This is a genomic window from Corynebacterium sp. HMSC22B11 (assembly GCF_001815965.1).
Lineage (GTDB): Bacteria > Actinomycetota > Actinomycetes > Mycobacteriales > Mycobacteriaceae > Corynebacterium.
Genome location: NZ_KV823469.1, coordinates 1 through 53233, shown reverse-complemented (window position 1 = coordinate 53233; position 53233 = coordinate 1). Strand labels below are relative to the sequence as shown.

Annotated in this window: 42 protein-coding genes, 3 tRNA genes and 1 pseudogene; 20 read left to right on the top strand and 26 right to left on the bottom strand. The window is 65.9% G+C overall.

Features of this window, described 5'->3' with window-relative positions; translation table 11 throughout:
- From HMPREF3088_RS10030 to HMPREF3088_RS00470, 3 genes and pseudogenes are all read left to right on the top strand, one after another.
- A pseudogene (locus HMPREF3088_RS10030) lies at nt 1-294 on the top strand (transposase); the annotation flags it as partial.
- A gap of 326 nt (nt 295-620) precedes the next feature.
- Nucleotides 621-1517 (top strand): hypothetical protein, encoded by an 897-nt coding sequence (locus HMPREF3088_RS00475; protein ID WP_070757559.1) that lies wholly within the window; start codon nt 621-623, stop codon nt 1515-1517.
- A 45-nt stretch (nt 1518-1562) separates the two neighbouring features.
- Nucleotides 1563-2807: a pyridoxal phosphate-dependent aminotransferase gene (locus HMPREF3088_RS00470; protein ID WP_070757557.1), complete on the top strand. Its 1245-nt coding sequence runs from the start codon at nt 1563-1565 to the stop codon at nt 2805-2807.
- A gap of 83 nt (nt 2808-2890) precedes the next feature.
- On the opposite strand, the gene HMPREF3088_RS00465 is transcribed toward HMPREF3088_RS00470, so the two are convergent.
- On the bottom strand, nt 2891-4345 hold the full coding sequence (locus HMPREF3088_RS00465) for a UDP-glucose dehydrogenase family protein (RefSeq protein WP_070757555.1): 1455 nt from the start codon (nt 4343-4345) through the stop codon (nt 2891-2893).
- A gap of 74 nt (nt 4346-4419) precedes the next feature.
- Nucleotides 4420-4986, bottom strand: a complete 567-nt coding sequence (dcd, locus tag HMPREF3088_RS00460; RefSeq protein WP_070757553.1) for a dCTP deaminase — start codon at nt 4984-4986, stop codon at nt 4420-4422.
- Between the two features lie 210 nt (nt 4987-5196).
- Between dcd and HMPREF3088_RS00455 the strand changes: the two genes are divergently transcribed.
- From HMPREF3088_RS00455 to ramB, 3 genes are all read left to right on the top strand, one after another.
- Nucleotides 5197-5267, top strand: a tRNA-Gly gene (locus HMPREF3088_RS00455).
- A gap of 189 nt (nt 5268-5456) precedes the next feature.
- Nucleotides 5457-6911, top strand: a complete 1455-nt coding sequence (locus tag HMPREF3088_RS00450) for an LssY C-terminal domain-containing protein (RefSeq protein ID WP_070757551.1) — start codon at nt 5457-5459, stop codon at nt 6909-6911.
- 90 nt (nt 6912-7001) lie between these two features.
- Complete coding sequence (gene ramB, locus HMPREF3088_RS00445; RefSeq protein WP_246817958.1) at nt 7002-8546, top strand: acetate metabolism transcriptional regulator RamB; 1545 nt, start codon at nt 7002-7004, stop codon at nt 8544-8546.
- Between the two features lie 80 nt (nt 8547-8626).
- Here ramB and HMPREF3088_RS00440 read toward each other — a convergent pair whose 3' ends face one another.
- Together HMPREF3088_RS00440 and lpdA are read right to left on the bottom strand one after the other, a co-directional pair.
- Nucleotides 8627-9748 (bottom strand): hypothetical protein, encoded by a 1122-nt coding sequence (locus HMPREF3088_RS00440; RefSeq protein WP_246817957.1) that lies wholly within the window; start codon nt 9746-9748, stop codon nt 8627-8629.
- Between the two features lie 236 nt (nt 9749-9984).
- Entirely contained in the window at nt 9985-11409 is a 1425-nt protein-coding gene (gene lpdA, locus HMPREF3088_RS00435) for a dihydrolipoyl dehydrogenase (protein ID WP_012361075.1), read from the bottom strand.
- A 392-nt stretch (nt 11410-11801) separates the two neighbouring features.
- Here lpdA and HMPREF3088_RS00430 point away from each other — a divergent pair, with 392 nt between their 5' ends.
- Nucleotides 11802-12926 (top strand): alpha/beta hydrolase, encoded by a 1125-nt coding sequence (locus tag HMPREF3088_RS00430; RefSeq protein ID WP_070757547.1) that lies wholly within the window; start codon nt 11802-11804, stop codon nt 12924-12926.
- A 79-nt stretch (nt 12927-13005) separates the two neighbouring features.
- A complete protein-coding gene (locus HMPREF3088_RS00425) occupies nt 13006-14334 on the top strand; it encodes a polysaccharide biosynthesis protein (RefSeq protein ID WP_070757545.1) in 1329 nt (442 codons plus the stop codon).
- Here the strand turns inward: HMPREF3088_RS00425 and HMPREF3088_RS00420 are convergent.
- Nucleotides 14331-15590, bottom strand: coding sequence for an MFS transporter (locus HMPREF3088_RS00420; RefSeq protein WP_070757544.1), 1260 nt, complete (start codon nt 15588-15590; stop codon nt 14331-14333). The genes HMPREF3088_RS00425 and HMPREF3088_RS00420 overlap by 4 nt on opposite strands.
- Before the next feature lie 107 nt (nt 15591-15697).
- Here HMPREF3088_RS00420 and HMPREF3088_RS00415 point away from each other — a divergent pair, with 107 nt between their 5' ends.
- Entirely contained in the window at nt 15698-17782 is a 2085-nt protein-coding gene (locus HMPREF3088_RS00415) for an acyl-CoA dehydrogenase family protein (RefSeq protein ID WP_070757542.1), read from the top strand.
- A 150-nt stretch (nt 17783-17932) separates the two neighbouring features.
- Nucleotides 17933-19768: an FUSC family protein gene (locus HMPREF3088_RS00410; RefSeq protein ID WP_070757539.1), complete on the top strand. Its 1836-nt coding sequence runs from the start codon at nt 17933-17935 to the stop codon at nt 19766-19768.
- On the opposite strand, the gene HMPREF3088_RS00405 is transcribed toward HMPREF3088_RS00410, so the two are convergent.
- From HMPREF3088_RS00405 to HMPREF3088_RS10025, 3 genes are all read right to left on the bottom strand, one after another.
- Nucleotides 19758-20873: an SLAC1 family transporter gene (locus HMPREF3088_RS00405; RefSeq protein WP_168167030.1), complete on the bottom strand. Its 1116-nt coding sequence runs from the start codon at nt 20871-20873 to the stop codon at nt 19758-19760. The genes HMPREF3088_RS00410 and HMPREF3088_RS00405 overlap by 11 nt on opposite strands.
- Before the next feature lie 69 nt (nt 20874-20942).
- A tRNA-Thr gene (locus HMPREF3088_RS00400) sits at nt 20943-21015 on the bottom strand.
- An 87-nt stretch (nt 21016-21102) separates the two neighbouring features.
- Nucleotides 21103-22449, bottom strand: a complete 1347-nt coding sequence (locus HMPREF3088_RS10025) for a DNA polymerase III subunit delta' (protein ID WP_141759406.1) — start codon at nt 22447-22449, stop codon at nt 21103-21105.
- On the opposite strand from HMPREF3088_RS10025, the gene HMPREF3088_RS00390 reads away from it, so the two are divergent.
- Nucleotides 22448-23974: an adenylate/guanylate cyclase domain-containing protein gene (locus HMPREF3088_RS00390; RefSeq protein ID WP_083317274.1), complete on the top strand. Its 1527-nt coding sequence runs from the start codon at nt 22448-22450 to the stop codon at nt 23972-23974. The two genes, HMPREF3088_RS10025 and HMPREF3088_RS00390, sit on opposite strands and share 2 nt — an antisense overlap.
- A 151-nt stretch (nt 23975-24125) precedes the next feature.
- Here the strand turns inward: HMPREF3088_RS00390 and HMPREF3088_RS00385 are convergent, their stop codons facing one another.
- From HMPREF3088_RS00385 to HMPREF3088_RS00375, 3 genes are all read right to left on the bottom strand, one after another.
- Nucleotides 24126-25592, bottom strand: coding sequence for an ATP-binding protein (locus HMPREF3088_RS00385; RefSeq protein WP_210401463.1), 1467 nt, complete (start codon nt 25590-25592; stop codon nt 24126-24128).
- Nucleotides 25593-25770: 178 nt separating this feature from the next.
- Entirely contained in the window at nt 25771-28704 is a 2934-nt protein-coding gene (topA, locus tag HMPREF3088_RS00380) for a type I DNA topoisomerase (protein WP_070757532.1), read from the bottom strand.
- Nucleotides 28705-29009: 305 nt separating this feature from the next.
- Nucleotides 29010-29213, bottom strand: coding sequence for a cold-shock protein (locus HMPREF3088_RS00375; RefSeq protein ID WP_012361084.1), 204 nt, complete (start codon nt 29211-29213; stop codon nt 29010-29012).
- A 329-nt stretch (nt 29214-29542) separates the two neighbouring features.
- Between HMPREF3088_RS00375 and HMPREF3088_RS00370 the strand changes: the two genes are divergently transcribed.
- Both HMPREF3088_RS00370 and HMPREF3088_RS00365 read left to right on the top strand, forming a co-directional pair.
- Entirely contained in the window at nt 29543-32038 is a 2496-nt protein-coding gene (locus tag HMPREF3088_RS00370; protein WP_210401462.1) for a DEAD/DEAH box helicase, read from the top strand.
- A gap of 498 nt (nt 32039-32536) precedes the next feature.
- The gene (locus HMPREF3088_RS00365) at nt 32537-34000 is read left to right on the top strand and encodes a lipase family protein (RefSeq protein WP_070757528.1); all 1464 of its coding nucleotides are present in this window, start codon (nt 32537-32539) and stop codon (nt 33998-34000) included.
- 250 nt (nt 34001-34250) lie between these two features.
- Here the strand turns inward: HMPREF3088_RS00365 and HMPREF3088_RS00360 are convergent, their stop codons facing one another.
- The 6 genes from HMPREF3088_RS00360 to HMPREF3088_RS00335 all read right to left on the bottom strand — a co-directional run bounded on the left by HMPREF3088_RS00360 (nt 34251) and on the right by HMPREF3088_RS00335 (nt 38707).
- Nucleotides 34251-34556 (bottom strand): Rv3654c family TadE-like protein, encoded by a 306-nt coding sequence (locus HMPREF3088_RS00360; RefSeq protein ID WP_070757526.1) that lies wholly within the window; start codon nt 34554-34556, stop codon nt 34251-34253.
- Nucleotides 34534-34854 (bottom strand): hypothetical protein, encoded by a 321-nt coding sequence (locus HMPREF3088_RS00355; RefSeq protein WP_070757523.1) that lies wholly within the window; start codon nt 34852-34854, stop codon nt 34534-34536. The genes HMPREF3088_RS00360 and HMPREF3088_RS00355 overlap by 23 nt, the downstream gene beginning before the upstream one ends.
- The gene (locus HMPREF3088_RS10810; RefSeq protein WP_256374466.1) at nt 34855-35127 is read right to left on the bottom strand and encodes a DUF4244 domain-containing protein; all 273 of its coding nucleotides are present in this window, start codon (nt 35125-35127) and stop codon (nt 34855-34857) included.
- 139 nt (nt 35128-35266) lie between these two features.
- On the bottom strand, nt 35267-36436 hold the full coding sequence (locus HMPREF3088_RS00345; RefSeq protein WP_070757521.1) for a type II secretion system F family protein: 1170 nt from the start codon (nt 36434-36436) through the stop codon (nt 35267-35269).
- The gene (locus HMPREF3088_RS00340) at nt 36433-37695 is read right to left on the bottom strand and encodes a TadA family conjugal transfer-associated ATPase (RefSeq protein ID WP_070757519.1); all 1263 of its coding nucleotides are present in this window, start codon (nt 37693-37695) and stop codon (nt 36433-36435) included. Before HMPREF3088_RS00340 ends, HMPREF3088_RS00345 begins: the two co-directional genes overlap by 4 nt.
- Complete coding sequence (locus tag HMPREF3088_RS00335; RefSeq protein WP_246817956.1) at nt 37682-38707, bottom strand: hypothetical protein; 1026 nt, start codon at nt 38705-38707, stop codon at nt 37682-37684. The genes HMPREF3088_RS00340 and HMPREF3088_RS00335 overlap by 14 nt, the downstream gene beginning before the upstream one ends.
- Before the next feature lie 348 nt (nt 38708-39055).
- On the opposite strand from HMPREF3088_RS00335, the gene HMPREF3088_RS00330 reads away from it, so the two are divergent.
- Nucleotides 39056-39952, top strand: coding sequence for an HAD family hydrolase (locus HMPREF3088_RS00330; RefSeq protein ID WP_015382017.1), 897 nt, complete (start codon nt 39056-39058; stop codon nt 39950-39952).
- 29 nt (nt 39953-39981) lie between these two features.
- Here the strand turns inward: HMPREF3088_RS00330 and HMPREF3088_RS00325 are convergent, their stop codons facing one another.
- Nucleotides 39982-40776, bottom strand: coding sequence for a Fic family protein (locus HMPREF3088_RS00325; RefSeq protein WP_173362325.1), 795 nt, complete (start codon nt 40774-40776; stop codon nt 39982-39984).
- 111 nt (nt 40777-40887) lie between these two features.
- Here HMPREF3088_RS00325 and HMPREF3088_RS00320 point away from each other — a divergent pair, with 111 nt between their 5' ends.
- Both HMPREF3088_RS00320 and HMPREF3088_RS00315 read left to right on the top strand, forming a co-directional pair.
- Entirely contained in the window at nt 40888-41406 is a 519-nt protein-coding gene (locus HMPREF3088_RS00320; protein ID WP_070757515.1) for a phage holin family protein, read from the top strand.
- An 89-nt stretch (nt 41407-41495) separates the two neighbouring features.
- Nucleotides 41496-42362 (top strand): alpha/beta fold hydrolase, encoded by an 867-nt coding sequence (locus HMPREF3088_RS00315; protein WP_083317273.1) that lies wholly within the window; start codon nt 41496-41498, stop codon nt 42360-42362.
- 23 nt (nt 42363-42385) lie between these two features.
- On the opposite strand, the gene HMPREF3088_RS00310 is transcribed toward HMPREF3088_RS00315, so the two are convergent.
- The 4 genes from HMPREF3088_RS00310 to nth are packed head-to-tail and all read right to left on the bottom strand — an operon-like array spanning nt 42386 to nt 46058.
- On the bottom strand, nt 42386-43579 hold the full coding sequence (locus HMPREF3088_RS00310; protein ID WP_070757513.1) for a MarP family serine protease: 1194 nt from the start codon (nt 43577-43579) through the stop codon (nt 42386-42388).
- 11 nt (nt 43580-43590) lie between these two features.
- Nucleotides 43591-44403 carry an NUDIX hydrolase gene (locus HMPREF3088_RS00305; protein WP_015382021.1) on the bottom strand — a complete coding sequence of 271 codons (813 nt, stop codon included), beginning with the start codon at nt 44401-44403 and terminating at the stop codon, nt 43591-43593.
- 4 nt (nt 44404-44407) lie between these two features.
- The gene (locus HMPREF3088_RS00300) at nt 44408-45256 is read right to left on the bottom strand and encodes a TlpA family protein disulfide reductase (RefSeq protein ID WP_246817955.1); all 849 of its coding nucleotides are present in this window, start codon (nt 45254-45256) and stop codon (nt 44408-44410) included.
- Between the two features lie 4 nt (nt 45257-45260).
- Entirely contained in the window at nt 45261-46058 is a 798-nt protein-coding gene (gene nth / locus HMPREF3088_RS00295) for an endonuclease III (RefSeq protein ID WP_070757511.1), read from the bottom strand.
- A 58-nt stretch (nt 46059-46116) separates the two neighbouring features.
- Here nth and glxR point away from each other — a divergent pair, with 58 nt between their 5' ends.
- The gene (gene glxR, locus HMPREF3088_RS00290; protein WP_015382023.1) at nt 46117-46800 is read left to right on the top strand and encodes a CRP-like cAMP-activated global transcriptional regulator GlxR; all 684 of its coding nucleotides are present in this window, start codon (nt 46117-46119) and stop codon (nt 46798-46800) included.
- Nucleotides 46801-46976: 176 nt separating this feature from the next.
- Here glxR and HMPREF3088_RS00285 read toward each other — a convergent pair whose 3' ends face one another.
- From HMPREF3088_RS00285 to HMPREF3088_RS00275, 4 genes are all read right to left on the bottom strand, one after another.
- Nucleotides 46977-47840, bottom strand: a complete 864-nt coding sequence (locus HMPREF3088_RS00285) for an MBL fold metallo-hydrolase (RefSeq protein ID WP_070757509.1) — start codon at nt 47838-47840, stop codon at nt 46977-46979.
- Between the two features lie 34 nt (nt 47841-47874).
- Nucleotides 47875-48363, bottom strand: a complete 489-nt coding sequence (locus tag HMPREF3088_RS00280; RefSeq protein WP_012361103.1) for a RidA family protein — start codon at nt 48361-48363, stop codon at nt 47875-47877.
- Nucleotides 48364-48365: 2 nt separating this feature from the next.
- Nucleotides 48366-48521: a Sp36 family protein gene (locus HMPREF3088_RS10295; RefSeq protein WP_095075344.1), complete on the bottom strand. Its 156-nt coding sequence runs from the start codon at nt 48519-48521 to the stop codon at nt 48366-48368.
- A gap of 183 nt (nt 48522-48704) precedes the next feature.
- The gene (locus HMPREF3088_RS00275; RefSeq protein WP_070757507.1) at nt 48705-49088 is read right to left on the bottom strand and encodes a WhiB family transcriptional regulator; all 384 of its coding nucleotides are present in this window, start codon (nt 49086-49088) and stop codon (nt 48705-48707) included.
- A 559-nt stretch (nt 49089-49647) separates the two neighbouring features.
- Here HMPREF3088_RS00275 and HMPREF3088_RS00270 point away from each other — a divergent pair.
- The 3 genes from HMPREF3088_RS00270 (at nt 49648) to HMPREF3088_RS00260 (ending at nt 53178) form a co-directional block, all read left to right on the top strand.
- Entirely contained in the window at nt 49648-51792 is a 2145-nt protein-coding gene (locus tag HMPREF3088_RS00270; protein WP_371441273.1) for a transglycosylase domain-containing protein, read from the top strand.
- A 208-nt stretch (nt 51793-52000) separates the two neighbouring features.
- Nucleotides 52001-52969 carry a metallophosphoesterase gene (locus HMPREF3088_RS00265; protein WP_041628631.1) on the top strand — a complete coding sequence of 323 codons (969 nt, stop codon included), beginning with the start codon at nt 52001-52003 and terminating at the stop codon, nt 52967-52969.
- Nucleotides 52970-53104: 135 nt separating this feature from the next.
- Nucleotides 53105-53178: transfer RNA gene (locus HMPREF3088_RS00260), tRNA-Pro, on the top strand.
- Nucleotides 53179-53233: the final 55 nt, after the last annotated feature.

Below are 53233 nucleotides of genomic sequence, written 5' to 3'. Positions count from 1 at the left end.
GGTCTTCCTGTCGCCCGAACTTTGCAACAGCACCTTCAATCGAGTCGCTCAACGCTTAAACTGCGTAAAGCTACCCGTAACCGCGGGCAATTCCCGAACGACACCGCGGCGCTGAAAACGCTGTGGTTGATGATCTGCAACATCGAGGACAAGCGCGCTGCCCAGCGAGCGAAGAAAGCAAAGCGCGACATCGAATGCAACGGCTATGTTGAAGGGGCGAAAGCCACCGGGTGGAAACAAGCCATCAACCAACTAGCTGTGGCATACCCCGACCGATTCGCGGACTACTTGTAAACCAAGCCCCCGCACACAAAGAATCGGACACTCTCTCAGCCTTTGGTGTGGTGGGCAGTTCCCCCAGGCCCAAGCCTAGCACCAGTAGCCCGCTAAAAGCGACGACGGCGGCGCGCTTGAACCCACGGCGAGCTCTAAGGTTTTTCAGCATTCTCGTACCTTACATCAAGCAGGAAAGAAGTCACACGGGTAACACCAGTAACATTTGGAGTTTTTCGCTACCTCGCCGATAAGCGACCTACCTGCACGATTGTCAGCACTGAATCGGAGAACATAAACTTCATTCCTAACCCCCGCCGCCCCCCCCTACGTAAGAAGGCGAGCTAATGACGACCCCCGGCAACTCTGAGCGAGACGTCGCACGGTCAAGCACGCCCGCAACTGACGCGGAGATGTCTGAGGCCACGACCGACGGCGCCACCCCAGCACCGCATGAGCCAACGGAAAACACCCCGCAGGACAGCACGCAGGGCGATGCCGACACCGACCCGAACAACGGCACCACTGTCGAGCGCGAGGACGCGAACGCCGATACCGCAGCCTCCCCCGACGCAGGCGACTCCCCCGAGGCAACAGACGCGGACGCCACGGACACCGACCAGAACCCCGAGGAACTGGACGAGGACGACCGCCCCTGGCGCGAAAACCTCGCCTCGGACATGAAGTCCCCCATGGGCAAGCTCCCCACCTGGGGCTGGATGGCGATCATCCTTACGGTGGCGGTCGTCGCCGCCATCGCCTTCGGGATCCTCTTCATGGGCAAGGCCAAGACCACCGCGGAGGCCAACGAGTCCCCCACCGGCACGATCACCCCGTCCCGCCCGGCGGCAACCACCACCAGCAAGTACGAGCGCGATCCGAACGCCGGCGCACCCAACGCCGGCTACGTGGACCCGGGGTACGTCGACCCCGGCTACTACGAGCCCGCCCCGGAGCCGGAGGAGACCAGCACGGAGCTTTCCGAGGAGACCTCGAGCAAGGCCCCAAGCTCGAAGCGCAAGCCCTCCTCGAACACCCCGAAGCCACCAACCCAGGGCGATAACGGCACCCCCGAGCCGAAACCGAACCCCGGCGGCGGCAATAACGGCGGAAACGAGGGCGTCGTACCTGACCCCGGCGACGTCATCGACCAACTCACGGACGGCGACGGCGGCACCGGCGGCGGCAACCGCGGTGGCGGGAACAACGGCGGCACGGAAACCGGAAACGGCGGACGGAACTAGCCGAAATGCTGGCGAAACGCTTGCCACCCTGGCAAGGTTTAAAGAATGAGTAAGCCCCTACGCCCCAGCGAATTGCGCCACCTGAACCAGTCCTCGAAGCTGGCTAACGTTCTCTACGAGATCCGCGGCCCAGTCAACGCGGAGGCCGAGCGCATGGCCGCCGACGGCCACCGGATCCTCAAGCTGAACACCGGAAACCCCGCCGAGTTCGGCTTCGAGGCCCCGGATGTGATCATGCGCGACATGATCTCCGCTCTGCCACACGCTCAGGGTTACTCCACCTCCAAGGGCATCATCTCCGCCCGCCGCGCGATCGTCGCCCGCTACGAGGTCATCCCCGGCTTCCCGGAGTTCGACGTCGAGGACGTCTTCCTCGGTAACGGTGTGTCCGAGCTGATCACGATGACGATGCAGGCCCTGCTCGACGACGGCGACGAGGTCCTCATCCCGTCCCCGGACTACCCGCTGTGGACGGCGTCGACGTCCCTGTCCGGCGGTAAGCCGGTGCACTACCTGTGCGACGAGGAGGACAACTGGAACCCCTCCATCGAGGACATCCGCTCCAAGGTCACCGAGCGCACCAAGGCCATCGTGGTGATCAACCCGAATAACCCGACCGGCGCGGTGTATTCCAAGGAGATCCTGCAGCAGATCGTGGACGTGGCCCGCGAGCACTCCCTGCTCATCCTGGCCGACGAGATCTACGACAAGATCCTCTACGACGACGCCAAGCACATCAACATCGCGAGCCTCTGCCCGGATCTGCTGTGCCTGACCTTCAACGGCCTCTCCAAGGCCTACCGGGTCGCTGGTTACCGCTCCGGCTGGTTGGTCATCACGGGCCCGAAGGGGCATGCGGAGGGCTTCCTGGAGGGTCTGACGATGCTCGCCGGGACGCGGTTGTGCCCGAATGTTCCGGCCCAGCACGCCATCCAGGTGGCGATCTCCGGCCGCCAGTCCATCGACGACCTCGTGCTGCCGGGTGGCCGCCTGCTGGAGCAGCGCAACATGGCGTGGGAGAAGCTCAACGAGATCCCCGGCGTGAGCTGCGTGAAGCCGATGGGTGCGCTGTACGCCTTCCCGAAGCTGGACCCGAACGTCCACGAGATCCACGACGACGAGAAGCTGATGTTCGACCTGCTCCGCGCAGAGAAGATTCACCTGGTACAGGGAACGGGCTTCAACTGGCCGACCCCCGATCACTTCCGCATGGTCACGCTGCCGTGGGCTCGCGATATCAAGGACGCCATCGAGCGGCTGGGTAACTTCCTAGCCAGCTACCGCCAGTAGCAACTGGGGCCGCCCGCGGCCCGCGCTGCCTGACGGGGCCAACGCCGGGCGACCGGAGCGCAGCCCCGCCCCGTGCTGCGGCTCTAGTCGAGCGTGCGACTACGGCCGAGCGCCAGCACACGCCAGCCGGCGTCCTCCCAGGCTTGCTGGTCCAGGCAATTGCGCCCATCGATGACGGTGGGCGCCTTCTTTTTCTTCTTCTCTCCCGGCGCGACTCCCGCCCCGGGGGCAGGACCGGCCTGCACGGCCTCCAGCGCCTCGGCTGGCTTCAACCGGCGGAACTTCGGCCACTCGGTGGCCACGATCACCAGCTCCGCACCCTGCAGAGCCTCGGGAAGCGTGGGAGCGTGCTGCAGCTCGGGGGCTGCGAGGCGGGCGGTCTTCTTCGCCTTCGGGTCGTAGATGCGCACATGCGCCCCGGCCTGGTAGAGCCGCATAGCGATGTCCACGCCCGGCGCCTCGCGCACATCGTCGCTGCGGGGCTTGAAGGCGGCACCCAGCACGGTGATGCTCCGGCCGGTGACGTCCCCGCCGAAGACCTCGTGGGCCATGTGCTCCACCTTGTCGCGGCGGGAGTTGTTGATCGCGTCCACCTGGCTCAGCAGGCCGCTGGCCCCGGTCGCGCCGAGCTCTTCGGCGGTGGTCATGAACGCACGGACGTCCTTCGGCAGGCAGCCACCGCCGAACCCGAGGCCGGCGTGGAGGAAGGACTTGCCGATGCGACGGTCCGCGCCCAAGGCGGCAGCCAACGCGGTGACGTCCCCGCCGGAGGCGTCGCAGAGGTCGGCGACCGCGTTGATGAAGCTGATCTTGGTGGCGAGGAAGGAGTTCGCGCTCGTCTTCACCAGCTCCGCGGTGGCGGGGTCCATCATCATCAGCGGCGAGCCCTCGGCCAGCGGTTCGGCGTAGATCTCCCGGACGAGCTTTTCGATCTCCTCGCGGTCCTCGTCCCGCGCCCCGACGACGATACGGTCAGGGTGCAGGGTGTCGTCCACGGCCGTGGATTCGCGGAGGAACTCGGGGTTCCACGCGACGGTGCAGCGCGCGGCCGGGGCGGCATTCTTCTTGCCCTTCGAGCCCTTCTTGCTGTCCGCCTTCTTGGTCGCTGCCTGCGCCGTCGCGCCCTGGATGAGCCGGTCCATCCGTTCCTGCAGCACCGGGGTGGTCCCGACGGGGACGGTGGACTTACCCAGCAGGACATGGTCGCCGCGCAGTAGCGGGGCCAGGGCGTCGACGACGGCGTAGATCTGGCTCAGGTCGGCACCCGCTCCCCCGGCCTGTTGCGGGGTGCCGACGCAGAGAAAGTGAGTCTTGGCGAACTCGGCGGCTTCCGCCGGGTCGGTGGTGAAGCGCAGTTTTCCTGCGCTGACCCCCCGCTTCAAAAGTTTCTTTAACCCCGGTTCGTAGAACGGGGATTTGCCAGCGTTGAGCCTTTCGACTTTCGCTGGATCGGTATCCACCCCCAGCACGTCATGGCCGAGCTCGGCCATGCACGCTGCGTGTGTTGCTCCCAAGTAGCCGGTGCCGACAACAGTCATCCGCATGCCCCACACAATACGCACGGATTGTTTTTCGTGACGGGCAGCGCGTCAGCGGCGCCGGGTCGGGGCAGCTAGTTGCGGAAGTTCAGATAAGCCTTCGACGGGGTCGGCCCGCGCTGGCCCTGGTACTTCGAGCCCACCGCACCCGAACCATACGGATTCTCGGCCGGGCTGGAGAGCTTGAAAATAGCCAACTGGCCGACCTTCATCCCCGGGTACAGGGCGATCGGCAGGTTCGAGGTATTGGACAGCTCCAGGGTGATGTGACCGGAGAAACCCGGGTCGATGAAGCCCGCGGTGGAGTGGGTCAGCAGCCCCAGGCGCCCCAGCGAGGACTTGCCCTCCAGGCGGCCTGCCAGGTGATTGGGGATCGTGAACTTCTCGAGGGTCGCGCCGAGCACAAACTCGCCTGGGTGCAGGATGAAGGGCTCCTCGCCTTCCACCTCCACGAGAGTGGTGAGCTCCTCCTGTGGCAGCTTCGGGTCGATGTGGGTGTAGCGGGAGTTATTGAACACCCGGAACAAGCTATCCAGCCGCACGTCCACGGAAGAGGGCTGCACCATCGAGGCATCAAAGGGCTCGATGCCGAGCTGGCCGGCGGCGATTTCTGAACGGAGGTCACGATCTGAAAGAAGCACGTCTCCCAGTCTAACCGAGCAACCCGCGCCGAACCCCCACACCACTGAGCGGGGCTCTGATTGGGCCACCGCGTGACAGTCGACATTGGCCACCGAGTGACACTCGACATTGACCACCGTGCAGCGACGGACGCGACGCTAACGGCCTGGCCTTTTGGCTGCTCCCCGGCGCGTGCCCTATACTTAATCGCTAGTGTCCAGGACACATTTGCCGATGTAATTCAATGGTAGAATGTCAGCTTCCCAAGCTGAATACGCGGGTTCGATTCCCGTCATCGGCTCATTTCCCCCGGTGCGCGCGACAGCGCACCGGGGGTTTCGCTATCCCGAGCCTGAAAATCCAGCCCTCCCCGCTACACTCATATCCACCATCACCCTGCCGAATCCCTACCGGCAGGCCGGGCGCCGGGACGAGGTTGACGTCCTAAAACTAAAGAGCGCCCCTGGGGCGGAGAAGGAAGGACCACAAGATGGCGCAGCAGCAGGCCAGCCAGCAGGAAAAAGAACAGGCAGGCGGGCAGAAGCTGACGCGAATCAGCGACGCAGACAACCCCTACCCGGTGCCGGAAGAGTACCCGGAGTATCAGCCGAAAAACGATACGACGAAGGGGCAGCGCAAGCTCTCCGTCTACACCGCTATCGACGCCTTCTTCATCATCGTCACCCTCGCCCTGACCGCCTGGTACCTGGCGCTGATGATCCTCAACGGCTTCAACATGGAAACCAAGAGCCTGATCTGGGTGATCTGGTGGTTCCTCGTGCTCGCGTACCTCTCGCTGCCGCGCATGCACCAGCTATTCACCTTCGTCTACGTGCCGGATTATTTCGTGTCCCGCGCGCGCACCTCCGATGGGCTGCTGGGCGATCCAGTGAATATTGCGCTGCACGGCTCGGAGGAGGACATCCACGCGGTGCTGCTGGCCGCGGGTTGGACGAAGGCAGACAAGATCACGCTGCGTTCCAGCTGGAAGATTGCCGTATCCAGCGTGTTCCGGAAGTCCTACCCGGCGGCACCGGTCAGCCCGCTGGTGATTTTCAAGCGCTCGCAGGCCTTCGCCTATCAGCAGGAGGATTCCGGCAGTGCATCCAAGCGCCACCACGTGCGGCTGTGGCGCACCCCGGATGATTGGGCGCTGCCCGGCGGGGAGAAGGTCGCCTGGATGGCCGGCGCAACCTACGACCGGGGCGTGGGGCTGTCCAGCTTCACCGGCCAGATCACCCACAAGATCGACGAGGACACGGACGCCGAACGCGACTACCTCATCGGCACCCTGCAGTACGTCGACCCAAAGATCACCGTCAAGGTGCTGCCGGACTTCTCCTCGCCGTATATCTGCCACAACGGCGGCGGGGACAAGATCGTCACGGATGGTGACCTTCCGATTGTCGACGTCACCGGCGCGGCCGAAAGGCTCGCTGACGTTCCCGAAGTGCGCGAAGGTGTGCAGGCGCGCAAGGAGGAGTCAGAGGCCAGCCGTAAGCGGGACAAGGAGCTGCCACCGGCTGAGATGAATATCGTCGGTGCGCTGACCGCCATCGTGGCGATTTACACCGCCTGGCTCTCCGGCACCCAGCTGGCGAATATCGGCTGGGTCACTGGCTCGCTGAAGCAGACCTGGGTGCTTTACGGGCACTTCATCGGGGCGCTGGCAGCGCTCGTGTTCCTGGTGCTGACCTTCATGCGCATCCGGTGGGCACGGGTGCTGTTGATGGTGACGATCACGTTGATCTCCATCGGCGACTTGCTCGCCGCCGGCACCTCCGAACGCCACGTGGCCAGCAACCTCTTCATGGTGGCGGTCGCGCTGGTGCTGGTGATGAGTATTTCCTCCGAGAGTTCCAGGCGTTGGGTCAGCGGCGACCGGGAGGACAAGGTGGTCAGCTACAACCTGCGCCACCCCAACCGTGGACTATCCGTGGAGTAGGCAGCACCAGCCGCGGGCGAGATATTCAGCAGGAACGTGCCCGGGGAACGCCCCGCCACACAACGCCTCCGCAACGAAGAAAGGTTCAGCATGGCAGACGCACCGTCCCCCGGCTCCCGGGGCGTCCGGAGCACCCAGGGTGCCCGAGCTTCCCAGAGCCCCCGCACGCCGGACGAGACGAACCGGAACTTCGTGGGTTCCCGGCTGCGGCAACTGCGCAAGGAGCGGGATATCTCGCAGGCCCAGCTCGCCACGACCCTGGGGCTGTCCGCGAGCTACGTCAACCAGATCGAGCACGATCAGCGCCCCCTGACCCTGGCTGTGCTGCAGAAGATCACCAGGGCCTTCGGCGTGGACGCCACCTTCTTCGCCAACGAGGACTCCCTCCGTCTGCTCGCCGAGGTTCAGGACGTCATGGCCGATCGCGATATCTGGCCCACTCCGGTGGACGTCACCGAATTGGCCGAGCTGGTGCGCCACCACCCCGCGATCGCCCGCGCCATGGTGGACATGCACAGCCGCTACCGAAACGTCTCTGACAAGCTCACGCTGGCCACCGAGGAGCGACTGCAGGGCTCTGCGGTGCTGTCCATCACCCCTCGTGGCGAGCTCTTCGGACGCGCCTCCGGGCCGGAGGCCTTCTCCATGCCGCACGAGGAGGTCCGGGACTACTTCTACGCCCGACAGAACTACGTGGACGTCCTGGACGTGCAGGCTGAGAAGCTCGCCAAAAAGCTGAACCTCGGGGCCACGCAGATCCGCCACGCAGAGGCGATCCTCGTCGACCGACTCACGGATAAGCACAACGTGACGGTCACCTACTCCCGAGACATGGGGGACACGCAGCACAGCTTCGACCCGGAGACGAAGCGGCTGTACGTCTCCGCGATGATGCGCCCCGGCCAGATCGCCTTCCGCCTGGCCACCGAGCTGGCCTACCTGGAGGCGGGCCCGACCATCCGCTCCCTCGTGGAGCTGGGCAACTTCACCTCCGATGCCTCCCGTCGGCTGGCCTCCCGCGGCTTGGCCACCTACTGGGCGGCGGCCCTGCTGATGCCCTATGGGCAGTTCCACGCCTCCGCCGAGGAATCCCGCTATGACCTGGAGTTCCTCATGCGCGAGTACGGGGTGGGCTATGAGACGGTCTGCCACCGCCTGTCCACCCTGCAGCGCCCCAGCCTGCGTGGGGTGCCCTTCACCTTCGTGCGGGTGGACCGGGCGGGGAATATGTCCAAGCGGCAGAGCGCCTCTGGCCTGCACCTCTCCGGCTCGGGTGGCACCTGCCCGCTGTGGAATGTCTACGAGACCTTCAGCTACCCGGGCAAGATCATGCGGCAGATCGCCCAGATGCCGGACGGTCGCACCTACCTGTGGGTCGCACGAACGGTGAATCACCACCGCTCGGCGTGGGGGAACCCGGGGAAGATGTTCGCCATCGGCCTGGGCTGCGAGCTCCGCCACGCGCAGCGCACCGTGTACGCCGATGGCCTCGACCTGGAGGACACCTCCGCGGCAACCCCGATCGGCTCCGGCTGCCGCCTGTGCCCGAGGATGACCTGCCCGCAGCGCGCGTTCCCGCCGATCGACCGGCAGGTGGACATCGACGCCCACCGCTCCTCGGTCTCGCCGTACTAGCGGCTTTCGGGCGCGGGGCGTGGGCGCAGACGTGGGCTGTGCCGAGACGTTGCCGTCATGCGGCTAGCTCCGCCGCATGGCTAGTGGCGGGGCGGTGTCATGTCGAGCGAGGTATCGGTGTTGTAGTAGCCGAAGCCCGGCTCCTCGCGGTCGAACAGCCCGATCTGGGCGCGGCGTTCCAGCTCGCGGCGGTTATAGGTGGCCTGCTGGATCGCCTCCTCCGAGTCGAAGCCGGAGCCAAGTGCACCGGCGATCATGCCGAGCGAGGCGGCGAACCACGCCAAGAGCAGATAGTTCCAGGGCTGCACCGGGTGGCCAATCTGCAGGCTGAAATACTTCACCGGCACAATCGCCACCGCCAACATCAGCAGCACCCCGATGAGGAGCAGGTACATCAGCAGCGAGGAGATCGCCACGGTGACCAGGGTGGCGTAGTTATCCCACCGGGCGCGCCACCACCCCACCGAGTCGTAGTGCAACTTCGAGGAGCGGGGGTTCCACAAGCTGTTGTTGTAGATCAGCCAGAAGGTCATCCCACAGATCGCGAGCATGCTGATGAGGATCAGCCGCCAGATCGGCATCAGAGAGCTCATCAGCCAGATCGAACCGAAGAACACGCCGAAGGCGCCACTGGCCACGCCCAGGGCGATGGACCCGGAGAGCGCCCGCAGCAGGGCCACCGGCCGGTTGCAGCGGATCATGCCGAGCAGCAGGCGGAGGGTGCGGCCGCGGCCCTCCAGCACGCGGGTGGTATCCGCTCGGACGTCGCCGCCCGCGATGTCCTCGTATCCGTCGATGTTCTCTTCGGGCACGCCCGCACCGGCCATCTTGCCCTGCACCAGTCGGGTCATCTCTTGTTTCAGGCCGAGCTTCGCGCGCAGCAGTCCGAAGGCGGGGAGGCAGAGCATGGTGGCTTTGCCGTTCTGGACGCACTGGCTGATCACCGGCCGGCGGGTGCTGAGCGGCAGGTCGGTGAGGTAGATCAGCCGGTCCCACTGGTACTTCTCGAGCACGTCGTTGGTGTTGTCGTGCAGCTCCACGGTTCCACGGGAGCTCATCGGGAAGGAGCCGATGCGCAAGTAGAGTTCGGCGGGCTCCCCGGTGCGGTGGTCCTTGGCTGCTGCTTGGAGATCGGCGAAGAGCGCTTTAGCGCGCCGTTCGGGCAGACCGGGGTCTGCCACGATGCCGATGCGGGTGGTCATGGGTGATTCGTTTTTCCTTGTCTCAGGGGGGGATTGTGGACTGCCCGCAGCGCATCCGTGCTGCGCCAGATCACCGGTATTTGCGCTGGGTGGGGTGGATTTTACGGGGACTGGTCTAAGCACGGCAAAGCGCGCCCCCGAACCGGCGACAATGTCGAGTTCGGGGGCGCGCTGTAGAACTTGCCGGCGGGCGCTGTGCCCGACCGGTTGGGGCGCGTTTGCACCCCGGGGACCTGTTAGAGGTTGATCATGTGGCCGCCGATACCGTGGGCGGCTTCCTTCATGGCCTCAGACAGGGTCGGGTGCGTGTGCACGTTGCGGGAGATCTCGTCCGCGGTGAGGTCGAAACGCTGCGCCAGGGTGAGCTCCGGCAGGAGCTCGGAGACGTCCGGGCCGACCATGTGACCGCCGAGCAGCTCGCCAAACTCTGCGTCCGCGATGAGCTTGACGAAGCCCACTGCGTTGCCGAGGCCCTGAGCCTTGCCGTTGGCGGTGTACGGGAAGGTCGCGACCTTGATCTCGCGGCCGTCCTCCTCTGCCTTCTTGCGGGCTGCTTCCTCGGTGTAACCGAAGGATGCGACCTGCGGGTTGCAGAAGGTAGCGCGCGGCATCATCTGGTAATCGCCCAGCTCCTGGGTCTCCGCGCCAGCGATGGTCTCTGCCGCGACAACGCCCTGCGCCTCAGCGACGTGGGCCAGCTGCAGCTTCGCAGTGACGTCGCCGATTGCGTAGATGTTCTTCGCGGAGGTGCGCATGCGCTCGTCGATGACGATCTCGCCGCGCTCGCCCAGCTCGACGCCGGCCTTGTCCAGGCCGAGGCCCTCGGTACGCGGGGCGAAGCCGATGGAGACCATGACGCGGTCCGCCTTGAGGGTTTCGGACTTCTTGCCGTCGGCGGACTCGATGTCCACCTCGACGCCCTTGCCCTCGCCCAGGTCACGAACCTCGGTGGTCTTGTGACCGGTCTTGAGGTTCACGCCGAGGCGCTTGTACTGCTTCGCGATCTCGCGGGAGACGTCCTTGTCCTCGTTCGGCAGGACGCGGTCCATGAACTCGACGACGGTGATGTCCACGCCGAAGTTGGAGAGCACGTAGGCGAACTCCATGCCGATGGCGCCGGCACCGATGATGACCATGGACTTCGGGGCGTTCTCGTCGAGGATCTGCTCCTCGTAGGAGACGATGTTGCCGCCGATCTCAACGCCCGGCAGGGACTTAACGACCGAGCCGGTGGCGATGATGGCGTTATCGAAGGTGATCTTCTTGCCCTTATCGTCGCCGTCGACGATGGAGATCTCCTTGTCGGAGACGAACTCGCCGCGACCGTTGATCTCCTGGATCTTGTTCTTCTTCATCAGGTAGTGAACACCCTTGACGATGGAAGAAGAGACCTTGCGGGAACGCTTGTGCGCTGCACCGAAGTCCATGGAGATGTTATCGCCGGTAATTCCGAACGTCTTCGCTTCCTTGGTGATGGTGTGCGCCAGCTCCGCGTTACGGATCAGAGCCTTCGAGGGGATACAACCCACGTTGAGGCACACGCCACCCCAGTACTGCTTCTCGACAACTGCGGTCTTGAGGCCCAGCTGCGCCGCGCGAATTGCGGCGACGTACCCGCCAGGGCCTGCACCGATTACTACTACGTCATAATGTTCAGCCACGGCCCCAACCTTATAGCTAAATAGAGCCCAGAGCCAGCTTCAGGTTCGAGAAAGCGTCCGCGCTGCCGTGGCCGAATCCACCCAGGAAGTCGGTGATGACGAGGATGATCTGGTCGATGAACTGCATGTCTGGTGGTCCTTAAAATATCCGAGGGAAAAATCTGAAGTTTCTTGGCTTTCACGTGCTGCGATGCCAGAGGAATGGGAACGGCCTGTCCACTTCCTGCATTAGTTCTAGCAGCTTTATGGGCAAAAATACTAAGAAAAGCTGGCATTTACTTTCCCTTGTCTCATAATCATGGCTACTATCTAGCTGGTAGATTCCCAGCCGCTGGTCGGACCGGGGACAGAAAACCGCCGATCACCACAGCTGATACACGAAGGACAATTCGATGAAGAAGTACCTCGCCCGTGGCCTCGCCGCATCCCTCGCGGCCCTCATGCCACTGTCCATGGCCACCCACACCGCATCCTCTGCCTCGGCCGCTCCGGTGAGCGCCCAGGCCGTCGCCGGCAATGCGAAGGCTGCGGAGCTGTACTGGGACAAGCTGCCGGGGACCGTGAACCCGAGCACCAACGGTCGCTGGGTCAACCAGGTTAAGGAGCTGAAGCGCGCGGGACACAACGTCACCTATGCCACCGCGACCTCCCCGGCCATGGGTGGCCTGGAGATCCCGCTGGTCGTCATCGGCCCGAAGGGTAAGAAGCTGGGCGAGACCGCCGGCCTACCAACCCTGTACATGCTCAATGGCGCCGACGGCGGCGAGGGCCGGGCGAACTGGATCAACCAGTCGGACATCATCGATTACTACGGCAAGAACCTCAACGCCAACATCGTCATCCCGATGTCTGGCGCGTTCAGCTACTACACCGACTGGGTGCACAAGTACAGCAAGGTTGGCTACAAGCCGATGTGGGAGACCTTCCTGACCAAGGAGCTGCCGCAGACCATCGAGAAGGAACTGCAGGCCAACGGCAAGCGCGCCATCGCGGGCATGTCCATGTCCGCCACCTCCTCGCTGAACCTGGCCGCACATAACCAGGATTTCTATGACTCCGTCGGCTCCTTCTCCGGCTGCGCGTCGACCACCAAGGGTCTGGCCCCGGCCTTCGTCAACATCACCCTGGCCCGCGGCGGGACCAACGTCAACGAGATGTGGGGCGGTTCCCACACCCCGGCAGCCCTCCGCGACGATGCCCTGGTCAACGCGAAGAACCTGGTCAAGCAGCCGAACCTGTACGTCTCCAACGCCTCTGGGTTGGTTGGCAAGCACGACGTGCTGAGCTCCGAGCGCGTGAGGGGCGACCTGTCCGCGGCCACGACCGTGGCTGTGGAGGGTGGCGTCATCGAAGCCGCCACCAACGGCTGCACCCACGACCTGGACGTGAAGCTGCGCTCCCTGGGTAAGAAGGACGCCACCTTCAACTTCCGCAACACCGGCACCCACCAGTGGGGCTACTGGCAGGACGACCTGCGCGACTACCTGCCGGTCCTGAAGAAGGCTTTCGGGAACTAACGCTTTCGGGAACTAAAAACCCACACCGCCCGGCCCTGTTGAGGGCCGGGCTTAACGCGCGGCGGGAGGTGCGGCCATCATGCGCGCACTGAGCATCGCCACTGTCTTCGTCGCCGCCGCAGGCTACCTGGTTATCTGGATCGCCTCCAAGGCCCTGCCGCCCGCAGGCTACGTGGACTTCATGGTCTTCTGGGGGCTGTTCTTCGCCCTCACCGGGCTCATCGACGGCCTCATGCAGGAGACCGCCCGCGGCGTGACCGCTGCCCGGCACAACCGCGAGGGCACCGAACCGCAGGAGACGGTCGCCGATCGCGGATCGGCCCGCCCCTTTGCGTTGGCGGGCGGTTTTGCCCTCGCCTTCGGGCTACTCACCCTCATCACCGCCCCACTGTGGGCAGCCAGCGTGAGCCCCGCCCACCCCCTGTGGGCCGCCATCCTCACCGCCACGGGGCTCGCGAGTTTCGCCTTCCAGGCCATCCTCTGCGGGCTGATCTCCGCGGCCTCCCGCTGGCGGGAATTCGCCTGGCTCATCGCCATCGACTCCGGGATCCGCCTGCTACTCGCAGCGCTCGCTTGGTGGCTGGGCTGGGGCGTGGTCTCCTTCTTCATCATCACTGTCATCGGCGCGGCCACCTGGGCCGGCTTCGCGCTGCTCCCCGGGGTTCGCCCGCTGCTTGGCCATCGCGCGGACATCCCCGCCCGGGCCTTCTTGCAGCGCGGCCTGAAAGCGATGCTGGCCTCCGGGGCGAACGCCGTGCTCATCACCGGCTTCCCCGTCCTGCTGCGCGCCACCACCGACCTGGACTTCGCTGGCGCCAGCGGCACCGGCGAGGAGCTCAGCTCCGCCGGCGGAGCCGCCGGGGCGGGCGCAGTGCTCGCCGGAACGATCACAGCTGTCACCCTCACCCGCGCCCCGCTGCTCGTCCCCCTGCAGCGCTTCCAGCCGGCACTGATCGTGCACTTCACCAAACACCGCGAGCAGGTTCTGCGCGCCGCGGCCACACCCGCGCTGGCGATCATCGCCATCGGCGCCGTGGGCGGGGTGGCTGCCTACCTCGTGGGGCGCCCGATTATGGCTTTGCTCTTCGACGAGGCCTACCTGGTCTCCCCCGCAGCCCTCGGCCTGCTGACCTTCGCCTCCACCGGCACCGCACTACTCATGGTCACGGGTTCCGCGGCCCTCGCTGCGGGCCGCCACGACCTGTACTGGTTCGGCTGGGCCATCGCCACCGTCGCAGCGGTGGGCCTGTTGCTGGTGGATACCACCCCTGAGCTCCGCTCGGTGCTCGCCCTGGGTATCGGCCCGCTGGTCGGCGTGGCCCTCCAGCTTTGGCGGCTCCAGCGCCTACCGACCCGGCCCAGCCGGGCCGAGGCCGGCGCGGGTGACGTCATGAAAGAAAAGGCCTAGCTCTCCGCCGGGATGAACTTCCGGGAGAACACCGTGATCAGGGCCAGGTTCAGGACCGCGACCACCACGCCTGCGAACAGCATGACCGGGTAGCTGAACCACTCGGACAGGCGGGTCAGGATCATCGGGAAGAAGAAGCCCACGTAGGTGAACACGTAGTAGATCGCGGTCAGACCACCCAGCTCGTCCGGGCTGGCCAGGCGCTGCACCTCCGTCAGACCGGTCAGCAGCGTGATGCCGTAGCCCAGCCCCAGGACGACGGCGACGATCAGCGCGCCCACCAGGGAGACGGTCTTCGCGGTCCAGGCAGCGACCAGCATGCCGATGATCACGATGACCAGGCCGACCTGCTGGCCAAACGCGGAATGGTTGCGCCAGTACAGGTCCGGGAACTGCTGAATCCCGAAGCCGAAGGCCAGCGCCAGGGCCGTGATGCCCGCGGTGATGGCGATCGGATTGCCATAGGAGTTCTGGATCAGGGCCGGCATGATCGCATAGGCCACGCCGGTGCAGCCGAAGACCCACGGCGCCAGCGGAAGCACGACCAGCAGGAAGCGCGGGTGCTTCGCGGAGGGGGACGCCAGGTCGCTCAGGAACGAACCCTTGACCTTCAGGTGTGCGCTCTGGCGGGTCTCCGGCACCGTCATCAGACCAACGATCGTCACGATCGAGAGGACAACGTGAATCATGTAGGGCAGCTGGCCAGGGATCGGGCCCCACTGGGCGAGCAGGCCCGCGATCAGCGCGCCCACCGCGAAGCCGCCGGTCATGGCCATCGCGGAACGCTTCGCCCCGGAGTTCGGCTTCGCCGTCGGGTCGAAGGCCGGGCTGGAAAGCTCCTTGATCCAGGAACCACCCGCGGTCATCGCCATGCCCAGCGCCAGGCCGGAGAGCATGCGACCAGTAAAGATGATCGGCTCGCTGGTCTCGCCCATCGCGATGAGGATGGACCCAATCAGCGCGACAATCGGGGCGGGCAGCATGACGACGCGGCGTCCATAACGGTCAGAGAGCGGCCCCGCGACCAGCAGACCGATGGCGATACCCACCGCGTAGAACGCCAGAAGGGCGTCCACGAACACCGGGGAGAAGACGTCCTCCCCGCGGTAGAAGACCATCATCGGAGTGAACTCGTTGCCACCCCAAGCCACGATAAATACCGCCAACGCAACCATGAGCCACGCTCGCGAGCCCTTGTACTTCGAGCCTCGCGAGTTGATGTTGAGATTGGTTGGGGTATCAGAGCTTTGCGACATGGCTCCCCATGGTAATCCTCCGGATAACGGGGTCCTACAGGAATGGGGGGTTTAGGAAGTTGTCGCGAAATAGCTGTGACGCCCGCCACTTTGCGTAACCTTGGGTCATGGCACAGAACTCACCAAAGACCAAGCAGCTTGGATCCGACATCGCCCGTCGCTCCAAGGCCCCCAACACCCTGCCGACCACCCCGAACCCGGCGATCCTCCCGGAACTCACGCGGGCTCTCGACGGTCAGTTCGGCGAGGCGCGCGACTCCATCCGCGAGATGCTCAAGGACGATCAGTTCCGGCCCGCGGTGGGGCTGAGCCTGGAAGAGGCCCGCGCCCGAACCACCGCCCAGCTGCAGTCCGTGCTGGACTCCGGCCTGCCGCATGGCGCATTCCGCGAGGAGCAGGGCGGCACCGGGGCGACTGGCACGACCCTGGCCAGCATCGAAATGCTCGGCATGGCTGACCTCTCCCTGATGGTGAAGTCCGGCGTGCAGTGGGGGCTGTTCGGCGGCGCGGTCGGCAACCTCGGCACCGAACGCCACCACGACCTGGTCAAGGACCTGATCGAACTACGGGCGCTGGGCTGCTTCGCAATGACGGAGCGCGGCCACGGCTCCGACGTCCAGAACCTCGAAACCACCGCGACCTACGACCCGGAGACCCAGGAGTTCATCATCAACTCCCCCACCGCGTCCTCGGAGAAGTGGTACATCGGCAACGCTGCCCGCGACGGCCGCTTCGCCGCGGTCTTCGCGCAGCTCTACACCCCGGGCGTGGAGGAGTCTCACGGCGTGCACTGCCTCGTCGCCCGCATCCGCGAGGACGACGGCTCCCCGGTCGAGGGCGTGCGCCTCGGCGATCACGGCTACAAGGGCGGGCTGCCGGGCGTGGACAACGGCACCCTGGTCTTCGAGAACTACCGCGTTCCGCGCGAGAACCTGCTCAACCGCTTCGCCGACGTGGATGAGGAGGGCAACTACAGCTCCCCGATCGAGAACCCGAACCGCCGTTTCTTCACCATGCTCGGCGCGCTGGTTCGCGGGCGCGTGACGGTGGGTGCCGCCGCCGGTGCTGCGGCGCGTACCGCCCTCGACATCGGCGTGCGCTACGCCAACCTGCGCAAACAGTTCGCACCCAGCGATGAGCTGCCGGAAAACACCCTCATCCAGCACCGCAAGCACCGGCTGCGCCTCATCCCCCGGGTGGCGCGCGCCTACGCGCTGCAGCTGGCGACGAACGAGCTCATCTCCGGGCTGCACGACCTCGAGGCACGCGGCGTCGACCCCGTGAATGCCACGAAGGAGGAGCAGGCCGACCAGCGCGAGCTCGAGGCTCACGCTGCTGCCCTAAAGGCTGCGAATACCGCCCACGCCACCGACACCATCCAGGAGATGCGCGAGGCCTGCGGCGGCTATGGCTACATGGCCGAGAACCTGCTGACCAGCCTGAAGGCAGACTCGGATATCTTCACCACCTTCGAGGGCGACAACGTGGTGATGATGCAGCTGGCCGGTAAGGAGCTGATGACCGGCTTCTCCAAAGAGATCGGCAGCTTCAACCCGTTGGAGATGGTCCGCTTCGGGCTGGATAACTTCTCCACCCTGCTGCGCCGCCGCACCGCCGCGGATGCCCTGGTCCAGAACCTGAAGGACACCTTCTCCGATAGCGAGGAGGCCACCCTCTTCGACCCGGGTAGCCAGCTGCGCCTGGTTTCGGAGCGGGAGCGCCGCCTCATGGTCTCCCTGGGCCGCCGCCTGCGCGTGGCCAAGGACATGCCGGTGGAGAAGGCCGCGAAAGTCGTCGACCGGGCGCAGGACCACCTGCTGGAAGTCGCGTGGGCCCACGTGGACCGCATCCTCCTCGAGGCCCTGCTGGAGGCGGAGGCCACGCTGACCAGCGACACGGCCCGCGATGTGATGGAGCAGGTCCGCGACGTTTACTTCCTGGACCTCATCGTCCGCAACGGCAGCTGGTACCTGGAGCAGAACCTGCTCACGGGCACCCGCACCAAGGCGGCACGTGCCGCGCTCAACGACCTGGTGGACTCCCTGGGCCCCTGGTCGGAGCTGCTGGTGGACGCCTTCGGGGTGCCGTCGGAGATCACCTCCGTAAACCTCATGCAGCGCTATGAGGACATGGTGACCAAGGCCGAGTCCGACCCGGCGGTCGGCCAGCCGGGGCGCTGGCGGGAGGACTAACCCCAGCAGTGCGGGGTGGCCGCGGAGGGACGGCCACCCGGCGCGGGGCCCGCGCGGCAGAACGTGGCCACGGCGGGAGGAAAACCACTGGCTACCCGCCGCATCAACCCTGCAATTTTCGCGCACAACCCGCGCGCTAGACTCGACTGAGTGACAGTTTCGGGAGATCAGAATAGGCAGGGCCCACCAGCAGCGGGCAAAAGTTCAGTCGACCGTATCTTCGGCACGGATGCCGACTCCTTCGGCGTCCGCGCCCTCCCCGATGCTCCTTCCCCGCCCTCGATGCGGGCGATGCTGCTGACCTTCAACTCCTTCCGCCACCAGGTTCCCCGCGCCATCCGCGCCGCCCTGGCGATCTTGATCCCGGGCATCATCGGTTACCTTCTGGGATTCGGCGCCGAGCTGCTGCTCGTCTCCGCGGGCGCTGTGCTCCTCATCAACGGTGAGAACAAGCCCTACCGCGAGCGTTGGAAATCACTCCTGCGCTATGGGCTGCTCTTCACCAGCCTGACCTTAGGTTTCCGTCTGCTCGGCATCTGGAGCCATTCCCACGGCCAGATGGACTTCTCCGAAGGGATCGGCGGGGTCATCGCCAACCCGCGTGGCGCGCTCATCGCCTACCTGCCACTGATGCTTTTCCTCGCCGTGTGCGTGGTCTGCGTCTACGTGACGATGTGTCTGCGCCTGACCCCACCGGGGCCGTATTTGATGTTGTTCGTCACCGGCGGGCTGATGGTCAACAAGATTTCCATCTCGCTCTCAGCCACCCTGATCTGGTCGATCATCGGCGCGGTCTCCGGGTTCATCATCAGCATGTCCGGCTGGCTGGTCGACAAGCACGGCCCGGAACGCAAGGCGGTGGAGGACGCCGAGGCCGCCGTCGCTGACTACTTGGAGGCCCGGACCAAGGAGGCACCGGCCGAGTACGAATCCCTCAAGCTCACCGCCGCCGGCGCGATCCACCGCGCCTGGTCGATGCTTGCCCACGCGGGCGCCATCCACGGCGGCGCGATCACCCCGGAGGCTCGGGGAACGAAGAGCGAGGAGCTCGTGCACCGCATGCTCAGCGCGCAACACCGCTGGGCCACCGCCGATCCGGATGCCAAGGCGCAGCGCCACTCCCCTTCCGACCGGCGCACGATCCCCCTCGCCTCCCCCGGGGCGTGGGCCAAGCTAAAGCGGCAGTGGCACCGCGACTCCCACCCGATGGTCACCGCGCAGCGCGTCGCACTCGCGGGGCTAGGCGTATCCATCCTCTCCACGGTGCTGGGCCTGGGACGACCGGACTGGGCCATCACCTCCGTGATGCTGCTGCTGGGCCAGGGGCCTTATCGCATGGCGGGCACGGTGCGCTGCATCCACCGCATCGCGGGCTCCGTCATCGGCATCCTGCTGTACCTGGCCTTCTACCAGCTGCACCCGGGCATCCTGATGGACCTCTTCGGGCTGGCCGTGGCCATGGCCTGCACGGAGCTTTTCATTGCCGCGAACTACGGGCTGGCGATGGTCTTCACCGCTCCGCTGGGGCTCATGATGGCTGGCCTGGGCAGCGCCCCGATCGGGCAGACGGCCATGGACCGCGGCGCAGAGCTGGTGATCGCCTCCCTGCTCGCCGTTCTGGCCATCTGGCTCTTCCGCCCCAATAACCTCCAGAAGACCGCCGAGCTCAACTACGCCTACCTGCTGACGTCGATAAAAAAGATGATCGAGAGCCTACGGACCAGCCCGATCGACGACGCCATCCTGGACCGCCGCGAGCTGCGCTACGAGCTCAACGAGTCGCGGGCGGTGACGAATGCGTGCGCCAACGAGTCCTATGAGTGGCGGCAGGAACAGTGGGACCACCACGCCGCCGCGCAGCTGGTCGCCCACGAGGTGCTGCGGGTCGGCGCGACAGCCGCGCACTCGGCCCTGGACAAGGTCCCGGGCGGCGACGTCAAGAAACTGGCTGCGCTGTACGGCAAACTCTCCCCGGCTAGCGTGTAGCGCGCACCTTCACGATCGCCGTGAGGGTCGCGACTGCGCAGAACGTCCAGGTGCAGCACAACGCAACGAGGCTGCCGGTGCCCACGACGCGCGGGATCACCTGCCACGGCCCGGTCATGGTCTCCGCCATCATGGCCGCGCCCAGCGCCACGGTGCCGATGGGGAAGGTCAAGGCCCACCAGCCCGGGGTGAAGTTCATGCGCTCCCGGAAGCCGTAGATCGTGCGAATCACCGCGAAAGCCAACACGGGAATGCCGATGACCAGCGCCACCCAGCCATAGGCGTGGGCGAGCCAGGTGACCGCGGGGGTCGCCGAGGGCAGCATCACGAACTCCGCCTGGGCGGCGATGGACTGGGCTGCGGCGATAGACTGGCCGACCACGCCCAGCGGAATCCAGGTGGAGATGGAGGCGTCCACCGGCAGCGGGTGATAGAAGAAGTGGCTGCGATAGGCCAGCGTGAACAGCAAAACGGCGAAGAACAGCGCCAGAAAGAAGAACGCGGTCACCGCCAGCACCAGGACCACCGTGAGCTGCTCGGAAGCGACGTCGTCGACAAGGCTCGCGCCCGTCGTGGCGGAGACCATCGGCGGGACGACCGCCAGCCCCCAAGCCGGGACGGGGTGGTTGCCCCCCTTCTCCATGAGCCGCAGTGCGACCCGGAAGGTGGTGAACAGGCCGATGAGGGTGCCGATCAGCCAGAGTGTGGCGGCCACGGCGATAACCCAGTCGGCGGGGGCGGAGTCCGTCAACCCGGCGCGGGGAGTCGCCGCAGTCCCGAAGGGCAGCAGCGGGCCGACGTTGTGGATCGCCGAGCCCGTCGCGGTCATGCCCATGGAGACGGTGCCCCAGGTCGGGAGGATCGACATGTCCCGCCAGGTGTTCGCGAACATCCCGGGGTTGCGGCGAGCGTTGACCGTGAAGCCGGCCCCCAGGCCGATGAGCAGGACGAATGCGAGGAACATCAGCGCCGTTGCCGGGTACAGCAGCCAGCCATGCTCCGGGACCTGGCGACCGAGCAGGGAGGACAGGATGGCCGTACCCATGACCGAGGGGAACCACACCGGGCTGGCGGGCGGCAGCGCGCTGGGCCAGATGGACGTCATGGGCATAGTGTAGTGGTGAAATGCGAAACGGCCACTACCGCTTGCGCTGGTAGTGACCGTTTTTAGGTGAGCCGCCTGCGAGAATCGAACTCGCGACCTTTTCATTACGAGTGAAACGCTCTGCCGACTGAGCTAAGGCGGCGCGCAAAAACCCAGAGCCTAAAGCTCAAGCATTCTTACGGAGGATCATCGTAGCGGACAGCAGCGCGAAGACACAAAACCGAGCGAGCTAGCTCACCCGGCACGCTTCCCGCAGCGCACCGCCCAGCGCGTCGAGCGCAACCTCCGGTTTCACATTCATCCCCAGGGTCTCCCGGCAGGCCGACACCGCGTCGATGCATCGGACCAGCGCTTCCGGGGAGTTCCGGCGCGCGAGCTCACCCGAGGTGGCGCGCATATCCGGGTGTTGGAACCCACCCACGGGCTGCAGGCCGTGGGCCGCGGCCGCGGTGCCGTCGGTGTCGCCTGTGGCCACCTCGGCGGCGTCAGCCGAACCACCCACCGGCTCCACCGCGCCCGCCGCCTGCAGCATCGCGTCGCGGTACAAACCCACAACGTCGATCAAGGCTAGGTCCAGCGCGTCGCGCACCATCCGGGTCCGGCGGTTCTTCTGCTCCCGTTCCAGCTCCTTCATCTGCCCTGCCGAGCCACGCTGCGCCTTCGCAGCGCCACGGCCCTTCGCCCCCACCCCCAGGGACTCCTCCAGCGCCTCGCGTTCCTTCGCCTCGACCGTCTCCACCTGGGCGGCGACCTCCTCAGTCGCCTTCGCCACCAATTGAGAGGTGAAGCTGAACAGGCGCGCGCCCTCGTAGACCATCTGCGGCAGCTTCAGCGCCGTCGCTCTCTTCGTCCGGGCTGCCTCGTCACGCGCCAGGTGCCGGGCTCGGCCAATGTGCCCGCCGGACACCCCAGCGGCCCATCGCGCCTGCTCCTGCGTAATGCCCAGGGAGGCGTCCTGAAGAAGAACATCCTCCACCTGCTGCGGCGACGGGGTCGGGATGTAGACGTGGCGGCAGCGGGAACGCAGCGTGATCGAGATGTCCAGCGGGTCGGTGGACGGGGCGCAAAGCACAAACACGGTGTGCGCGGGTGGCTCCTCCACGGACTTCAGCAGTGCGTTCGAACCGGCCTCGTTGAGACGGTCGGCGTCCTCGACAACGACGACCCGCCACCGGGAGACGGTGGGCATCGACGCGGCGGAACTGATGACCTCCCGGACGTCTTCGACGGGGATGACGGAGCCGGTCGTCGCGATCCACACGATGTCCGGGTGTGTTCCGGCGGCCGCGGACTGGCACTGCTCGCACTCCCCACAACCCCCATTCGGGCACACCAAACCCGTGGCGAAAGCCTTGGCCGCGATCGATCGCCCCGAACCGGGCGGGCCGGTGAACAGCCAGGAGTGCGTCATCGCCTGCGGGTTCGCCACCGCGCCCGCGAGCAGCTCCCGAACCGGCTGGGCGGTGATCTTGCGCCACACGCCGCCGCCGGCCACGGGGTCGAATCCAGAGCTATCCACGTTCACGAAGCACAGTCTAGCCCCCGCTGTAGACGGGTTCGATAATGTAATAGCCATGCAACAATTCGCGCGCTACTTGAAATGGGTCTGGGGCACCTACTGGCCCTTGTATGCCGCGATGATTCTGATGACGAACGTGGTCGGCGCGATCGCCGTCGCGACCTTCCTGCGCTTCCTCATCCCCCTGCGCGGTGCACGCGAGCTGACCAGCCCAAACACCGTCACCTCGATTGCTTATTTGAGTTATTTCATCTTCGCGATCGTGGCCGGCGTGGTGTTCACGCTGATCTTCTTCGCCCCCGTGCTGCGCTGGCAACGCAACCCCGATGCCTATGACCCCAACATGATCCGGCATCTGGTGCTGCGCATCCCCTTCCTGCAGTCCGTGACGGGTGCGGTGCTGTGGGCCATCGGGGTGGTGATCTTCACGACGGTGGCCGCGCAGTTCTCCTCGCGGTGGGCGATTACGGTTGCCGTGACCGCCGTGCTGGGCGGGTTGATGGTGACGTTGATGACGTACATGGAGGCCGAACGGCTGGTTCGCCCCGTCGCCGCCCGCGCCCTCGAGCAGGGTTCCCTGGAGCAGTCCGACCTTTCGCCGATGTCCACCCGCCTCATGGCGACCTGGGTGCTGACCAACGCGGTGCCGGTGCTGGGCATCCTGCTGCTGATTTTCGCGCAGGCCCGGAGCTTCTTCGACGGCTCAATGGAGGACCTGATCCCGGCGCTCGTGGCCCTGGCAGTCACCGCCCTGGTCACCGGTTTCCTGGGTGCGCGCTTGAGCGCGATGAGCGTGGTGGACCCGGTGCGCGAGCTGCAGTTCGCCATCAACCAGGTGCGCCGCGGGAACCTGGAAACCACGGTGCGCATCTACGATTCCTCCGAGATCGGCGTGGTGCAGGCTGGGTTCAACGAGATGATGCGCGGCCTGCAGGAGCGCCAGCAGGTCTCGGACCTTTTCGGCCGCTACGTGGGCACGGAGGTCGCCCGCCGCGCGCTGGAGGAGGACCCGGAGCTGGGCGGCGAGTCCCGCGACGTCGCGGTGCTGTTCGTGGACGTCATCGGTTCCACTGGCTTCGCCACGCAGCGTTCCCCGGAGCACGTGGTCTCCGCGCTCAACGAGTTCTTCGACCGCGTCGTGGAGGTCGTCCACGAGCACAAGGGAATCATCAATAAGTTCCAGGGCGACGCCGCGCTCGCCGTCTTCGGTGCCCCGCTGCCCCTTGAGGACGCCGCTGGCCACGCGCTGGCTGCCGCCCGGGAGATGCACTCCAAGCTCACGGATCTGGAGTTCGAAGCGGGCGTTGGCGTGGCTGCGGGTTCGGTCGTCGCCGGTCACATCGGCGCGAAGGATCGCTTCGAGTACACCGTCATTGGCGACGCCGTGAACCAGGCGTCCCGCCTGACGGACTTGGCGAAGGACACTCCAGGTCGCGTGCTGACGAGTGCTGCGACGGTGCGGCTGGCCAATGAGGCAGAGCAGCGTCGCTGGACGATGCTGAAGTCTGTGGAGCTGCGCGGCCGCCGCCAGATGACGCAGCTGGCCCGCCCGGTGCGCGCCACTCTCGCGGACCGCCACTAGGCGGCAGACTGGTTGCTTGGCGGCGGGCTTTAAATCTTCTTGACTGCTGCGAGGGGCATCTTCTCACTCATCTTCGTACTTACTTCTCACTGTACGAAGATGAGTACGAAGTTAAGTGAGAAGTTCGACTAGCGCCCTGCCACGGGCCACATTAGGGACAGAGTCGATAACGCTGCTTGGGACTACGATCCGGCTCAGTGCGCTCTACAATCCCTTCTGCAATAAGCTCGTTCAGCGCCTTAAGAACAGCCGACCTACTCAATGCCGTCTTTTCCGTCAGCTCGCTCGTCGATGCAGAAGAAAGGCCTCTCAACTGTTCCAAAACTATATCTCGAGCAGTTCCATACCGCTCTTGCGGAGCCACTTTGCGCCGATAGAAAGTCACAGTAAAGCTGTTCAGAGTATTGAGATAGTGAGGCGGTGGCATAAGCGCATCTGCCAACGCCGTCTGCATCGTATCTATCCCGGTACCTCGGTTTTCTGCGACAATACCTCCTCCTGGGAAGTGAACATCTTCAAGCAGGGTCGCAATACGCTGATTCCTGGTTGAACTCACACCGTCCATGCCCAAGCTATGAACGCTAACACCGCCGTAAAGGCCACCAGGGCTAGTAATCTCCAGGCGATCAACGAACATACTGATCTGCACGGGACTCCCTTGCGAGTGAGGCGAGTAGTCTCGGTGCATGAGAGCGTTCACTACAGCCTCGCGCACAGCAACGGGAGGGTAGTCCGGCAAGTCTCGGCGAAAAGCCCCGTCGATCATCGCACCAGTCCGCATATTTTTTTTCACAGTCGCGACCGACTCCCCCACCAGCTCCGGAATATTTCCTGTTATCGTCTTCGAATCTAGAAGCCGGTACCCTTCCGTAACTTCCCCTTTTCTAGTGCCGGGGAACTGAGCAAAAGTAACCGCCAATCGTGGGAAAAATTCCTGCGGATACTCCCCCATGACGAGAAGAGAGGCCAAAGTGGGAGTTTCTCCGGCGGCGATACGCAGCCGACGAAGAGCCGTCTCGCGCCCCTTCGCAAAGGTCTTAGGCCGCCGCTCCTCCTGAAGACGCAGGTAGCTAGCCAGAACATCCTCATCAAGATCCTCAAGCAAAGCCCCCTCGACTGGAATCTCATCCCACTTAGGCTGAACCTTCTCCTCCAAAAGGCGATCAACCTCATAGTGCGACAGGCTAACGTCCCCGTCACCAGTGCGAATGAAGCTCCCGTTATAACGCCCTTTATCCGTGACATAACAGGGCTTATCGGCACTCGCGAGCTCCTCCACCTCAACAACGAGGAGAGTGGAGTCCTCGAAGGGAACGATATCCACCAGTGGCCTAACCGCCGGCGTAAGCTGTACGCACCTCTGCTCCAGCTGGTCTTGCACGGTTTTCGGGTCAAAATTTGGAACTGGCTGGAACCCGTCGGCTTCACTGAGTCCAATGATGATCACTCCACCATTGCCGTTAGAAAATGCGCTCAGCGTATCCCTAATGGACTTTCCCACCCCACTTTTAACTTCAATGCCCTGCTTATCAGTGCCGATAATACGCAGGTCATTGATAATTTTTTCTAGCTCTTCTCGCGTCACCTTCGCTCCTAGGTACGAGAACTTCTCACCCATCTTCGTACTTAACATATCAATTACGAAGATGAGTACGAAGTTATGTGAGAAGTTCATGCCTGAGCCAGCAGCCACAACGCACAGCAGAAAGCCCGGGTGGCGGCTCCTACTGGGAGCTACCACCCGGGCCTAGCACTACTTAAGCCCTAGACTTAGGTGCCCTAGCGCCGCTTGAGGCCTAAGCCTTCTTGGCCGCTTTCTTCGCGGTCTTCTTCGCGGTCTTCTTGGTGCTGCGCTTCGTGGCCTTCTTGGCTGCCTTCTTCGCAGTCTTCTTCGTGCTCTTGCGGGTGGACTTCGCCGGTCCCGCGGCAGCCTTCTCGGCGTCCTTCGCCCGGCGCTCCGAGAGCAGCTCGTTGGCCCGCGCGTCCGTCAGGGTCTCCGGGGTGTCCCCACGGCGCAGCGACGCATTGGTCGTGCCATCGGTGACATAAGGCCCGAATCGACCCTCCTTGACGGACATCGGCTTGCCGGAGACGTCGTTGTCCCCCAGACGCTTGAGCGGCGGCTTCGCGGCAGCGCGACCGCGGCGCTTCGGCTCCGCGTAGATGCGGCGCGCCTCGTCCAGCGTGATGGTGAACAGCTCCTCCTCGCTGCCCAGGGAGCGGGAGTCCGAACCCTTCTTCAGGTATGGGCCGTAGCGGCCATTCTGCGCGGTGATGACCTCCCCATCGGCGGGATCCACTCCCACCTCGCGCGGCAGGCTCATCAGCTTCAGCGCATCCTCCAGGGTGACGGTGGCCGGCTCCATGCTGGCGAACAGCGAGGCAGTCTTCGGCTTCAGGGTCTCCTCAAGGATCTCCTTGATCCGCTTGGCCTTCTTATTCTCGAAGGTCTTGGTCTCGCGCGACAGGGGCTTCTTGCCCTCCTTCGCGCGCTCGGCGTCCTCCTCATCGCGCTCGGCGAGGAAGACCTTCTCCGCCTTCGCGGTGACCTCGGCCTCCTCGTCCTCGCCCAGCACCTCGGTGACGTACGGGCCGAAGCGGCCCTCGCGGGCCACGATCATGCGCCCGTTCTCCGGGTTGCGGCCCAGCTCGCGGCCGGACTGCGGGGTGGCGAAGAGCTTCTCGGCGACCTCCAGGGTCAGCTCATCCGGGGTCATGGACTCCGGCAGATTCGCGCGCTGCGCTTCCTCCTCGCCCTTATCGTTCTTCACCATGCGCTCGAGGTAAGGGCCGTAACGGCCGACGCGGACGACGATCGGCACGCCGTTGGCGTCGTCGAAGAGGTGGAGGGAGTTCACGCGGCGGGCGTCGATGCTCTCCAGGTTCTGGGCGACCACATTCTTCAGGCCGTAGTTCTGGGAGCTGGTGCCGCCACCGAAGTAGAAGCCCTCCAGCCACTTCGTGCGGTCCTCGTTGCCCTCGGCGATGGCGTCCAGCTGGTCCTCCATAGCGGAGGTGAAGTCGTAGTCCACCAGCGCGCCGAAGTTCTGCTCCAGCAGCCCGACGACCGCGAAGGCCACCCAGCTCGGGACCAGCGCATTGCCACGAGGCAGGACGTAGCCGCGGTCCTGAATGGTGCGGATGATCGACGCGTACGTCGACGGACGCCCGATGCCGAGCTCCTCCATCTTCCGCACGAGGCTGGCCTCGGTGTAACGGGCCGGCGGGGTCGTCGTGTGACCGTCGGCGGTGACATCCTCCGCGGTGAGGAACACGCCCTCGGTGACCTGTGGGAGGCGCTTCTCCGCGTTATCGGCGACGTCCTTACCTTCCGCGGTGCGGGAGACCTCGACGTAGGCCTTCAAGAAGCCCGGGAAGGTGACGGTGCGGCCGGTGGCGGTGAACTCCACCTCGGTGCCCGCCTCCGGCTCGCCGGACGTGCCCGCGATGGTGACCTTCATGGAAGTACCGCGGGCGTCGGCCATCTGGGAGGCGACGGTGCGCTGCCAGATCAGCTCGTAGAGCTTGAACTCCTCGGCGTCCAGCTTCTGCGCGAGCTGGCCGGGGGTCTGGAATCGCTCGCCGGCGGGGCGGATCGCCTCGTGGGCCTCCTGGGAGTTCTTCACCTTGCGGGTGTACTGGCGCGGGCCATCCGCGACGAACCGCTGGCCGTACAGCTGGGCGGCCTGCGCGCGGGCGGCGTTGATGCCGGCGGTGGACAGCGTCGTGGAGTCCGTACGCATATAAGTGATGTAGCCGTTTTCGTACAGGCGCTGCGCGATGCGCATCGTGCGCTCCGAGGTGAAGCGCAGCTTCCGGCCGGCCTCCTGCTGCAGGGTGGAGGTCATAAAAGGCGGGTACGGGCGGCGGGTGTAGGGCTTTTCCTCCACATTTGCGACGTGCAGTTCCTCGCCCTTAATTCCGGACGCCAGCTGCTTGGCGCGCTGCTCGTCCAGGACCAGCGGGGTGCCGGACTTGCTGGACTTGAGCGTGGCGTCGTCCTTAAAGTCGCGACCCTGCGCGATGCGCTGGCCACCCACGGTGGCGAGCTTGGCCTGGAAGGACGCCGGGTCGCCGTCCAGCCGGGCGGCGGGGTCGATCGAGAGCTCGGCGGTCAGGTCCCAGTAGTCGGCGGCGCGGAAGGCCATGCGCTCGCGCTCGCGCTCGACAATCACGCGGGTGGCGACGGACTGCACACGACCTGCGGACAGGCGCGGCATGACCTTCTTCCACAGCACCGGGGAGACCTCGTAGCCATAAAGGCGGTCGAGCACACGGCGGGACTCCTGAGCGTCCACGAGGTTGTAGTCCAGCTCACGGGTGTTTTCCACGGCCTCAAGGATCGCGGACTTGGTGATCTCGTGGAAAACCATGCGGCGGACCGGCACCTTGGGCTTGAGGACCTCCAGCAGGTGCCAGGCAATGGCCTCGCCCTCACGGTCGGGGTCTGTCGCGAGCAGCAGCTCATCGACCTGCTTGAGCTTGGCACGCAGGTCAGCGACGCGCTTCTTCTTATCCGGGGAGACCACATAAAGGGCTTCGAAACCCTTATCCACATTCACGCCGAGGCGCGCCCACGGCTCCTTCTTATACTTCGCCGGAACGTCCGCGGCACCGCGTGGGAGGTCACGAATATGCCCAACTGAAGCCTCGACGATGTAATCGGACCCCAGCATTGGGGCGATCTTCTTGGCCTTAGTTGCAGACTCGACAATGACTAAACGCTTCACGTGACCTCCGCATGGATTTGCTCCTTAGATTGCCACAATAGGCAAGTGATACCTGCTTAGTGGAAATCGGGCGGTGTGTTATCCCCACCTTTTGAGGCAGCTTCCCACCCCTGCTGCAACCCCACCGGATGGTGCGAGAAGCCCGAAATAGGTTCTTGCTGCCGTTGGGGATTGAGGTTAGCGGGTGGCGCAGACACGGGGTGAAGAAAAGCAAAAGGGGACGGTGGAAACCACCGCCCCGGGGCGTTTGCTCTTCGCTGTGCCTACTGCCTAGTCGGCAGTCGGCTGCAGCTCATACTCGCTGCTTACAGCGGCTGGACGTTCTGAGCCTGCGGGCCCTTCGCACCTTCGCCGACCTCGAACTCGACCTTCTGATCCTCCTCGAGAGTGCGGAAGCCGCTGCTCTGGATCTCGGAGTAGTGGACGAAAAGGTCCGCGGAGCCATCTTCTGGGGCAATGAATCCATAGCCCTTCTCCGCGTTAAACCACTTCACAGTTCCCTGCGCCATTTTCAAACAACCTAACTTTCTTGGCGTACCAGCCCCGCCAACTTTCAGCGGAGCAGGGCCTTCACCGCCACATCAACGGTTGACACCGCGCATGGGATTGGGACCGTCCACCAGTGTGCCATGTTTCTTTCGCCACCGATAGGGGTTTTAGATGAACAATCGGTCGAACGCTTAATGCATCGCTGCCAGGCGCCGCTTCCGGCTCGCTTCCGGGCAGCCAACGCAACCTCCCCAAGCCGCACAACCCAGCCGCGACGCACCGCCCCATCAGGCCGTCCCGTCAATCCGCCCCGTGGCGTGTCTGATGCTCGGGCTAGACTGCCCTCATCATGGCTGAGCAGTCCTCCACCCCCACCTCCGGCGCAGGCGGTGCGCCTGATTCCCACGGCGCAGGCAGTGCGCCCCATCCACCCAATCCCGGCAGTGTGCCCAATTCCCTCGGCGCCGAACTCATCGAGGACTTGCGCGCGGCCATGCCGGACTCCACCGTCACGCACGTCCGCCACGTCCCGGCGCGCTTGTCCACCCCCGCGGACTGGCCCGACTGGATTCTCCCTTCGCTCAGGGAGACGCTGCGCCGAGGTGGCGTCGTACAACCGTGGTCCCACCAGGCCGAAACGGCACAGCATGCGTGGGAGGGCAGGGACGTCATCGTCGCGACCGGAACCGCTTCCGGCAAGTCGCTGGGCTACCAGCTGCCGATCCTCACCACCCTGGCCGAGGACCCGACCGCCACCGCGCTGTACCTGGCCCCAACGAAGGCGCTGGCGCAGGACCAGATGCAGTCCCTGGCCCGGCTGTGCGCGGCGACCCCGGAGCTCGCGGACGTCATGGTCGCCACCTACGACGGCGACACCCCGCCCGAGGCCCGGCGCGCGATCCGGGAGCAGGCGCGGATCATCGTGACGAACCCGGACATGCTGCACGCCTCCATCCTCGGCAATCCGAAGCGGTGGACACGGCTGCTGAAAACCCTGCGCTACCTGGTGGTTGACGAGTGTCACGTCTACCGCGGGGTGTTCGGTGCGCACGTGGCGATGGTCCTGCGGCGGCTGCTGCGGCTCGCCCCGGGGGCGGGTTCTTCCGGTTCGGGGCTGGCTGGTCCGTCGTCGGTGGCAGGCCCATCTTCAGTCACCGGCTCGGAATCGAGGACGTCAGGCCCCACCGTCATCATGGCCTCCGCGACCAGTGTGGATCCCGCGGCTCATGCGCGTCGGCTGACCGGGCGGGCCGAAGTCGTGGCGGCGACAGAGGACGGCTCGCCGGCGGGTGAGCGCACGATCGCGTTGTGGGAACCCGGATTCCTGGAAGGCGTGGAGGGCGAGCACGGCGCGCCGGTGCGGCGCAGCGCGAACTCGGAAGCTGCGGAGGTCATGGCCCGGGTCATCGCCGCAGGCGCGCGAACCTTGAGCTTCGTCCGCTCCCGTCGCGGGGCGGAGATCGTGGCCCTGGCGGCCGCAGAGGAGCTCGGCGGAATGGGCCGGGCGGAGGATGCCGCGCGGGTGGCCGCCTACCGGGCCGGATACACCCCAGAAGACCGCCGCTACCTGGAAAAGGCCCTGGACGAAGGCGAGCTGCTGGGCGTGGCCGCAACCAACGCACTGGAGCTCGGAATCGACGTGGGCGGGCTGGACGCCGTCGTCGCCGCTGGATTCCCCGGCACCATCGCGAGCTTCCGGCAGCAGGCTGGGCGTGCGGGGCGGCGCGGGCAGGGGGCGCTGGTGGTGCTGGTCGGCGCGGATGATCCGATGGATACCTACCTCATCCACCACCCGTCGGACCTGCTGGACCGGGAGGTGGAGAATACGGTTTTCGATCCGCACAATCCCTATGTGCTGGCCGATCACCTGGTGTGCGCGGCTGCGGAGCGCTCGCTGAGCGATGCGGAGATCGCGGCGTGGCAGGGCGAGGCGGTGGCCGAGCACCTGATCTCCCGCGGGGTGCTGCGGCGGCGGCCGCACGGGGTGTTCGCGGACCTGCAGGCAGCGGAGCAGATCCACGGGCAGGTGGCGATCCGCGGCGGGGCGGCGGGCCAGGTGGCGATCGTGGAGTCGGAGTCGGGGCGCATGCTCGGCACGGTGGATGAGGCCCGCGCAGTCTCGGACGTGCACCCCGGTGCGGTGTATGTGCACCAGGGCGAGACGTACCTGGTGGATGACCTGGATCTTTCCGCAGGTGTGGCGTGGCTGCACCAGGCGAGCCCGGAGTACAGCACGCGGGTGAAGCGGGATACGGATATCCAGATTCTGCGCACCCGGGGCACCCGCCAGCTCGCGGAGGGGGTGTGGCTGGCGGACCTGAATGTGGAGGTCTCGCACACCGCGACTGGCTTTACCAAGCGGCTGCCGGGCGGGGAGATCATCGATAACGTTCCGCTGGATTACCCGCCGGAGCGGCTGCGCACGCGCGCGGTGGCGTACACGATCGCGCCTGACGTGTTGCTTGACCTGGGCCTTCCGGAGCCAACGTGGCCGGGAACCTTGCATGCGGCGGAGCACGCGGCAATCGGATTGTTGCCGCTGATCGCGACGTGCGACCGGTGGGATATCGGCGGGGTGTCGATCGTGCAGCACCCGGATACGGGACTGCCCACGGTGTTCGTCTACGACGGCTATACCGGCGGGGCGGGGTTCGCAGAGAAGGGCTTCGCGGATTTCGGCCGATGGATGGCCGCGACCGCGGAGGCCGTGGGGGCGTGCGAGTGTGAGGCTGGGTGCCCGTCGTGCGTGCAGTCCCCGAAGTGTGGGAATGGCAATGACCCGCTGTTCAAGACGGGCGCGCTGGAGCTGCTGCGTTTCCTGGCCGCCGCGACGGCGCGGGACTAGCGGGTCGGGACTAGCCGGGCGGGACTAGCGGGGCGGGACTAGCGGGGCAGGACTAGCGGGGCAGGACTAGCGGTGCGGGACTAGCGGGGCGGGGACTAGCGGGGCGGGACTAGCCGGCGCGCTGAACGCCCCATCGATACGTTTTGCAGAGTTTGATGCCGCTTTTCACCCGATTTCCGGCATCAAACTCTGCAAAACACGCTGAGGGAAGCCGGGGAGAAGCGAGGGGAAGCCGGGGAGAAGCCGCAGACAGGCCTAGCGGGACGGCGCGGCCTACGCCAATCCCCGCAACTCCCTCTGCGATCTGCGCAGCGCCCACGATGCACGGCGCCAGCGCTCCAGACCAGAGCGCGAGGGCGCAGCGCAATGACACAGCGCGAAACCACCGGACATCGCGAACCTTTCAGCGAAACCGGCGAAGCAGACAGACCGGGGCAGCTACTGTGATGACCACCAAGTATTTTTGCGCCCGAAGCTAATGATCTGGAAGGAACGCCGATGCCCGCCTTTCCTCGCTCACTGAACACTCGCACCCGCCGAACCACCGCCGCGCTGAGTGCCGCCACCCTGGCATTTGGGGTTCTTGCCGCTGGTAGCGGCGCTGCCACTGCTGCCCCTGGCTCCTCCACTGGCGGAGGCGGAAACCCGAACGCAGGCTCCTCCCAGGTCTTCGGTTCCATCGCGGACACGACTCCTCGCCCGCTGGTTAACCTCGGCGATCCGATGCGCGACCCAGCCCCGTACACCAAGCCCACCGCAGACTCCGGCCTCAAGTGGGACTCGGTTCCGGCAACCCCGGGCGAGCACATCGCCCAGGTCCCGCTCGATGAGTCGCTGCGCCTGGCCAATGCGGGCGCCCAGTACCGCGTCGCGCACTCCACAACTGACCAGCACGGAAAGGTCGTCGCCTCCACGGGCGCGATCTTCCTCCCCAAGGGCACCCCACCGGAGGGCGGCTGGCCGGTGCTCGCCTGGGCGCACGGCACGGTGGGCATGGATGACGTCTGCGCACCCAGCATCAACGACCGCGGCGAGCGCGATAGCGCCTACCTCAACCACTGGCTCTCCCAGGGCTATGCCATCGTCGCCACGGACTATGCGGGGCTCGGCACCCCGGGGCTCATGAGCTATCTCAACTCCCAGGCCACCGCGGATTCCGTCGTGGATTCCGTGATCGCCGCCCACAAGGCCGACCTCTCGGCGGCACTCCCCGCAGAGAGCAAGGGCCAGCCCGTGCTCTCCAAGAAGTGGGCCGTGATCGGCCAGTCCCAGGGCGGGGGCGCGGCACTGAACGTGGCACATGGCGCGACGTCCCGCTCCCAGCCCGCGGGCCTGGACTTCCGGGGCACCGTCGCCACCGGCGCCCCCGCGTATATCGAGGAAATCGTGCTCACCGGCGGCCCCACCTTCCCGGCTATCCCGCTGCCAGCTGGCCTGAACAGCTACGCGCTGTACATCCTCGCCGGATTCCGCGAGGCCAACCCCGATATCGACGTGGACTCCGCACTGACCGAGGAGGGTCGCAAGATGGTCGACGCCTCCCTGAAGAGCTGCCTCTCGGAAACCGCCGACGCCGTCCGCGGCACCAACCTCGCCCGCGCGTTCAAGAAGCCGCTGCGGGACGTCCCTGGCCTGCCGGAAGCGCTGCGGAAGTACATGGCGACCCCGACCACCGGTTACGACCGGCCGGTCTTCCTCGGCCACGGCCTGGCGGACATGGACGTCCCCACCCCCATCGGCCTCTCCCTGAACACGGAGATGTGGCTCAAGCAGTTCACCGGCAGCCCCCGCAACGCCCGCGTGGAGGTCCGCTGGTACCCGACCGACCACGGTGGCACGGTGCCGGCCTCCCAGGTGCACTCCACGCCGTTCCTGAAGTCCATCTTCAGCGACGACGCCGCCCCGGGCCCCGTTGGCTCGCTCGGTTCCGCGGATCCGGCGGCCACTCCCGCGAAGTCCTAGGGGCTAGGGGTAACCGCACCCCTCCCCCGCCCTTCTGATGCGTTTTGCAGAGTTTGATGCCGCTTTTCACCCATTTTCCGGCAACAAACTCTGCAAAACAGCCTTGGGGGGGGAGCCGCGGGGCTCACACCGTGGGGCTCGCGCGGGGCTCACACCCTGGAGCTCCCGACGGCGCACATACGCCGGCCACGGTCGGGCGCTCACGCCGAGGGCTCCCGCGGCGGGTCACACCGGGCTCCCGCGCGGGAGCTCACATGGGGCCGGCCACCGCCGACGCGTGACGGCCCTTCACCGCAACCTCCACGCCCACCGTGTCCGGCCCCTCCGGCCCCACCTCGCAGCCCACCAGCTCCGCGGCGTTGGCACGTGCGAAGATCTCAGCGATACCGCAGGCATCCTCGTCCCCGGCCACGTGCGCCTGCGCGGCAGACAGCGCCACCAGGTCGGCGGCGACCACCGCCCGCTGGTGCGCGTCTATCTGCCCGAAACCCAGCACTATCACCCCGCACAGGGCGATGAGCCCCAGGATGGAGCTAACTCCCGCTGTCGTCGGCATTGGGCTCCTCCAGGATCGACTCCTCCACGGTGACGTCGAACAGCGGGGCCTCCTTCGTCAGCCGCACCGTCACCATGGACCACGGCGTCTCCCCCACGGGCGAACGCGTGATCTCCACCGTCTCCCCCTCGCGGTTGGTGAGCTCGCCATCGGCCACCCCGAGGGCCGCCATGCGCGCGACATCCCGGGCACTCGAATGCGCCGCCATGCTGGTCGCCAGTGTGCTGAGCCCCGCCACCAGCAGGCCGACGGTCACGGCGATGGCGGTCAACACGGAGGCCCCCTCCACCGTGTTCATCTAATTACCCTCGCTCAGGGCACGCTCGAAGATGCCGCTCAGCGCGCTCTCCACTGCATCCGACGTCACCACCGTGTACAGCAGCGCACCGAGTGCCGCGGCCGCCACGCACCCGAGCGCATATTCAATCGTGCTCATCCCAGACTCGTCCTCGTACTGTGCCCTCGCAGCACCCCTAATCCACAGCTCAGCGCGCTGAAACAAGCTCAGCCCGCCGGACGTATCCGCAACCGCGATCTCCGTTGTCTGAGTGGCAGTGTTCTTGGTGTTCATGGTCATTGTTCTCTCCCTTTCGGTGTCTTTTTTCAGTGCTCTTGCGTCGCGTTTTTCGAATTTCGATTTCGCTCGTGGCTTTACTTCCCCTCGCTGCGATCCCCCCTCCTTTTCCTTTTCGACGTCGCCCCGGCCGGCCCTAGATCCCCGCCAGCCCGATGACCAGTGGAACCAGCCCGATGAGCACGAATGCCGGTAGGAAACACAGAGTCAACGGCGCGGCGACGGCGATGAGCATCCGCTCGGCACCCGCCTCGACCTGGTTCAGGCTGTGCTGGCGAATACGCCGAGCCTGGGCCTTCGCACCTTCGGCCAGCCTGGTCCCGGCCCTGGTCTGCTGAACCGCCTGGCGTGCCACGGGGCCATAGTGCTCGTGGGTTTTCAGTGGCTCCCAGGCCGCCTGGCCCGCACCCAGCTGGAGCAGCGGCTCGACATCATGGGCGGGCCCCTCCCCGGGCCCGACCGCCACGCCCCATGCCTTAGCCACCGGCAGCCCCGCCGCCAGGGCCAGAGCAAAGACGTCCAGGTGCCGGGCCACCGCCAGGGCCTCCCCGGTGGGCCCGGCGCGCCGGCCCACCCCACCCAGCACCTTGGCGGTCAGCGCCTCGGTCCACAGCACGCCGGCGCAGGCGAGCATCGCCCCGACGAGCAGGAGCCCAAGCCCGATCACGCTGCCGAAGAGCGTGCCGCCGGGGTCCAGGCCCATGCTCTGGCCGATGCCCACCGCCCCCACCGGCATTGCGAGCAGCAACACTTCCGTGAGCCGGGCGCCGGCCATCGCCGCTGCGGTTTTCTCCTGCTGGGCGGAGTGCGCCTCCAGGTCCGCGACGATGCTGTCCGCCAGTGGTGCGAAGCTCATGCCCGTGCGCTCTGCGAGCTCCCATAGCTCGCAGAACTCCTCAACATCCTGGGCCACCAGCTCGGCAGGGCTAATCCCCTCTCCAACCGCACGCCTGTCACCCGCAGGGCGAATCTCTCCCCGGTTCCGCAGCGCCGCCGCGGGGCTTGCACCCAGGCGGACCTGCGCGGCAATGAGCACCAGCTGTCCGCCGAGCCGCGTTCCCGCCTCTCCGGGTTTTCCATCCGATCCGCCCTGTTCGTCCTCGCAATCCACGGCCGCAGATTCCACCGCGTCCACCACCCGAGCCCCGGCCGCAACCTCCCGGGCGCAGCTATCTGCGAGATCCCGGAACACCTCCAACTGCCGGTGCTGGACCCGCCCATCACGGATCCGCACGCCCACCCGGTAGCCGGTGAACGCTCCCATCGAGGCCACGGCGGTCAGCGTCAACACGATCAACAAGGTCATGGCAGCTCCTCCCAACCGTCGAGGGAACGCCCGTCCCACACCGGTCGGAGCCGCAGCCCGCGGTGCTTACTTCCTTCCGGCACCGTTCCCGACGCCCTGTCCGTTACCGCGATCGTGGCCACACGCCGCCGACCACCCACGCGTTCCAGATGAACGACGACGTCGATCCCGTCGGCCGCCTGCGCATGCAGCGCCTCCGGGGTCATCCCCGCCATCGTCCCGAGCGCGGCCAGCCGCCCCGGCACTGCGGCCACCGAGTTGGCGTGCATCGTGCCGGCCGACCCGGCGTGCCCCGTGTTCAGGGCCACGAGCAGATCCGCGACCTCCGCGCCACGGACCTCGCCCACGACAATCCGGTCCGGCCTCATGCGCAGGCACTGCCGCAGCAGCAGCTGCATCCCGATCGCGCCCGCCCCATCAGCGTTCCCTTCGCGCGCGGCCAAAGCCACGACGTGCGGATGCACCGGCATGAGCTCCGGGGTGTCCTCCACCAACACGATGCGCTCGCGCTCAGGAACCTCCCCCAGCAGCGCGGCAAGCAGCGTCGTCTTCCCCGTTCCAGTGCCGCCCGTGACCAGCAGATTCTTGCGTGAAAGCACGAGCTTGCGCAGCACGTCGCGCACCTCGGCCGGCATCATCCCCGCCTCGCAGAGATCCTCCAGCCCCAGGCGCCCCCTCGTCAGCGTCCGCAGGCTCACGCACGCCCCACCCCGCGCCGGTGGCGAAAGCATCGCATGCACCCGCAGGGCCGCGGCGGGAATCCCGGGTGGCAGATCATCGATGATCCCGTCGGCGAAGGGCCGCGCGTCGTCCAGCCGCACCCCACACACCGCGGCGAGCCGCACCGCAAACTCCCGCACCTCGGGTGGCTCAAGGCTCACCGGGGTGCGCTCGACGCCGCTGCCCCGATCCGCCCACACCGCGCCGTCGGGGTTAACCACCACGTCGGTCACGCCCGGCTCCGCAAGCACCTCGGTGAGCACACCCAGCCCAGAGAGCTCCCGCTGGATATCCCGCAGTTGCCGCACAGTATCCGGGATGTTTTCATACGACGTCGCCCCGGTCACCGCCTCCATCGCGCTCAGGATCTCGGCCTCGCTGGCCTGCCTGGCGCCCTGCACTGCCAGCTGGTGGCGCACCTTATCCAGCAAAGAATTATCGGCGGCCACCGCTGCGTCGGCACCCTGCTCCGCGGTTGCCTCAGCCACGGCCCCTCCCGGGATCAGGCGCAGCTTGTTCAGCCCGTCAGCAATCCACATCGTGGGACCTCCCCAGCGCGCTCGCTCCCGGCAGGTGCCCCAGGATGCGCACGCCGAGCTGCAGGTCATTGACGCTCGCCTCCCCTGAACACCCATCTAGTGGCTCCGAGGCGATCGCCTCGTCCCACGGCCACAGCTCCACCGGAGCCCTGCCCAGCATCTGCCGCAGCGCGATCGGGGTCTCCAGTCCTGCTTCCTCCCGTAGGACGCCGACCGCCGGCACATCCGCCGCGTTCAGTTCCGCCAGGCAGCGGCCCAGCGCGTGCACCCCGGCCACGGTCGGGCGGGTCACGCAGACCACGAGGTCAGCGCCCCGAGCAGCCGGGCTTGGGGCACCTGCCGCCGCACTTCGCGATTCGGCCTGCCCCGCCAACGCCACGTTCCTGACATCCGCCATCGGGTTCACCCGGCCGCGATCCACCACCGCGACTCCCGCTGCGGGATAATCCGCGGCGCGCTCCGCCGCCTGCCCGTCCCCAGCACCGAGCCGCCGCGAGCGAAATCTCAGCCCTGCCCCGCCCGGCGCGACCGGCCACCCCTCCACCGGAACGCCCCCGCCCTCGCGCTCCCCGATGCCTTGCTCGCCCACGCGCCGCCCCGGCACGCCTTCCCAGCCACACAGCAGGTCCAACCCCACCGAATCCGGATCGGCGTCCACCAGGCTCACCGGGGTGGCGTCCTGAGAAAGGCAGTGCGCCAGGGCCAGCGCGAGATGTACCGCGAGGCTGCTGGTGCCCGCCCCACCTTGGACGCCGTGGACGTGGATGCGGGGAGTGTCGATCACTCCCAGCTCCTCGGCAAGTTGCAGCGCCCCACCAGCGGTCACGGGCTCGCTCAAAGCGCCGAGCAGGGCGTCGTCGATGCGGCGCAGCCAGAGGTGTTGACCGTTCGGAAACTTAGACTCTGCTTCGTCCTGGCGTAGCTGTTCCCGCCCGGTCGCCGCGACAGCCATGGCCACGGCATCAGCACTATCGTGGTCGGCCACGTCCACGATCACCGGCGTGCGCAGCATGCCCCGCAGCGCCTCAGCGTGCCGCGCTCGGTCTGATCGAAGTAGCTTGCTCCCCCATGCATTCATGGCTTCACTCTCACACGCAGGCACCGGGCACCGACAGGCCCGCGAACAGTCTGTGGATAGCCGTCCGCCGGGCCCGCTTTGCACCCCACTGCAGCCCCCAGGACCCGATTTTTCTGTGGACAACCCCGCCCCGCCGCGTCACCAGCCGCGCCGCCCACCACTCAGCACGCCCCATCACCCACCACGCCGCCACGCTATTCGTCCCATCACGCGACCGCACCCACCCACCAACACTGTGAAAACTGTGGACTTTTGTGAATATTGATACCTAGAATTGAGGCCGTGACGCCTCTACCCAGGATCAGCAACCGCATCGCGAGCCGCCGGACAGCCCCAGGGCGCTCGGCCCGGCGCACGCTCGCGGTGTTCGACCTGGATAAAACCATCGTGGACACCAGCGCCTCCATGGCCTACGGTCGCCCGATGGCCAAGCGCGGGATCATCACCACGGGGGAAATGTTGCGCATCGGCGCAATGCTGTTCAGCTACATGCTGACCACCCACACGGATGAGAACCTGGACGCCACCAAGGACGCCCTGTCTTCCATGATCCGCAACCGCCCCGCGGCCTCCCTGCGTGCCATCGCGGAGGACGCCCTGCAGGAGGTGCTGATCCCCTACGTCTACGCCGAGGCCCGCGACTTCATCTTCGAGCACCACAAGTTGGGGCACGACGTCGCCATCATCACCGCATCCGCCCGCGTCCTGGTGGACCCCATCGCCCGCGAGCTCCAGGCGGACTATCTGATCGCCACCGAGCTCGAGGAGATCGACGGCACGTATACCGGCAAGGTCCTGCACTTCAACAAGGGCCAGGCGAAGGTGGACAAGCTGATGGAGCTCGTCGAACGCGGCGGCTACGACCTCTCCCGCAGCTACGCCTACACGGATTCCCACACCGACCTGCCGCTCCTTGAGGCGGTCGGCCACCCCTATGCGATCAACCCGGATCGCCAGCTGCGCAAGATCGCCCGCGAGCGGGACTGGCCGATCGAGTATTTCAGCAAGCCCGAGCCCCTCTTCAAGCCGGGGAAGGTCCTGGCAGGCGCGGGGACGCTCGCGTTCCTCGGTGCGGCCGCCACCGGCGTAGTCCTGTGGTTGCGCCAACGTGCTCAGGACGTCGGTTCCGCCAGCGCCTCACCGCTCCTGGCGCGCCTCATGCCACGCCGCGCCTCATAGAACCAGCTGGGAGCACCCCAACCAGGCAGCTACTGCTTCGCGTCGGCGATGGACTTCGCCTCCAGCGAGCCCTCTGCCAACCCCTCGGCGTGGAAGATGATCCATTCGGCCATCGCCTCCGAACCACCCTTCGCGAACGCCGCGGCCTTCGCGCGGTACTCATCGCGGTGGCGGTTCCACCACACCTCCGGCACGCCCAGCCCGCGCGGGTCCAGGCCGCCGGTGATGGTCGCCAGCCGGGAGCAGGCGCGGGCCGTGACCCCGTTGGCGTCGGCGAAGGGCTCCAGGGTGAGCAGCTCGCCGTGAATGATGGCGGAGAGCACCACGGAATTAACCTTCGTGCCCCCGGCGATGAGGGAACCGAGCAGCTGCAGGCGGCCATCGGTGGCGCGCTTCGGACGGCCCGGCACGAGGAACTCCGCATTGTGGGCGGCCTTCGCGCGGAAGTTCTCATCCGACATCTGTGGCGAAGCCACCGCGTTGATCTTCGCGATCACCTGCATCGGGGCGCGCTGCCAGGTGGTGCGGGTCTCCGCGATGCCATCCGGGGCGAGCAGCTCTGCGGCACGCAGGGAACCAGCCAGGATTGGGTCTTCCACCTGGCCGTCCTCGGGCAGACGCGGGGTGCCGCCATCCAGCTGGGCGGAAGCACGCGCCCCACGCAGCACGGACTCGGACCCGGTGACATCCCAGCCGCGCAGGTTGGCCGGGTGGCGGTGCGCACGGGCGATGAAGTCGGAGGCCCGTTCGACGGCCTCGGGCACCCCGGGCAGCTCGGCGAGTGGGGCGAGGGGATCGGTAGTGAAACGACCTTCAGCAGACATGGCAACCACAATAATTCACCCCACCGCCCCACGCTGACCAATGGTCTGGCAAAATGGTGTGCAGTAATTTCTGCGCAGAATATTGACCGTTAATTGTCAGGAGTATCGATCATGAGCAATAAGAGCGAAGGCCTATTCACCGATAGCGATAGCTTTAACCCTCATGTCAACGCTATCCCGCTATCCGACGTGGACACCCGCCCGAAGGGCCAGGGGAGCATCGGCGACCTGGTGAAGGACGCCACCGCACAGGCCTCCTCCCTCATCCGCTCCGAGGTGGAGCTCGCGAAGACCGAGATCGCACAGTCCGGCAAGAAGGTCGGCCTGGGCGTGGGCCTGTTCGCCGCAGCCGGCGTGATCATCGCCTACTCCTCCTTCTTCCTCTTCCTCGCCCTGGCGTGGCTGCTGGATCACTTCATGCCGCGCTCCCTGGCGTTCCTCGTGGTCTTCCTGATCATGGCTGTACTCACCGGCATCCTGGCGCTGGTCGGCGTCAAGCAGCTCAAGGGCGCGAAGAAGCCAGAGAAGACGATCAACTCCCTGGGCGAGCTCAAGCAGCTGACCCCGGATAAGGAGCGCTACACCGAGGGCAACGCCGTGGCCACCAAGGAGCCGGGCCTGTTCACCTAGGCCCCCCACACGCGTAGCTTCCCGTGAGCACTCCCTCCCCGAACACCCCGCAGCACACATTCGTGCATTCGCGGGGTGTTCGTTTACATGTGTTGCTCCAGGGGCCGGTCAAGCCCGAGGGCTCAACCAAGCGAAACCCGCTGGTGCTGTTCATCCACGGCTTTGGCGGTGGCTACTTCGATTTCGAACCGCTCTTCGCCCAGCTGGAGGGCGCCCCGCTGCGGCTGGCTGCGGTGGATCTTCGGGGTTACGGCCGCTCGGATAAAACTCCCCGCGGCTACGATCTGACGACCGCCGCATCCGACATGGCCGGTGTGATCCGCCGCCTGGGGTACAGCAGCGCGCACGTCGTGGGCCACGGCTACGGCGGGCTTGTCGCCTGGACGATGGCCGCCCACGAGCCAGAGCGCATCGACCGACTGGTCACGCTCTCCTCGGCGCATCCCACCGAGCAGGCGAAGTTCCTGTTCTCGCGCCCGCTGGAACGCTGGCGGCACACGCGGGGCACCCTGTTTGCGCAGCTCCCCCGCCTCCCGGAGCGCTCCCTCACCAAGGACGGCGCCGCCACGGCCGAGAAGATCTTCCGTACTGGCGTGGCGCCGGGCTTCCGCGACACCCCCCTCTATCGCGAGTTCGCCATCAAGCGCCGCGAAGCGATGCAGGTGGATAAAGTCGCACACCTGGCCAGCGAATACCGCCGCTGGGCTTTCCGCTCCCGGTTCCGCCCGGAGGGCCGGATCTTCGACCGCACGATCCCGCGCCGCATCGAGGCCCAGGTGTTGGCGATCGACGGTTCGATGGACCCGGACTATTCCCCCGATCTCGCGGCCCGCTCCCTGGAGCGCGGCGCGGCGGGCTCCAGGGCTGAGCTGATCTACGGGGTCGGCCACTACCCGCACATCGAGGACCCCGTCACCGTCGCAGAGCTGCTCCGCGCCGAGCTTCTCACCGACTAACCGCGCGCCCCAGCAACTACTCCCTAGTCAGCCACGCAGCTGCGCGTATCCACCGGCGAGCTCCACCGGGCAGTATCCCCCACGCGCTCCAGCACTTCCTTCTTCGTCAGTGCGTAGCCGGTGTCCGCCTCATTCGAGTCCGCACCGAAGATCAGCCCCAGCACCTCCCCATTCGGGGCGACCAGAGGCCCGCCGGAGTTACCCTGCACGATTTTGCCGCGCAGCGAGTACGCCTCGCGCTCAACCCGCTGGTTGGCGTAGATATTCGGTCCCGCGATCCGCATCTGCTCACGCACGCGAACCGGGGCCGCTTTGAAGGGCCCACCCAGCGGGTAGCCCAGGGCGATGGCGTCGTCCCCGGAAACGGCGGGCTTATCCGCCCAGCGCAACGGCTGCAGCGGCAGCTCCCCGGTGGCCCGCAGCAACGCGATATCGTGCTCCGGATCGTAGAAGACGACGTCCGTGTCCACCGGACCGTTGACCGTGGACAGGGTGACCTTGTTCGTCCCCGCGACGACGTGCGCGTTCGTCATCACCACTCCCGGTTCGACGACGAATCCGGTGCCTTGCTGCATCCGGCTGCACTGCTCCGCGATTCCCTCGACCTTGACGACGGACGGCCCGATGGCGGCGACGTCCGGAAGGTCCTGCAGTGCGGGGTCCGGCGGCTGGACCTCGCGCTTCGTGACTGAGGCGAAGGGGTCGGTGACCGCAGGAATCTCGCTGCGGTTAATCAGGGCGTTGATGCGAGCGGGCAGGGTACGCATCCAGTTGGGAGCGACCTCACCGATGGTGGCGATGATGCGGGAGTCCTGCGCCTCCCGGGCGATGCGGGAATCCTGGCTGCTGACCACGGGCACCGCGATCATCCACATCACCACCATGGCGGTGATGACGGCGACCAGGGAACCCACGGCGGAATCCGCCTGGTAGAGCCGGCGGGTGCGGATGTTGTCGCGGATTCGCTGCCCAATGCCGGAGCCTAAGAGATAGCCGATCACCACGCAGCCCGCGAGAGTGAGTAGCGCGATGACTAGTCGGGAGCCTTCCGTGCCCTCGTCCTGAACGAGGCGGACCACCGGCCCCACGGCCTGCAGTCCCAGGTAGCCGCCGATCAGCACGCCAGCCAGGCTCAGCAGCGCGGCCACCCCACCTTGCCGTAGCCCAGAGAAGAAGGCAGCAAGGGCGCAGATCACGAGCGCGATATCAACGATCATGGGGTGGGTTTCTACTCTCCTGTTTCCTTCTTACGCTCGGCGATGAAGTGGGCTCGCAGGTCGCGGGCTTCGCCGTTACGGGATTGTTCCAGGGTACGGAAAAGATCGAACTGGGTCTCCTCATCCCAGTCCTCGTGCCATCCGGCAAGCCGCAGCAGGGCGTCGAGAACCCCGGCGGTAAATCCCCACAGCACCATCCCGGAGACGTCGAAGGCGGGGCCGGACCAGCCGGCGAAGCCCAGCTTGAAGCGGTAATCCGGGTGGACGAGCTCGCGGATGGCTACTGGTTCGACCCAGTCGTTTTCTACCGTGGCGGGGTGGACGGGCGAGAACTCCCTCCAGTAGGCGATCACCGGCACCACCGCGAAGTTCGTGCGGTCGATGTACACCGGGTCCATCACGGCCACAGGCTCCACGCCCTCGGGGTTGAGGCCGGTCTCCTCGACGGCCTCGCGGACAGCCGTGTCGACCGGGGTAGCGTCCTGGGGCTCCCAAGCGCCGCCGGGAAAGGCCATCTGCCCCGAGTGGTTGCGCATATCCGCTCCGCGGTGTGTCAGGACGATGGTGGCGTCCTCCGGGAAAGGGTGGATTGCGGTGGGCCGGTAGTTGGGGTCCCCGCCGAGCAGGATCAGCACGGCGGAGTAGCGCGGCGGCACGCCGTCCTCGTTGGTTTCCGGGACGTGGCGCGCGGGATCATTGAGCGCCTCGTGGACGCTGCCGCTGCGCGCGGCGGTGGCCAGCCTGGTGAGCCATTCGGGCAGGTCAGCGGCGAGTGGCGGTTGGGTGGCGATGGCGGCGCGCCAGTCTTCGAAGGGATAGGGCATGGTATTAATTCTGCCCGTTCAGGGCGGCATTCACAGCGGCTTCGAGTTCCTCGTAGTCGCGGAAGACTTGGGGGTACATCTGCGCGCGGGTGCCGTCCGCCCGGTAGACCACCGTGATGGGGACGACCTTCGGCAGGCTGGTTGCGGTGTCGAAGCGGTGGGCACGGTCGGCATAGACGGGCATGGTCGTGACGTTCAGTTCATCCAGGAAGTCAGCCCCTGCCTGGGATTTTTTGTCCAGGTGGACGCCGGCGACGTTCCACTCCGGGTGCTGCTTGGCGAGCTTGTCGAAGTGGGGCAGCTCGCGGCGGCAGGGCTCGCACCACCAGGCCCACACGTTGATGATCGTGGGTTTACCGGCCAAGGCTGTGCCAAGGTCGGCGGTCTCATTCTTGCCGCTGCTGAGGCAGGGCAGCTCGATGCCGGTGAGCTCGGAGTCTGGGGCGGGGTGCGCTCCGCTGTCCGGGGCGGGGCAGTTTCGGGGGTTTTTGATGCTGACTGGCTGTTCGGGGCCGGGGTCCGCGTCCGCGTCACCCTCGCCGCCGGGGTCACCTGGAGCACCGGAGACCGAGCCGGCGCCGCCGACCATGCCCGGTTCGGCCTGCTGCTGGGACTGTGCGCCGGATTGGTCCTCACCGCCACTCATCACTCCCGCGACCAGTGGGATTGCAGCGACGAGGAGGCCGATAATGATGGCGATAACGAGCAGGAGGACACGCGGACGCGACGCGTCGGCATCCTCCCCGGAACCGCGGGTGACGTCGACGTCTTCGCTGGTCTCGGCGTTTCCGTCGGACGCACCGTGACCTGGAGCAGTGCCGTGGGGATGGGAAGACGAAGGGGTGGTGGCCATGGCGTTAATCCTCTCCGAATCCGGCCAGGGCGAGCAGGTGTTCGCGGTCTGGCGAGGTGATGCGGGTCATCGCTTCCTCCGGGTCCGGCGTGCCGGCCAGCCCGAAGCTGGGGCATTGCCAGGCCAGGAAGCAGGCGCCACAGGCTGGCTTGCGGGAGTGGCAGACGCGGCGGCCGTGGAAGATGGCGCGGTGGCTGAACATGGTCCACTCCTTGGGCTCGATGAGTTCCATGAGTTCGCGTTCCACCTTGACGGGGTTCTCCTGGTCAGTGAGCTTCCAACGGCGCACAAGGCGACCCAGGTGGGTGTCCACGGTGATGCCGGGCACGCCGAAGGCATTGCCGAGCACAACGTTTGCGGTCTTTCGGCCCACCCCCGGCAGGGCGACGAGTTCCTCGAGGGTGCGGGGGACCTCGCCACCGTGCTTCTCGGCGATGGCCGTGCCGAGCCCGATGAGGGAACGGGTCTTGGCCTGGTAAAAACCCGTTGGCCGGATGACCTCGGCGAGTTCCTCGGGGTCCGCAGCGGCGTAGTCGGCTGCGGTGGGATATAACGAAAATAGGACCGGCGTCACACTATTTACCCGCACATCGGTACACTGTGCAGATAGGACTGTTGCTACGAGAAGCTCCAGTGGCGTCGAAAAGTCGAGCTCCGCATGAGCATCGGGATAGCCAAGCGCGAGCGTGCGGTTGAGTTTCCTCGCTCGGCGCTTGAGTGCCAGCGGGGTTTCCACATGCGAAGGATCTGCGGCGCGATGGCTGCCAGGTTTCGGCAAGCGAGGCGCTGAGGTTTTCGGCATGGCTACTACTGTAGTGTGAGTCCGGTTAAACGTCGTCAAGTGGGAGTGTAAGGAACAGATGGCAGAGAACACCGAGATTCTGTCCCGCGCTGGAATCTTTCAAGGGGTAGACCCCGAGGCCGTGCAGGCTCTGGTTGAGCAGCTGGAGACCGTCGACTTCCCGCGCGGAACCACAATCTTCGAGGAGGGTGAGCAGGGCGACACCCTGTACATCATCACCTCCGGCAAGGTGAAGCTGGCGCGTCACTCCGCGGACGGCCGCGAGAACCTGCTGACCGTCATGGGCCCTTCGGACATGTTCGGTGAACTCTCGATCTTCGACCCGGGCCCACGTACCTCCTCGGCAGTGTGCGTCACGAAGGTCTCCGCTGGCGTGATGACCTCCCAGATGCTGCACGACTGGATCGCCGATCACCCGGGCATCACTGAACAGCTGCTGCGCGTGCTGGCCCGCCGCCTGCGCCGCACAAATAACAGCCTCGCCGACATGATCTTCACGGATGTTCCGGGCCGCGTGGCCAAGGCGCTGCTGCAGCTGGCCAACCGCTTCGGCATCCAGGAAAACGGCATGCTGCGTGTGCACCACGACCTCACCCAGGAGGAGATCGCCCAGCTGGTGGGCGCCTCCCGCGAGACCGTGAACAAGGCGCTGGCGGAGTTTGCCCAGCGCGGCTGGATCCGCTTGGAAGGCAAGTCGGTTCTCATCGCGGACACCGAGCGCCTCGCACGCCGCGCACGCTAACTCTCCGGCGCCGGGCCATAATCGCACCGGTGCCGCCTGGCGCACCACAACGGCACCAGCTCCCCGCGCCGGATCTGCAGCGACCCGCACGGCCGGCGCATAAAAAAGACCAGCCCGTGGCTGGTCACCCCGCATCAATGCCTAGCGAGTTTTCCACTCGCTAGGCATTATCGCTTTTACTGCCGCTTCTTCAGGTAGTCGATCGTCACGCGGGTGGACTGTGCAGCGGCATCGCGCAGCACCGGGTCCACGTCCGTGTAGATCTCGTCGACAACATCCATGACGTCGGCGTCCTCGCCGAGCTTGGCCAGCGCCTCACGGACCTGCTCGAGGCGGTGCTGACGGCGCTCGATGTAGCGCTCGGCGAGCTCGCTGGTGTCCTCACGGTCCGGGCCGTGGCCCGGTAGTAGCGGCACACCAACACCGCGGCGCTTCAGCTCCTGGAGGGACTCGATGTAGAGCCCAAGGTCGCCGTCGGTCTCGGAGATCATGGTGGTGTGGCGGCCGGCGATGGTGTCGCCGGTGATGATCGCCTCCACGTCCGAGTCATCGGAGCCACCCTTGGAGTGGATGAGGAAGCACACGGAGTCGGAGGTGTGTCCCGGGGTGTGCAGGACCTCGATCGTCGGGGTGAGCCCCTCGATGCGGATGATCTCGCCATCCTTCAGCGGCTCGGCGGCGATGCAGTTGTGCTCGTCGAAGGCGCGAACCGGTGCGCCGGAGAGCTGACGGAAGCGCTGAGCACCGTTGGAGTGGTCGTTGTGACGGTGCGTGAGGAGCACGAGGCCGATGGTGGCCTGCGGGCCTTCCTCGCCGCTGGTTCCAGCGCCAATACTTTCCCCCACCGCCTTGCTGTGCAGGACGTTGAGGTGCCCCTCGTCCTGCGGACCCGGATCGATGACGACCGAGACCGGGTCCCCCGGGCCGCGAACTACCCAAGAGTTCGTGCCTTCGAGCGCTGCATAGCTGGGGTTTGGCGCCAACACCACACCGACATTCTCGGTGACCGGGCGAAGCTGACTGTACGCGGGATGTTGCATAACTCTAATTCTACGAAAACTCGCGGCTAAAGGCCTATTGACGTACCTGAACGATGATCTCGATTTCCACTGGGGAGCCCAGTGGCAGCTCTGCTACACCGACGGCGGCGCGGGCGTGCTGGCCAGCGTCACCGAAAATCTCACCGAGGATATCGCTCGCTCCGTTGACGACGCCAGGCTGACCGCCGAAGCCGGTGGCGGAAGCGACGTATCCCGTGACCTTCACGATGCGTTCGATGTTCTCGAGGCCGACCTCTGCGGCGGCGGCTGCCACGGCGTTGAGCACGGCGATGCGGGCCAGTTCGTAGGCCTCTTCCGGGCTGACCTGGGCTCCCGTGTGGGTGCCGATCTCGCCGACGAGGCCGAGCTTCGGCAGCTCACCGTTAACGAAAGGCAGCTGACCGGAGGTGTAGACGACGTCGCCGCAGCGGACGGCGGGGACATAAGACGCGACGGCGGCCGCGACGGGCGGCAGCTCGATGCCGAGCTCGTCGAGCCGAGCTGGAACCTGAGACTTGGCCATGGTTAGTCCAGCTCTCGCTTCATGTAGGCGACGTGCTGCTCGCCGGTCGGACCTGGCAGGACGGAGACAAGCTCCCAACCATCCTGGCCCCAGTTATCGAGGATCTGCTTGGTCGCGTGGGTGAGCAGTGGCACGGTGACATATTCCCATTTCTTCATGCCCTCGAGCATAGCGATCGCGCGCGAGTTATGGCGCGGACGAGCTGGGGACTATAGACAGAAAAATCCCCGGCCGGGGAGGTTTTAGAACCTCTCCCGCCGGGGGAGCTGCAGGCACATCGGTTAGCTTCCAGCTACTGCGAAACTATGACGGGCCGGGGTGTGGCCCTATTGAGAGGAGGCTTAGTCCTGCCCCTCGGACTCGCGCTGCGCGGCGGCAGCTTCGAGCTGGCCAGCGAAGAAGTCGGCCCAGTCGGTGACATCCGGACGGCGACGCAGCAGGGCACGGCGCTGGCGCTCCGTCATGCCACCCCAGACACCGAACTCCACCTTGTTATCGAGGGCATCGGCGCGGCACTGCAGAACGACGGGGCAGTGACGGCAGATAGCGACAGCCTTGCGCTGTGCTGCACCCTTCACAAAAAGCTCTTCTGGGTCCACGCTGCGGCAGTGTGCGTGGGTAATCCATTCACCGCGGTTCTTGAAAGACTCGCGGGTCGTCAGCTGCTTCACGGTCTGACGCACAGGCTTTGCTGCTGGTCGGGACTGGGAGCGGGATTCAGCCATTCTTCGCCTCCAAGCTGGATCTAACGTTCTTCGTTTCGATGTTCTTTGGGGAACTGATGTGCTTGCTCTTTCCTCAGCGATCAACAGGATGTGTTGCATAGCCTGTCGAAGCATTGCCCAGAATGTTACGGGGGTCACATTTTGGATGTCTAATGCACAACAGGGCCGGGGGTACTTCAGCGAAGCAAAACTTTTCATAGGTCACGCACGACTAGCACAACTCGCGCAAACAGCCTCGACAGACCGCAGGAACACACCGTGCATATGGCGCGAAAATAGGTCATGGCCGGTTTATGCACGTCAGGACAGAGTTTTCTTGAAATACCTTTAAAATGTGATGCGCCCCACATTTCCTGCCGGACTTCCCCGCACGTGATAATTCACCCCGAAAAGCCAGGCAAATATCGCCGAATATTTCTTTCTCCGAAACTACCTCGGGCGGGGGTAGTACGCCCTACCCCGTCGCACCGTCCCCAGACGCACCGCGCCATCCCACAGTGCAGCCGCGGGCGGTTTAGCCACGCTGAGGGCGTCCGGTGCGTCGACTAATGTGTGTCGCGTGGAGAAGAACAATGAGCGAGATAAGGCAGCACCCGACCGCGCCCGGCCCAGGCCCGCGCTTCAGCTGATCGGCGCAACGCTCGGTATCGCCGTGCTTCTTGCCCTGGGAATGCTCCCCTTCGCCAGCCTCGGCGGCGCGGTGGTGAACTCCTCCGCGGCCACGATGAACGCCAACTTCGCGGATATCGAGTCCAAAAAGTCCCTCCCACAAGCCAGCACCGTCCTGGACCGGGAGGGCAACGCCATCGCCTGGATCTACGACCAACGGCGCTTCGACGTCCCAGCGAACAAGATCTCCGACGCGATGAAGGAGTCCATCGTCGCCATCGAGGACCGGCGCTTTTATGAACACAACGGGGTGGACCTGCGTGGCTCCGCCCGCGCGCTAGCAGCCAACCTTTCCAGCGGCGGGGTCGCAGAAGGCGCCTCGACCCTCAATCAGCAGTACATCAAGAACTACCTGTGGCTGATCAGCGCCAAGAACGACGACGAGCGCGCCGCCGCCACCGAGACCAGCCTGGCCCGCAAGCTGCGGGAGATGAAGCTCGCGGGCGATCTCGACGAACGCTTCTCTAAGGACGAGATCCTCACCCGTTACCTCAACCTCATCTCCTTCGGCCGCAGCGCCTACGGGGTCGAGGCCGCCGCTCGCACCTACTTCGACCACTCCGCCGAGAAGTTGACGGACGCCGAGGCAGCGCTGCTGGCTGGGGTCGTCCAGTCCACCTCGGCGCTGGATCCGTGGGATAACCCGGACGCCGCGCTGACCCGCCGCAACCAGGTGCTCCAGGCGCGCGCCAATAACGGTTCCCTCACCCAAGAGCAGGCCGATAGCGCGGCCGCCGAGCCGCTGGGGATCACGGAAAAGCCTGCCGGTGAACCCAATGGCTGCCTTGCCGCCGGGGATGATGGTTTCTTCTGCGACTACGTCCTGAATTGGCTCGAGGAGAAGGGCTTCAACCACGAAAAGATTGCCCGCGGCGGCTACACCATCACCACCACCCTGGACCCGGCCGCACAGCAGCACGCTGTGCAATCCGCCCGGAGCAATGTGGCCCCCGGACAGCCCGGGGTGTCTGAATCCCTGAGCTTCATCGCACCGACTGAGGACTCCCACGAGGTCATCGCCATGGCGTCCTCCCGGAAATACGGGCTGGACCAGGAGAATCATGAAACTGTTCTGCCGCTGCCGCACTCCCTCCAGGGGCACGGCGCGGGCTCAGTATTCAAGATCTTCGCCGCCGCTGCCGCCATCGAGAAGGGCATGGGGCTGGAGACCAAGCTCAACGTCCCGCCCCGGGTAGAGGTCGATGGTCTCGGCAACGGCGGTGCCGCCGGCTGCCCGCCGGGCAAGTACTGCGTCGAAAACGTCGGCCCCTATAAGTCCTCCATGACGCTGAAGGAGGCGCTGGCAACCTCCCCGAACACGCCCTTTATCTCGATGCTGCAGGATGTGGGTCTGGAGCGCACCGTCGACTTGGCCGTGAAACTGGGGCTGCGCAGCTACGCGGAGGAGGGCACCTCCGGGGATAAATCCATCGCGCAGCGCATTAAAGAGGAGCAGACCGGTTCCTTCGTACTCGGCCCCACCCCGGTGGACCCACTGGAGCTGACGAACGTCGGCGCCACGCTCGCGGATCAGGGCCGCTGGTGCGAGCCCTCTCCCATCTCTTCGGTGACGGATGCCTCGGGGAAGAAGGTGGAGATCCCCCGCAAGGACTGCGAGAAGGTGCTCAACCCGGCGGTCGCCAATGCGCTGGCCAATGGCATGGCGGGTGACGTATCGAATGGCACCGCCGCAGATGCCGCCCGGGCCACCGGCTGGAGCGGCCCGATCTCCGCGAAGACCGGCACCACCGAGACCAGCAACTCTGCCGCCTTCCTGGGCTTCACCCAGAACGTCGCCGGCAGCAGCTATATCTTCAACGACTCCGGCACCGCCTCGAGCCTGTGCACCTCCCCAGTTCGCCAATGCGGCTCCGGCAACCTCTACGGCGGCAACGAACCTGCCCGGAGCTTCTTCACCGCCGCCGGCCCGATTGTGAACTCTTATGGCGGCAAGAAACTGCCGTCCGTGCGGCAGAAGCAAAAGAAAGGCTCTGGCGAACTTGCCGACGGCGGGGCGGCCGGCTCCCAGCGCTAGTCCGGGGGCTGGGGTTCGCCCGGAGGCCTAGTGGCGGCTGGAGATGGTCGGCTATAGCGGGCGGCACACCTGTTACTGGCGAGCGGCGGATAGACTTGAGCCCGTGTTGAAGCGCAAGACCTCGAAGTTCCGTGCCCGCCTTCCCCGAACGCCGTGGGTGGTGGGTAAGCCGAGCGCCCCGCTGGGGATTGACGTTCTCAAGAAAAAGATGGGGAACGGCAACCGCACCGCAGCGCGCGTGAGCCGAACAATCGGCGCTGGGGTCGCGGGGCTCGTGGCAGCAGGGGCCGGCGTGCTGCTCGCGGCGAACCGTGAGATTCGGCAGTTCGAGCTGAAGGAAGTCACCGTCCCACTGCTGGAGCCGGGCACGCTGCCCTCGCACTGGGATTCGCTGCGCATCCTGCACGTGTCTGACCTCCACATGCTTGCGGATCAACGGCTCAAGCAGTCGTGGGTCGCAGGTCTCATCGAGCTTGACCCGGACCTGGTAGTGAATACGGGCGATAACCTCGGCGAGGACGAGGCCGTGCCGGGTGTACTGAGCGCGCTGGGTCCGCTTTTCGAGCGCCCGGGCGTGTTCGTATTCGGCAGCAATGACTACTTCGCACCGAAGCCGGTCAACCCGTTCATCTACCTGCTGGGCAAGAAGCGCAAGCCTTCGCGCGTGCAGTTACCATGGCGCGGTATGCGCGCGGCGTTCCTCGAGCACGGTTGGCAGGACGCCACCCACGCCCGCCTGGAGTTCCCGCTGGGGACCGATGCGCCGGTAGGAAGTGGGGAGCCGAAGATGATCCGGCTCGCAGTCACGGGCGTGGATGACCCGCACCACGACCTGGCGGACTACTCGCAGGTGGCGGGTGCTCCGAATGCGGATGCGGACTTGAGCATCGGCCTGTCACACTCCCCTGAGCCGGCGGTACTGGATCAATTCGCGGCCGATGGTTATCAGCTGGTGCTCTCCGGACATACTCACGGCGGGCAGTTGTGCCTGCCGGGGAGCCGGGCGATCGTGACGAATTGCGGCATCGACCGGTCCCGCGCGCAAGGGTTGTCCCGGTGGACGGAACGGACGTGGCTGCACGTGACAAACGGCCTGGGGAACTCGAAGTACGTTCCCTTTCGGATTTTCTGCCGCCCGTCCGCGACGCTGATCCACGTGGTGGAGCGGGAGGACTAGCGGGCACGAGCTGCGTTCTTAGCCCTTAAACCCACCCTGGTTTTTCTCTTCTGGGGATCACGCGTTATAGTAAGGAACCGTTGCGGAGATCTTCCGACCGGATCATCTGGCAGAAGAACCCTCGCAGCCTATGACCGGGATATGGCGCAGTTTGGTAGCGCACCTCGTTCGGGACGAGGGGGTCGCAGGTTCAAATCCTGTTATCCCGACAAGTTGATTAAAGCCCTGGCCTTCTGAACTAGCCCCCGAAAGTTGGACTGGTTT

Coding starts and splice junctions, on each gene's coding strand:
- HMPREF3088_RS00475 (WP_070757559.1), top strand. CDS start 621: ATGACGACCCCCGGCAACTCTGAGCGAGACGTCGCACGGTCAAGCACG.
- HMPREF3088_RS00470 (WP_070757557.1), top strand. CDS start 1,563: ATGAGTAAGCCCCTACGCCCCAGCGAATTGCGCCACCTGAACCAGTCC.
- HMPREF3088_RS00465 (WP_070757555.1), bottom strand. CDS start 4,345: ATGACTGTTGTCGGCACCGGCTACTTGGGAGCAACACACGCAGCGTGC.
- HMPREF3088_RS00450 (WP_070757551.1), top strand. CDS start 5,457: ATGGCGCAGCAGCAGGCCAGCCAGCAGGAAAAAGAACAGGCAGGCGGG.
- ramB (WP_246817958.1), top strand. CDS start 7,002: ATGGCAGACGCACCGTCCCCCGGCTCCCGGGGCGTCCGGAGCACCCAG.
- HMPREF3088_RS00440 (WP_246817957.1), bottom strand. CDS start 9,748: ATGACCACCCGCATCGGCATCGTGGCAGACCCCGGTCTGCCCGAACGG.
- HMPREF3088_RS00430 (WP_070757547.1), top strand. CDS start 11,802: ATGAAGAAGTACCTCGCCCGTGGCCTCGCCGCATCCCTCGCGGCCCTC.
- HMPREF3088_RS00425 (WP_070757545.1), top strand. CDS start 13,006: ATGCGCGCACTGAGCATCGCCACTGTCTTCGTCGCCGCCGCAGGCTAC.
- HMPREF3088_RS00420 (WP_070757544.1), bottom strand. CDS start 15,590: ATGTCGCAAAGCTCTGATACCCCAACCAATCTCAACATCAACTCGCGA.
- HMPREF3088_RS00415 (WP_070757542.1), top strand. CDS start 15,698: ATGGCACAGAACTCACCAAAGACCAAGCAGCTTGGATCCGACATCGCC.
- HMPREF3088_RS00405 (WP_168167030.1), bottom strand. CDS start 20,873: ATGACGTCCATCTGGCCCAGCGCGCTGCCGCCCGCCAGCCCGGTGTGG.
- HMPREF3088_RS00390 (WP_083317274.1), top strand. CDS start 22,448: ATGCAACAATTCGCGCGCTACTTGAAATGGGTCTGGGGCACCTACTGG.
- HMPREF3088_RS10025 (WP_141759406.1), bottom strand. CDS start 22,449: ATGGCTATTACATTATCGAACCCGTCTACAGCGGGGGCTAGACTGTGC.
- HMPREF3088_RS00385 (WP_210401463.1), bottom strand. CDS start 25,592: ATGGGTGAGAAGTTCTCGTACCTAGGAGCGAAGGTGACGCGAGAAGAG.
- HMPREF3088_RS00375 (WP_012361084.1), bottom strand. CDS start 29,213: ATGGCGCAGGGAACTGTGAAGTGGTTTAACGCGGAGAAGGGCTATGGA.
- HMPREF3088_RS00370 (WP_210401462.1), top strand. CDS start 29,543: ATGGCTGAGCAGTCCTCCACCCCCACCTCCGGCGCAGGCGGTGCGCCT.
- HMPREF3088_RS00365 (WP_070757528.1), top strand. CDS start 32,537: ATGCCCGCCTTTCCTCGCTCACTGAACACTCGCACCCGCCGAACCACC.
- HMPREF3088_RS00360 (WP_070757526.1), bottom strand. CDS start 34,556: ATGCCGACGACAGCGGGAGTTAGCTCCATCCTGGGGCTCATCGCCCTG.
- HMPREF3088_RS00355 (WP_070757523.1), bottom strand. CDS start 34,854: ATGAACACGGTGGAGGGGGCCTCCGTGTTGACCGCCATCGCCGTGACC.
- HMPREF3088_RS10810 (WP_256374466.1), bottom strand. CDS start 35,127: ATGAACACCAAGAACACTGCCACTCAGACAACGGAGATCGCGGTTGCG.
- HMPREF3088_RS00345 (WP_070757521.1), bottom strand. CDS start 36,436: ATGACCTTGTTGATCGTGTTGACGCTGACCGCCGTGGCCTCGATGGGA.
- HMPREF3088_RS00340 (WP_070757519.1), bottom strand. CDS start 37,695: ATGTGGATTGCTGACGGGCTGAACAAGCTGCGCCTGATCCCGGGAGGG.
- HMPREF3088_RS00335 (WP_246817956.1), bottom strand. CDS start 38,707: ATGCTGCGCACGCCGGTGATCGTGGACGTGGCCGACCACGATAGTGCT.
- HMPREF3088_RS00325 (WP_173362325.1), bottom strand. CDS start 40,776: ATGTCTGCTGAAGGTCGTTTCACTACCGATCCCCTCGCCCCACTCGCC.
- HMPREF3088_RS00320 (WP_070757515.1), top strand. CDS start 40,888: ATGAGCAATAAGAGCGAAGGCCTATTCACCGATAGCGATAGCTTTAAC.
- HMPREF3088_RS00310 (WP_070757513.1), bottom strand. CDS start 43,579: ATGATCGTTGATATCGCGCTCGTGATCTGCGCCCTTGCTGCCTTCTTC.
- HMPREF3088_RS00305 (WP_015382021.1), bottom strand. CDS start 44,403: ATGCCCTATCCCTTCGAAGACTGGCGCGCCGCCATCGCCACCCAACCG.
- HMPREF3088_RS00300 (WP_246817955.1), bottom strand. CDS start 45,256: ATGGCCACCACCCCTTCGTCTTCCCATCCCCACGGCACTGCTCCAGGT.
- nth (WP_070757511.1), bottom strand. CDS start 46,058: ATGCCGAAAACCTCAGCGCCTCGCTTGCCGAAACCTGGCAGCCATCGC.
- glxR (WP_015382023.1), top strand. CDS start 46,117: ATGGCAGAGAACACCGAGATTCTGTCCCGCGCTGGAATCTTTCAAGGG.
- HMPREF3088_RS00285 (WP_070757509.1), bottom strand. CDS start 47,840: ATGCAACATCCCGCGTACAGTCAGCTTCGCCCGGTCACCGAGAATGTC.
- HMPREF3088_RS00280 (WP_012361103.1), bottom strand. CDS start 48,363: ATGGCCAAGTCTCAGGTTCCAGCTCGGCTCGACGAGCTCGGCATCGAG.
- HMPREF3088_RS10295 (WP_095075344.1), bottom strand. CDS start 48,521: ATGAAGAAATGGGAATATGTCACCGTGCCACTGCTCACCCACGCGACC.
- HMPREF3088_RS00275 (WP_070757507.1), bottom strand. CDS start 49,088: ATGGCTGAATCCCGCTCCCAGTCCCGACCAGCAGCAAAGCCTGTGCGT.
- HMPREF3088_RS00265 (WP_041628631.1), top strand. CDS start 52,001: ATGGGGAACGGCAACCGCACCGCAGCGCGCGTGAGCCGAACAATCGGC.